This window comes from Vibrio hyugaensis, assembly GCF_002906655.1.
GTDB classification, from domain to species: Bacteria; Pseudomonadota; Gammaproteobacteria; order Enterobacterales; family Vibrionaceae; genus Vibrio; species Vibrio hyugaensis.
In genome coordinates, this window is record NZ_CP025794.1 from 169,832 (window position 1) to 227,502 (window position 57,671).

A 57,671-nucleotide genomic window follows, 5' to 3' on the forward strand; every position below is an offset into this window, starting at 1 on the left:
TAGGTATCGACCTCCAAGTCCTTGTTCATGAAGACATGAGAGACAACTTTGCTGCATATCCATCCAAACGAATCTGGGGCTTAGCTCGTACCGATAGAAATATTGATCATCGCAGAGTCCCAAATTTACAAGTGTTCTTTCAACGTCATGGGGTAGAAATACCTATCTCGAATGATGGTCATAATTTCAAACCTGGTGACATTGTCACGTGGATGCTTCCAAGGAACCTTCCTCATATTGGTATCGTTACGGATGAATTTCCGGCAGATAAACAACGACCTTTAATCGTCCACAATATTGGGGTGGGCGTTGTGCTGGAAGATGTGTTGTTTGATTATCCAATCACTGGTCATTATCGGTTTGAGCCAAAATAGAAGGAGCTCAATTTTTGGAAAAACAATGTGTCGTATTGGGCGGAGGCGGCTGGATGATGGGAGAGATCCCAAGCCAACTCGACCAATACATTTTGTCACTAGTGGGGAAGAAGAACCCCAAAATCTGTTATCTCTCGACCGCCACTGGAGATTCGGAAGAAGTCATCACTCGTTTCCACAATGCTAAGTTGAGCGAGTACCTCACACACTTTCCTCTGTTCAAGTTAGAGAAAGGTTGGCGAACCAAATTGTTAGAGCAAGATGTGATTTACGTTGGCGGTGGCAATACCCGTTCTATGCTGGCTTTATGGAAAGAGTGGGCCATCGACGATATTCTGAAAGAGTGTTACAACCGCGGCATCATACTTTGCGGGATGAGTGCAGGCGCCATTTGTTGGTTTGATTATGGGATTACCGACAGCGATCCAGAGGCTTACTCCATCATCAAAGGTATCGGTCTTTTACAAGGTTTAGCATCCGCTCATTTCGTTGAGAACGATGAGAAATACGAACTGTTCGAGCGCTTTGCTCATAGCAATCTTGACGCGATCTGCTACGGCCTCAGTGATTATGCAGCGCTGCATTTTGTGGATGGTAAGCCAAGCAAAGCCATTTATAGCTGTGAGAACGCTCAAATCACAATCCGAAATGGCAATGATGAAATTTCAGAGAGATAGGCCCAGCTTAGGTGCGGTTACTCGATTGTGTAAACGCGGGAGTAAATGTCTTCTCTTTTGGTTTCGAAGGCACTCAGAGGCGTTACAGTGGCAACAAATTTTGTTGTCTGACAGCTTACGAGTGCTAGGCAACTACCGAGCATCAATAACTATTGGAGAGCGGGTTGCGAAAAGTGCTTTGGACAATAAGCATCAATTTTGGGCTTTGCATGTTGTTGCAACATCAAAACAGTACATGGGCGACTATGATGAAGCGATAAGCTTGTTCATACAAAGTCAGGCCTTTGCCAATGAGTTGTATTTGAGCTTCAGTTATCAGCATTTGGGTAAGTTGTATGTAGAACAGGGGCGATTGAGCGAGGCAGAAGCGCTGTTTAATGACGCACTTAACATTAGACAAAAATACGACAAGCCGCTTCTGAAGGCCTCAACGTTAAAGGCGCTGCGAGGACTAGAGGCGCTAAGAAAACACAATACAAGGAATGCAAATGAATCGTAATACTTGGTTTTTGCTCGCCATTTTATTGCTAAGCGGCCCCACCGTTTTGCCGATTAGTTTGGAAGTCTTTTTTCTTGTTGAACTTATTGGCTTTTTAGGTATATGGTCAATTTGCTCCAGCTATATGTTTGCTTTCTATTCTCACCCTTATATTCGGCGCTTTTGGGTGTGTCTAACGAGTCCAGAACAGCACTTGCTGACCTATCTTCATGTCACGGAGATAAAGCGTTGTCCATCACTCTTTGTCCATCTGTTGCCATATCGAAGTGCCGTAACGTGGTCCGTCCCTTTATTCGCCGTTGCTCAGCTTCTGACTGGACTTCGTTTTTAATGTAGAAACTTATTCAAAGGCCCAACTGAAACTACAGAGTATTCAATAAGCGGTGATTACGTTGAGTTAAGCAAACAAAAAGCGCCATATCGTCATGGCGCTTTCTCTTTTCTATCTCTTGATCATTTTTCTAAAACTAGGCGATAGCGGGCGTTAAGCTTGGTTTATTTCGCTCAACCACGCTGATCGAGATCGCTAGGAACAGAATATCTTTTACAAGGAAAAAGTTCGCAATCAAAACACCGTCGGAAACTTTCCAAGTATTTGGTGTCGTAACTAGAAAGCTCAGTGTCGCGAGGAAGATAACGCTTGCAGCAATACCAGACCAGTAGGCAACCGTTGGTTTTTTCAATCCAATCAATAGGCCGAGTGCGACGATGATTTCGGTTAAGCCAATGATATTAGACACGGCTTGAACTGAAATGATTCCATATAGCCAAGACATGGCAGGGTGATTGACCACTAGAGGCTCAATTAATTTGGCTTCAGTTGGGGTAAATTTATAAATACCTAGCCAGATAAGAACGAGGGCAACGCCAAATACGCCAAGGTAATAACCAAATTGTGTCGGTTTTTGGGAAACAGATGATGCATGCATAATAACTTCTCCTATAAAAGCATGTTTTTAAATGACCGATGGTTGAAATATAAAATTCTTGAATTTATGGTTATATAAAATAACGAATATCTATATAGCGAATAATTAAGCAATAAAAAGGGTTAGCTTAAATGGAATTTGTCCCTGTCGATTTATCTCTTCACTTGGATTTGTGCATCGCGTTTCGCAGAGATGCGTATGAGGTGAGTTTTGGACATCAAAATGGGTTTGATACCCAAGAAATTACCTTCTGGTTTGCGTCTATTGCAGAAGATCCTGAAGCGGGTTTCTTTCATGTGATCAAAGATGGTGAAATTATTGGTCAACTGGAATGCCGGCATCCAATTCTTGATGAAGAAGGGTTACGGTTTGGCTACATTAATCTGTTTTATTTACTACCCAAGTTTCGAAATCAAGGGTTAGGCAAGCATTTACAAGACTTCTTGCTAAAACGTTTTGCCGATGGCGGTTGTACGTACGCGAGATTACGCTACATGCCCGGTAATGATGCAGGTGAACGTTTCTATTACAAAAATGGCTGGCGTCCGGTGGGGGAACCAGGTGAACGTGGGCAATTAATGCAGATCGATTTATTGGAGGACGTATGATCACAATTCGTGACTTTCAAGAAGAAGATGCTCCGAAACTTTGGGCACTTTTCTTTAACACGGTCCGAAACGTCAATCGCAGAGATTACACCGAGCAACAAGTGAAGGCTTGGGCGCAAGAGGGATTTGACTCTCAACTGTGGTTAAAGAAGATGATATCTATCCAGCCGTTTGTCGCTGAGCTAGATGGCGTCATCGTTGGTTATAGCGATGTGCAGCCTAGTGGATTAGTCGATCACTTTTTCTGCCATCATGAATACCAAGGGCAAGGTGTAGGGCGTGCATTGATGACTCATGTTCTCAAGCAAGCAGCAGCGAAAGGGCTGGATAGGATCTATTCAGAGGTGAGTATTACCGCTCGTCCTTTCTATGAGCACATGGGTTTTACTGTCGTGAACGAGCAGCAAATCGAAGTCCGTGGTGCTACGTTAACCAACTATGTAATGGAAAGGCATTTAGACAAAAAGGATGTGTGATCAATAAATAATCCTCGCTCAATTAGTGAGCTTGAACACAGATACCGCATATTTTCTGCGGTGAATAAGAGTTCATTGATCTAACACCAGAATTCCTCCTCAAAAGCGCGCGCATAATTTCCCTTCGGAGTGGCGAAAGGAAGCCAGTTAAAACAGCTCCTTACGTCAGTTATCTCACGGCAAACCATCTCAGGAAGAGAAGTAGTACTATGCGCCCTTATCTCAAATACATCATCCCAACGGTGATCCCTTTGCTCATTCTGCTGATGCCACTGTCAGCGTTTCCATTCGAAGGTATGACCATCATTCAGCAGCGCGTTATCGCGATATTTTTTCTTGCTGCACTCTGTTGGGTATTTGAACCGATCCCAATTTACGCCACCTCTGTGGTGATCATCGTGCTTGAGTTGTTGCTCGTTTCCAACAAGGGCATCATTTTCTTTCGGCTTGATGAAGGGGAACCTCATTTTGGTGAGTTGCTGCAATACAGTGACATCATGGCGACGTTTGCCAGCCCAATCATCATGCTGTTCTTAGGCGGATTTTTCCTCGCGATGGCGGCAACCAAGTATCGATTGGACGTCAACTTAGCGCGCGTACTGCTTAAGCCGTTCGGACAAAACCCGAAATACGTCATGCTGGGTTTAATGCTGATCACCGCAATCTTCTCGATGTTCATGTCGAACACGGCAACGACGGCAATGATGTTGTCCATCTTAACACCCGTCATCGCAGTGTTTGGCCCGAAAGATCCAGGGCGCATTGCGTTTGCGTTGTGTATCCCTGTCGCGGCAAACATCGGCGGTATTGGTACCCCAATTGGCACCCCACCAAACGCGATTGCGTTGAAATACCTCGTTGGTGAAAACCTCATTACTTTCGGTGAATGGATGGTATTTGGCGTACCGTTTGTCATTGTTATGATGGCGCTCGCGTGGTTCCTGATTGATTTTCTCTACAAAGCTGAGACGACCAAAATTGACCTCAACATCAAGAGCAAGTTTTTGAAAACGCCGAAGGCAATGATCGTATATATCACCTTTGCTGGTACGATTTTATTATGGTTAATGGGTTCTGCGCACGGCATGAACTCGTACACGGTAGCGTTGATTCCGGTTGCGGTGTTTTCACTAACGGGTATCATCAATAAAGAAGATCTCAAGAAGATTTCTTGGGACGTGCTTTGGTTGGTATCTGGCGGTATTGCGCTTGGCCTTGCACTAGACAAGACAGGTTTGGCGAGGCTGGTGGTTCACAGCATTCCATTTGATGAATTTTCGCCTTACGTGGTGCTTTTTGGTGCTGCGTTCTTGTGTTTGGTGATGGCGAACTTTATGTCTCATACCGCGACGGCTAACTTGCTGATGCCAATCATGGCGGCGCTTGGCACGTCGATGGCATCGTTAACACCACTCGGTGGTGAAGTGACGTTGATTCTTGTGGTGACCTTTGCAGCATCGCTTGGTATGTCTCTGCCAATCAGTACGCCACCAAACGCATTGGCTCATGCGACAGGGCATGTGCAAAGTAATCAAATGGCGCGTGTTGGTGTCGTGTTAGGTGTAGTAGGTGTATTGCTCAGTTTCTTGATGGTGTGGATCCTTCATACCGTTGGACACATTGGTTAAGTCATGTACGAGAGCAAATTAGATACGCTGGTGGAGCGTTATTTCAATCATATCGAGCGTCGCATTTCGGTGTCGGCAGGTTCGGTATTGATTGAGCAAGATGGCTACAACGAGAGACTCTACTACGTGCTGTCTGGCGAGCTTGCCGGTTATTTCTCTGAGGATGGTAAAAAGCAGACTCAGGTGTTTGCGGCGTCTAAGGCCGCGTTTATTGGCGTACACAGCTTCTTCTCTGGAACGTGGACTGCCTCTTCGACGGTGATTGCACAAACGGACGTTGAATTAGCGTGGATTGAGCGCAATACGCCAGCAGTAGAAGCAGGTAAGTACGGTCCTTTAACCGCGCAGTTTATGCCTGTAATGGTCAACGAGCTTTCTCGCCGTCAACGCCGAGCGATGCAAGAAGCTCTGGGTAAAGAGAAGGCATTGCAAAAGCTGCATACCGCAGAGCAAATGACGACACTTGGCCAACTTGCAGCAGGCATTGCCCATGAGCTCAACAATGCCATTGGTGTGGTGAGCAGTAAATCAGAGCGTTTGGAATCAGTGATCATGGGATTGCTCGAAGAGGTGCATCCTGAGGCAAGCCAGTTCTTCGATTTTGGGTTGATGCAAGGGCAGAAAATCTCATCGAGTGAAGCAAGAACGCGAGGGCGTCATTTTGAGAAGTACTATGGTTTGCCAAAAGATCTGGCCCGAGAATTAGCTCGCGCTGTGCCGACCGATTATCTCAATGAACATTGGTTAAAGCGTCCAGAAGAGGCGATTCGTTACTGGCAGATGGGGCGAGACTTGCACGACTTACGCATTGCATCAAAACATACTGTAGGGATTGTTAAATCGGTCAAACAACTCGGTCGAACGGATATCGATAAAGAGGAAGGATTACGGGTTAACGATTCCATCAATCAAGCCTTAGCGCTATTGCAAAGTGACTTGAGGCGAGTAAGTGTGAGGTTTAGTCCGGCAGAGTTACCGTTATTTGTTGGCTCACAAACCGAGTTAGTGCAAATCTGGGTCAACATTTTGAAGAACGCTTGTGACGCGCTAAGAGAGACCGAGTCACCAGCGATTGAGATACAAACGCGTGTAAGCAAGAACAAGATTCTAGTGACTATCACCAACAATGGTCCTGAGATTGACGAAGTTACACGTAGAAAGATTTTCCGACCAAACTTCACCACGAAGAAAGGTGGCCTGTCGTTTGGATTGGGGTTAGGGCTGTCGATAGTGAAACGCATCGTGGCGGGTTATAACGGCTCAATCGCGGTGAAAAGTGACAGTGAAAAAACCATATTTAGAATTAAATTACCGGTAGAGGATGAACATGGACAAGCTTAATTTAATTTGCGTTGATGACCAGCGAGAGGTGTTAAGCGCGGTTCTGCAAGACTTACAGTCGTTAGGCCAATGGCTCAACATTGAAGATTGCGAGTCTGCCGATGAAGTACTTGAATTGATGGATGAGTTAGATGCAGACGGAGAGATGATTGCACTTATTATTTCTGACCATGTGATGCCGGGTAAAACCGGTGTGGAATTGCTAACAGAAATTTCTAAAGACAGTCGTTTTCTACGCACTCGAAAGGTATTGCTAACCGGGCAAGCGACACATACAGATACCATTAATGCCATTAATTCTGCGGGTATCGACCGTTACTTCGAAAAACCGTGGCAGGCAGAGCAACTGGTCGACTGTGTGAGAAACCTCGTGACGAAATACATTTTTGATATGGGTTTGGATTACACCGAATACCACGAGCACTTAGATCAGAATGTCGTGTTTGACCGCTTGAGATAATCGAATGCTCCTGAGCTGAGTAGGATGTTTAGCTCAGGATGCATTCTCGCGATTTTTAACTGGAGTGATTATTGGCTCAAGGTGTATCGACTCGCACTTGCGACGGATAAAGGTTTAGAAAACCAGAAGCCTTGCAGGTAATCGACACCCATCTCCGCAAAAAAGTCGCGCATTTTGGCATCTTCAATTCCTTCGATGACCACCTCAATGTTCTGTTCAAAACACATACTGATCAAGAATTTCAAGTATTCTCGAGACGAACGATTTGTTAGAGTTTTCCATGCCATTAACTTGTCTATCTTGATTTGTGTCATCGGTAAATCGAAGAAGCAATTCAAAGAACTATAACCTGCACCAAAATCATCGAGTGAGAGGGCAAATCCGAGTTCACTTAATGTGTTGAGGGGGGCGATAGCCGCTTGGTTATTATCCAGAATAAAGGTTTCTGTCAGTTCGAGAACGATCGCTTTGGGTTCGACGCCTGCTTTATCCGCCATTGCTTTTATCTTGCTCGGAAACTCGCTATTGAGAAGCTGTAATACCGACACGTTCACGTTCACACGCACTTGGTTCTGATAACGTTCACGATAGCTTTTAATGAACTTGCAAGCTTTTTCAAAGACTTGGTACCCCAGCTCGACTATCAAGCCTTTATTTTCTGCGACAGGAATAAACTCATCAGGATAGATTTCACCAAACTCTTTACTGCGCCAGCGTACCAGAGACTCGAAGCTGACCACTTGTAAATCGGATGCTCGGACAATCGGCTGAAATTTCACGCTCAGCGTTTTCTCTTCAAGTGCGTTTTTCAAACCCTGCTCGATAAAAAAGTAACGGTCCACCGCGTGTTGCGTTTTTTGGCTGTAAACCGCGATACGGTCTTTGTTTTTCTCGCTGGCATATTGGCAGGTGCGTGCGGCCTTGCGGACAATTTCTTCAGCTGAGTGCTCAGGATCGATAGAAGGGTAGAGTCCGATACTGATATTGCTGCCCAAATATTGGCCTTCTTCGACTACCGCATCGTGATAGTTCTGTTTGATGGTTTGTGCGAAAGTGTGCAAATCTTCGAGTGGTATTTCATCGAGCACCAAAATAGCGAAATCATCATCATGAACACGGTAAACGGTGCAGTTGGGCGAAGGCAAATGGCTGAGTGTCTGCAATAGTTTCTCGACTAAGCCATCGACCAGCTCACTACCATACTGGTTGAGGTAAGATTTGATTTCTTCTATCTGGATATAAAAAATCGATGCTTGGCTACGGTTTGATTTCACGAGTTCATCGATATTGAGAAGCAGATGTGCACGGTTTGCCATGCCGGAAGCGTTGTCATGAAAGGCCACTTGATGAATGTAGCTTTCCATTAGTTTTCGCTCAGAGATATCGCGATGGCTGCCGACCATGTAGTGGCCGTGCTCGGTTTCTTTGGTCATCGCAACACCTTCAATCCATACGTATTGCCCGTTGGGTTTACGCAATCGATAGGTAGTGGTGACACGAGTGTTGTCGGTGTTGATATGGGCATCGACACGTTTAGACAGACGCTCTCTGTCTAAAGGGTGCACTAAATCCAACCACCTATCTAGATTGATACGGCCCGCATTGATGCCAAATTGCTCATAGAATCGCTGGTTATAGAAAGCCATAGTGCCGAACTCATCCATGTAAAAGAGTCCTTCACTAAATACATCGAAGATGTGGATGAAGCGTTGCTCTACGATCTGAAGAAACTCACGATCGTGTTCGGAAATGGTTTGATCAACCTTGTTGGTGGTCAAGATGCTTCCTCCGCAATCCTGGCAGCGTTGAAGATAAATAGATAAGTCGAGCGACACGCTGATGACATTTTGGGCGGTTATCCTTTCACACTGTATACGAAACAAGTCGATTCAGGTTGGTTAGCGGTGATGTTAATGAGCTTACTTCGCTTATGTGGAATAGAAATTATATTAGAGTAATGCGACTAATAATCGATATTTATAAAACTTAGTCAACAGTAAATACTATTTGTATGAAAGAGTTATTGATTCAACACCCAAATTATCGAAATTCTTACTAAATGTGATGATTAATTGAACTAATTCCATAAAATAAAAATGGTTTATGGCGACGAGATTGCCTCATATATTGACTTAATGCTCATTAATTTTAATTGATAATGAATTCTTATAACAGTGAATGGGCAGATCACTTATAATGCGTTTGCTAAATAATAGGTGTTAACAAAGTTTCACGATATGCAGTACAAACCAGAAGACTCAATAAAAATAGCGATTGCAGATATCGGTATCGGTATGTTCGTTACTGCAATCGAACAAAACAAACGCGTGAACTTGGCCAATGCCGGACGCGTTTCTACTTCGCAAGGTATTAAAAAGCTGCAAGCCAGTGGGGTGAAGTTTGTTTGGGTCGATCAGAAACTTTCTGCTCAGGAGTGCGTGTTCAAACCCGTTGAAGAGGAACATGATGTCACGTTGGCGGCATCTGACGTCATCATAACACCGAAAATTCAGCGTGCGTTTCGTTCCCGCGAAGCGCAGCACAAGCGAGCTAAAAAGCTGATTGCAGAAGCGAAAGGTTTAGCGCAAAAACTGCTGAACCAAACCTTTGAAGGCAAGATCATTGAAGTCGACGAAATTGAATCGTGGGCGGACGACATGATCGAAAGCGTATTTATTGATTCTGATGCGCTTCAATGTGTGTCAGCACTGCGCCAAAAAGATTCATATTTGCTCGAGCATTCCGTTAACGTCGCATGTTTGTTGGTATCTTTTGGTAAGCATTTAGGTTTGGATAAAGAAACGCTCAAACAGCTTGCTATCGGCGGTATTATTCATGACGTGGGTAAAATCAAAGTTGATGATGAGGTTTTACATAAGCCAGCACGACTCACTCCTGAAGAATTCGAGCATATGAAGTTGCATCAGGTGTTTGCGGGTGAAATTATCGTGGGTGTGAAAGGGCTTGCCGATGTGAGCCGCGATGTATGCTTAATGCATCATGAAAAACTTGATGGTACCGGTTATCCGCTAGGTTTATCTGGCGATCAGATCCCAATGCATGGCCGCATGAGCTGTATCGTCGATATTTATGATGCATTGACCGCAGACCGTGTCTACAAAAAGGGCATGAGTTCGGCAGAAGCGTTCAAAATCCTATTGAGTTTGACGCCATTCCACCTTGATCCTGAGCTGGTGTACAAATTTATTAACTGCATCGGCGTTTACCCAGTCGGTTCTATTGTTCAGTTAAGTGACGGGCGTGTAGGTATTGTCTGGACATCGAATGACTCTCAAGCTCTGAAACCGATAGTAAAGTGTTTCTATTCTCGTAAATACAAACGCTATATTGATGTGGCAATGGTCGATTTGAAAAACAGCGCTCACACTATCGAAAAAGCAGTGGCGCCTTCGACGTTAGAAGTCGATCCAAAGCCATTCTACGATTAATGTGCAGTCAGTTTGCTTGTTTGTGACGTTTGTCCAATAAGTAATTACTTTACACGATTGCATATTATCAGTATGTTGATTGCATAACTAAACGACTCAACGTGAACGAGGAGAGAGATAAACGGAGGCATGTTTGTTACTCTGGCTTCTTGCTCTTGTTTCTTACTGAGAACTCTTATTGAGGAGTACGATTGGTTTGGAGTTAGTTCAGTTATGAGCAGAATGATGTGGCGTCTTTCTACGTGATGTTTCATGGATAGAAACGTTGAGTAAGGCTGTTATCCCGCGTGATTCACTCATTCATCCGCACATTGGAAAGGAGCGCCAATGCAACTCGATATTTGGATCTACTACACCCTCGCAATACTTGTCCTGACTGCCTCTCCTGGGCCCAGCTCGCTACTTTGTTTAAGCAAAGGTGTTAGCAGCGGATTTCGCCACGCCTTTATGACTGCACTTGGCAGCTTAGCCGCGATCACCATCATTCTTACTTTGTCTTTTACTGGCCTTGGCGTCGTGATTGCTTCTTCGGAGTTGGTCTTTAACATCATCAAATGGTGTGGCGCGGCGTATCTGGTTTGGCTAGGTATTCAAGCTCTGCGATCCAAACAAGCGGATTTTTCTCAAGCAAAGCCAGAACAGTCTTCTTCTAGTTATCTCAGCGCGTTTACAAGTGGCTTTATCGTTGGTGCAAGCAACCCGAAAGCCATTGTATTCTTTACCGCGCTATTCCCTCAGTTCATTGACCTTTCTGCATCGTTATTCACTCAATACGTCATCTTTGCTAGCACGTTTGTGGTGTTCGAGCTGAGTTGGTTAACCTTCTATGGATTACTCGGTGTGAGAACATCAAACTGGTTATTCGCAAAGGGAAGAGCTAAGTTGTTCAACCGTCTTACAGGTGGTGTATTCATCAGTGCTGGTGTGGCTTTGTCGACCGCGCATCGGAGCTAAATAACAGCGGATTAATCTAAGTTATTAAATTCTCAGCTAAATTAGAAAAAGCTTATTTCCAAAATGGAAATTGGCGGTTTGGTTTTTTTCATTAGTGGCAAAGACTATTGGAGCGTAAAATTCAACGCGTCCCCTCGAACGATGATTTGAAACCAACAAATGATTCGAAAGGGCGTATTCGTTGTATTTTCTCCAGGAACATCTTAGATGACTCAAAGCCTTTCTGATCTTCAGCAGCGTTTCCTTGCTATCGCGACCGATAGCAACTTGTCTCCAAAACAGAAATCAAACTTTCTTGCTTTGGAAGCCGAAGCCACAATTCCATATATGACCGTCTCTGACGAGGTAAGCCAAGCGATGCAGCAAGGCGTCATATGTGATATGTTTGAAGGTCACGCGCCGTTTAAGCCGCGCTATGTTTTGCCAGACTACGCAAAATTTCTTTCTCAAGGTTCTGAATACTTGGAGTTAGCTCCAGCAGAAGATTTTGATGATGCGATCAACATGTTGACCATCCTTTACCATCACGTGCCTTCGGTAACCAGCATTCCGGTTTACCTAGGTCAACTTGATGATGTGTTGATGCCTTACGTCGGTGATCTTACTGACGAGCAAATTTACAAAAAACTGAAACACTTCTGGATTATGCTGGATCGCACATTGCCAGATGCGTTTATGCACGTGAACATTGGTCCTACGGACAACATCATTTGCCGCACGATTTTGAAAGTTGATGCCGAGCTAAAACAGATCGCGCCAAACCTAACGTTCATGTACGACGAAGCGGTCACACCAGACGCTTTGTTAAAACAAGCGACACAAAACATTTGTGAGTGCAGCAAGCCACACATCGCGAATTACCCAATGCACGCGAATGCCTACGAAGGTGCTCGCTTTGGTATTGTGAGCTGCTACAACTCTTTGCCATTGGCTGGCGGTTCAAACACGTTAGTGCGCATGAACCTAAAAGAAGCGGCGAATCGTGCAGACAACCGTGAAGACTTCTTTAATAACGTGCTGCCAGAATATCACGGCTTGATGGTTGAGCTGATGGACGCACGCGCTTCACATTTGCATGAAAAATCTGAGTTCTTCAAAGGCTTCCTAACGCAAGAAGGCTTGATCGAAGAATCTCGCTTTGCGCCAATGTATGGCATCTACGGTATGGCAGAAGCAGTGAATGTGTTGCTAGAGAAAGAGGGCAGTGCAAGCCGTTACGGCCAAGATGCAACGGCAAACGAGCTCGGTCACGCGATCTCGGCAAAATTGTCTGAATTGGTAGAAAGCACACCTGTGAAGTTTGGTTTAGAGGGCAAAGCACTGCTGCACGCACAAGGCGGTATCAGCCTAGATTTGGATGTAACACCGGGCGTTCGTATTCCTTACGGCAACGAACCTGATCCAGTGTCTTACGTGCAAGCAACGGCAGGCCATCACCAATACTACCGTTCTGGCATCAGTGACATTCTGACTATCGACGAAACAGTGAAATCAAACCCAGAAGCGATGTTCAACGTATGTAAGGGCGCGCTGAATGCAGGCTACCGTGAGTTCACGGCAAACGTTGCGTCAAACGACTTGGTTCGCGTAACGGGTTACATGGTCAAACTGTCAGATATCGCAAAGTTCGATGCAGAAGGATCACGTACTAATACGACGTTCCTAGGCGCAGAAGCGGCGAAGAACACCGGTATTTTAGAGCGTTCACCACGTGTGGTGAGCCACGAAATGTCACCGACTTACGCTAAGTAATGGGTGACGGATAAGAATAAGATGACTAGACGTTCGGAAAACCTCTTGGCTAAGGTAACTCGTATCCTTCCGTTCTCTTGTGTTGATGGACCGGGAAGCCGTCTAGTCATCTTTCTACAGGGTTGTAACTATCAGTGCATCAATTGCCACAATCCACACACTATCAATCACTGCAATCATTGTGGTGATTGTGTGAGTGAGTGTCCCGCTGGCGCACTGAAGTTCGACGAAAGCAACAACGTTGTTTGGCTTAAAGAGGAGTGCACCCACTGCGACCGTTGTATAGAGATATGTCAGCACCAATCTAATCCTAAAATTTCTGACTACTCTGTGGAGGCAATGCTCGATTTGATACGCAAACAGCGCTTTTTCATTAGCGGTGTTACTGTATCCGGTGGGGAATCTACCTTACAACTCCCTTTCATTATGGCGCTGTTTAAAGAGATCAAACACGATCCTGAATTGCAGCATCTCACTTGTTTCATCGATAGCAATGGTTCTTTATCCACCGTAGGTTGGGAAAGAGTCTTGCCGTACATGGATGGTGCGATGATTGACCTTAAATCGTGGCAAAGTGAAACGCACCACTGGTTAGTCGGGCGAGATAACCACCGAGTATTCCAAACCATTCAGTATTTAGCGCAAGTAGGCAAGTTGTACGAAGTGCGTTTGCTTCATATTCCGGGTAAAAGCGATTTAGATACGGAAGTTGCAACGGTGGGGCATTATCTGCAATCGTTGCCAGAATCGGTCAACATTCGTTTGAATGCCTTTCAGCATCATGGTGTCACGGGTGAAGCTCTGGAATGGGAAAAATGCTCCCAAGATGAAATGGAACGCTTCCACGCTCAATTAAGTCAATTTGTCAGCAGACCAATGACCATGCCATCGGTCTACGTGTAGCGCAGTAAAGGTGAACCAGTTTAGAGTTTATTCACTCTGGGCTTTCGGCATCCACCGAGGGTTTCACAAGCCTTAAGCACTTGTTGTTGTAGCCATCTTAAAGCGGGATCGTTCAGGCTCGCTTTATTCCACACCAAACTATACGCCACTTGTCCGTACTCAAACGGCAAAGGTCTCTCTATCAATCCCTTCGCTTGCAGCGCCATTCGTGCCCAAAGTTTCGAGCAAGTAAACAGATAATCTGAGTGGTGGCACATTACCGCTGCCGATCCAAAATCGGCCACGTGCATGGCGACGCTGCGTTTGGCGTAACGTTGAGTTAAGTTCTGCTCAAAGTAAGGTTGGGACAAATCTTTATCGTGAATACCAATGTGTCTCGCACACAAGTAGTTCTCTACCGACAATTCTTCTTTCGCTAATGGGTTATTGCTGCCCATCAAACAGATCATTTCGTCTTCTAGAATCGTCTGCCAAACCAAGTCTTTGTTGTGCGTTGGTGGTTGGCTGATGTCGTGCGGCAGAATCATAAAGTCCACTTGCCCACGGATCAGAGAATCAAAACTCATTTGTTCTTTTGCATACACATTGAGTTGTGCGCGACTTCCCATCTGTTGTGACAAGTTTTGCAGCATAGGTGCGAAGATCTCGAAGGTACTTTCACGCATTGCCAAAGAAAAGCGACCTTCGTAATACGCCGGATTAAACGAGCCTTGGTAAAGCAAACCGTTCATGCTGGAAAGAATGCCATGAACAGAAGGGCCGATGTTCAACGCAAATGGGGTTGGGACTAAACGAGTGCCATCGCGGTAGAAAAGGTCGTCTTTAAGAATGTCGCGCAATTGGCTGAGCGTTTTACTCACGCTGGAAGGGGTCACGCAGAGCTGTTCCGCCGCTTGAGTCACGCTATGCGTCGTGAGCAGCATGTGCAATACAGTAAGGTGTTTAAGGCTAATGCGTGAGAGTGTTATGTAATCCATTCGCAAGGCTAATTTGTGTGATTTTTCTCAGTATATCAAAATATTATTATGAAACATTTTTTTACGATTGTTGAAGCACGCAAAAAGAGGCGTTTCTTTTCGTGTTCTATATATACCCAAGTGACTTCAAGGATGCAGGATTCAGAGCGTTGTCACTGATTCAAGTTCAAGGAAAGCAACGAAGCGGAATAGCCAGCTCTTTCCAAGTTGCTTGACGAAGAAATTGCTTCAGTGACACGCTCCCGAAGGGCGAGTTGCCTTGGTTCGCATGCTTTGTTAACAATTTTCGATTTAGAGCCACTAGATCTTCAAATTGTTGCCTCGCCTTCAAACCAAGTCATCCTCGCTGAACCAAGCATCTTGAGGTTACTTGGGTATAAAGATTTGGCTCAACTCGGCACTTGATGGGGTGAGTATGGCTTATATCCCTTAGAGGACGAAAGATGCTTTACACAAGCCTGACAAAATAAGGGGTTGCGTACAACTGGAGGAGGTGATTTACTCGCACTTCCTAAGTAACAGAGGTTTTAAAAACTTAATGGACGACCCCTTTAGTCGACTGAACAATTCACTGTATGACTTCCAATCACCGGAGGCGTACTCATGTTAGAACTTTTTATGCAACCAGAAGCGTGGGCTATCTTCGCTACCTTGTTTGCTCTTGAAGTAGTCTTAGGCGTTGATAACGTCGTATTCATCTCCGTTCTGTGTGAACGATTACCACAACACCAGCGTAAACTTGCCCGAAACCTAGGTATTGGCCTAGCGGTGATGGCGCGTATTGTTTTGGTGTTCTCGATCTCTTGGATCATGCAGCTTACTCAGCCGTTAATCAGCTTCAGCGACTATGCGTTTACTGGTCGTGATTTGATTATGATTGCGGGCGGTGCATTCCTACTGGCGAAAAGCTTGAAAGAGTTGTGGAGTTGGTTAACGCACACTGAGCACGGTCACTCGACTCATGTTCGTACTGGTCTGGCTGTGGTTCTGCTTCAGATTGTCGCGGTTGATGCTGTGTTCTCGATGGACTCGGTGATTACTGCGGTTGGTCTAACGAGCGAAGTACCAATCATGGTGGCAGCGATCATTTCGTCAGCGATTGTGATGGTGTTAACGGCGGAGAAAATCAACAACCTAGTGACGCGTTACCCGGGCTTTAAGACCCTTGCTCTACTGTTCCTAGTATTGTTAGGTGGTCTGTTGATGGCAGAAGGTTTTGCTATTCACATCAACAAAGGTTACGTGTATTTCGCGATGACGTTTGGTTTAGTGTTGGAAATGTGTCATATCCAACTTAAGAAAAAACAACGCCCAGTGATTCAACGAATTCGTCCAATTCGACCTCGTTCAATTGCATTGCAAGTGCGATAATCGAACTCAAAACTGGCCGCTCTCCTGAGCGGCTTTTTTACGTCTGGACATAAGGAAAAGCAAGGGTTTGTCGTGTCGATTAAAAATGGAATTTGTTGTTGTAGCACGAATTTCTTATATAGACCGCCCTAACTCTTACAAGTGAACGAAATAGAATGAACAAACTGATCGATGCGTTATCGACGGACGGATACTACATCTGGGATGATTTCCTTTCTCAAGAAGAAGTGGCTGAGCTGCGTGACTGTATTCCAGACAATTGGAAGAAAGCACGTATTGGTCGTAACGACGATGTGACACGTGTTGAATCGATTCGTAGTGATAAGATTCAATGGTTGAAGCGTGACATGGGCTCGGCAGTAACCTCATTTTTAGACAAGATGGAAGCGATTCGTTTAGAAGCAAACCGTTACTTCTATCTCGGGTTGTTTGAGTACGAAGCGCATTTTGCAAAATATGAGAAAGGCGACTTCTATCAAAAGCACTTGGATTGCTTCAAAGGCAATGAAAATCGCCGTCTAACGACCGTGTTCTACATGAATGAATCGTGGAGCGAAGAAGATGCTGGCGAGTTGGTGGTTTATGATTTGAATGACAACGTGATTGCGACGATCCCACCACGTTCTGGTCGCTTGTTTGTATTCTTATCAGAACAATTTCCTCACGAAGTGTTACCGACAAATGCAGAGCGTTTTAGCATTGCAGGTTGGTTCCGCATTAATGGCGTGAAAGACAACCAGCTTGATATCGCTCACTAAGCGTTTTCATTGATTTCAACAAGACAAAGGGACACCAACTTGGTGTCCCTTTGTTGTTTGCTTTGTCTAGAACGCTCGGCGTTACATGCCTACTGAGAGCTCATAACACGCTTGCCTGTTTGACCATAACACCTGATAAACCTCGGCACAGAGTTTTCCCGAACCTACTTGCTCACCCATGATGATTGCGATTTCTTGTAATGTCATACGGCCTCGATATGGGCGGTCTTGAGAAAGCGCTTGAAATACATCGACAACGGCAATGATACGAGAAGGCACATCCAAAGCTTCAGCCGTTTTATGATAAGGGTAACCTGAACCATCTAACCGTTCATGATGGTTGGAAGCCCACTCGGCAATCTTGGCATTCGGAAATACTTTGTGCAGGGCAAGTTCAGTATCAATCGTGTGGCGCTTGATACGAGTGTATTCTTGCTTGTCTAGTGGCCCTTCTTTATGAAGGATTTCATCGGGTGTTTTTAGCTTGCCAATGTCATGTACCAACCCTGCAATGTAGATCATTTCTTGGTCGTGCTCATCCAACCCGATTTTTTTCGCCAAGTAACGAGACAGTTCAGCCACTTTTTGTGAATGTTGATAGGTGAAAGAACTTTTTGCGTCGACAATTCTTGCAAGAAAAAGTCCTAAACTGGTGAGATCTTCGATACTTAATTGCTTTTGCAGCCAATCGATATTTTCGAACTGCATACCAATGGTTTCGATGTGTTCGGATTCCATAGCGAACCAAAACGCGTCTGTCATGATAAGTTTGACCATGGCACGGCACATTTCGGGATGAAATAAGGTGCCTGCATTAGTCAAGACACATTCCGCGATCAGTTCTTCATGTAAAGTGACAAGATCACTATGGCAGTTAGTGACGTAGTGGGCGCGCATAAAATCTAAACGGTCCGAGAGATAGAGTAATGCGGCGACGTTTTTTTCGAAAGAGGGAATATCAATCTGTTCCAACTCATCCCAATGCGTGTGATGGTAAAGAATCGGAGTAGCGAATTGTGCCAGCAAGCGACACTGCTTAAGTGTGTGGTAACCACGAATGCAGTGGGCTTTGGCGTCTTGAGGGACGAGCTGTTCGAGCAACATCATGTGCTCGCGGGTTTCTGAGACGCCACAGTCGTGAACCATTCCTGCGAAGTAACAGAACTCGGCTTGGTGATTATCCCAACCTAAAGCGAGAGCGCATTGGTATGCGATGTAAGCCACCCGATGGCTGTGGTGAGAATCGTCGACGCCTACGTAATCTAACGCACGCGCCACCCAGATAAGGGCTTGTTTTAGATCGACTTCAAATTCGTGATTACTCGACGAATCATAAGCCTGATTCTTTGTTAAAACCGACATGGTAAATACCGACGTTTTTGTTTTTCCTATGCCCATTTTTCTAGTTTTAAGGGAATGCAGCAGCGAACTGATAGCAAATATGACGAGCATAGGATGTGTTTATAGTTATGGCGGGAATAATACTGGTTGTCGCACGTAAATTTCATCACTAGGGGAAAAGTATCGTTCAGTTCTTTGAACTACGTATTGATTTAGAAAGAATTTTAGGTGTTCGATTGACTTCCTTTGAAAAGCCCCCAATTAGTGATGTAAAGTATTCTCATTATCATTGTTGTGTGGAAGGTAAGTTATGAAAAGAGTGGTGGTTTGGGGTGCAAGTAGTGGTCTTGGTTTGGCAATTGCACAGTATTTTGCAGAGAAAGGTGCTGAAGTTGTCGGTGTGGCGAGAAATCCAGACAAAAGTCCGGATTTGAAAGCGATTTGCCAGTCGATGTTTACCTGTGATGCCACTGTTGCGGAAGAGGTTAACGCGGTGGTTGCACAACTCAATCAAGAAGACATCATCATCAGCACGATGGGCAGTTTCCGTGCAGACATTCCGGTAGATTACCTTGGCCATCGTCACCTTATCGATGCTGCCTGTAAAGCATCGCTTAAGCGTTTTGTTCTAGTGACGTCACTTGGTTGCGGTGATAGCTGGAAATACCTTTCTGACCGTTCTAAAGCGGGTTTTGGCGGTGTTGTGCGTGAGAAGTCATTAGCGGAAGCATGGCTACAAACCAGCGACTTAGATTACACCATCATTCGTCCAGGTGGCTTGAAAGATGGTGAAGTTACGGGCAATGGTGTGTTGGTTGAACCTAAAGAAGTGCATGGTTTGGTATACCGCCAAGAAGTGGCTCGTTTACTTTTTGAGATGCTGGAAAAAGGTCAGGGCAGTGGTGAGATCTTCCACTGTGTCGATCCAGAGCTGACTTACTAGGTTAGCCTTTAAAACGAATGATTTTGAGGGGCTTGGTTTAGGCGCTGTCCCTGCTTTCGTTTGAATAGAGCACGACTTGGTCGCGGCCTAGATCTTTTGCTGCATACAAGGCTTCGTCTGATTCATCTAACAGGCGGTTTGGGTCTATGATGTCGGCTTGCGTGCGCTCTGAAAGGCTAATACCAATGGAGATGGTTAGATACTTGATGATCGGCTCATCATGATGAATGATTTCCAGTTGTTTAACCCGTCCGCGCAGTTGGTTGCCTCGCGCTAACGCCTCTCTAGTATCGTGAACAGGGGCAAGCACAACAAATTCTTCGCCTCCTAGGCGCAAAGCATAGCCGTGGGTTTGCACGGCGAAAGATTCCAAGGTCTTCGCAACTTTTTGCAAGGCTTTATCACCCTGCAAGTGACCCCTATGATCATTAAACTCCTTAAAGTGATCGATATCGATAAAGAAACACGCGATGAACATTTTGTTCGATTGATAACACAATGAGCGAAATGATGCCTCAAGAGAACGGCGATTATACAGACCGGTTAAGGGGTCGTGCTTCACCATGTCATCGAGTTCTCTGTTCTTGCGGACAACTTTGTCGACAAGATGGCTAAAGGCGCGCGCTAAATCTCCGATTTCATCTTTCCTTTTGGTATTAGGGACTTGAAACAAACTGATGGTTTCAAAATTTTGACGCATAAAAGTAGATAAATTGTTGATTGGCGAAGAGATGTGATAAGAAAGCAGCAACAAAAGAGGATAAGAAATCGCCATTCCTAACACGATTTCTCGGATAGAATCGACAACAAATTCATCTCGAATATCCCTTACGAGCTGTATGTCGTAGAGCAATTCAATGTCGCCTTGAATGTCCCCGTTTAATGGTAATGTGATATAGAGGATGTCTTTCTCAAAGCTTATGTGACTTTTTCCGATTACCCGGCAAGGGTAGAGATCCAACGTGTGGTCTTCTTCCAACTCTTTACTTAAATAGTACTGCTCACGGGCGTCGTTGAGTCGGGCGAGCAGGTATTGCACTTTTACACTCGATTGTGAGCCTGTTTTTTTCACGGATGTCAGTCTGGCAATGCGTTGATCTAAGTCCTGCTCAAAAGTTGGGGGATAATCGGATCGCCAAATCTCTTGGGCATTTCGATTGTAAGTGACGGACACTGGGGTTTTCGACACTGAGGAATAGCCGTTGACGTAGAGATAACGCAAATCCGTATGCATTTCCAATTCATCTTTAAAGCTTGGCAACATTAAGTTTGCATAGTTGCCGCCATGCACCGCATCGCTGATGTGATGAATTAGCGCGCTCGCACTCTGCTCACGAGAGACGATCGTCGTTTTAATGATGGTGTCCATTGAGTTATGAAAGTTGTAGTAACCCAAAGCACCAATCATGAGAATGACGAGAACAAAATGCGAGAGGAAGATCTTTATTCTTATTGATGTTCCCACAATATGAATTACTCATTAAACACATCAATGATGGGCACCGCACAAGTACCATTGACGCAGATGTCTTTGTATCCGTTATGACAGCGATAGCAAGCTTCAATTCTCAGAGAGGGGTGACTATCGGATATGTCGTTTCCCTGCCGATCATAACTCCCGTAAAGCGCTTCACCAGCAAGATGCTCGGTGACAAAAATAATGTTTTCTTCTTCGTATATCGCAACTGCCGTTAAGCCATCAGTATATGGGCCGTGCTTGTTATAAGCTTCTACTTTGTGTTTTGGGACATATATGCTCAGGTTTGTGCCTCTTCCTTGATTCGTCCAGTTGTACATCTTCACTGTTTCTTGCACAAAAGTGGGTGTGTCTGGTGGCAACACTACATCTCTGGCCGGAATAACGCTCTGTTTTACAAGCACAAGTCTGTCGAGGTTTTCTGGAAAGCTCGCTAATGAACTCGCGAAAACTGAGCCAGAAAAGGCCATCAGAGCAAACAGCTTGTATCCCATGGCATGTCCTCAAGCGTTGGTACATAAGTAATAGAATAGTCGATAATCATTGGTTTGGTCGGGTTGGGCTGTGAGAGAAACAAATACAAGATTCTGTGAGCTCTCGATCTCGAAGTGATTGAAAAAACATCTAGAATGACTAAGTCATACGCTTAGCCAAAACACAAAAGGAATTTGTATGCTGAAACATTTTCTCTATCGCGGTTATACCAATGGACTCAAAGTGGCCGCTCACGTTCTTCCTCTGCCAAAGCCAACGCTATTTTCGGGTTCTGGCTCCGTTAATGAATTGTGTGAGGCGGTCAGCGATCTGGGCTTTCAGCGATTGTTGTTGGTGACAGATGAGGGACTTGTCCGGATCGGAATGGCAGAGCAAGTTGCAGAGCGCGCAAGCTCTAATGGATTAGAGGTTGTTGTATTCTCAGAGGTGAAGCCAGACCCAACTTATGACCATGTTGAACGTGGCTTAGATGTTTATCTGGAATCCGGATGCGATGCGATTTTAGCGCTGGGTGGTGGCTCGGCAATGGATTGTGCCAAGGTGATTGCCGCTAAAGTGACGAATAAGCGTCCCATCAAAAAACTCGCGGGGTTGTTTCGTGTCTGGAGAACACCAGCGCCTTTATTTGTTATCCCAACCACATCGGGTACAGGATCTGAGGTGACCATTGCCGCTGTCGTTTCCGACCCCGTTACCCACCTTAAAACGCCGTTAATGGACCCTAAACTCGTGCCATTGATGGCGGCATTGGATGCAGATCTGTTGTTGGGCTTACCAGCAAAGATTACGGCGGATACGGGGATTGATGCATTGACGCACGCTGTTGAAGCGTATGTATCCCGCAATGCATCACAAGAAACAAAAGCCTACTCCGTTGCAGCCATTAAACTCATCTTTAAGTATTTGCCTAAAGTGGTAGAACAGGGGGAAGACGTAGAAGCAAGGCATAAAATGGCGATGGCATCTTATTATGCTGGGTTAGCGTTCACCAAAGCGAGCTTAGGTTACGTTCATGCCTTTGCCCATAACTTAGGAGCAAAATATGGATTGCCTCATGGAATGGCGAATGGTCTTGCTTTGTTACCGGTTCTTAAGTTTTCGCTGCCAGAGATAGAGCCACAACTGATTGCTTTGAGTGACGCCTTGTTAGGAAGTAGCGCCGATTCTGCCAGTGCCCAAAACTTTCTCGATCGTATCGAAGAGTTGTATGAAGTGATTGGCATCGAAAAACACACACCAGTGCTTAACAGTTCGGACACAGAAGAGTTAGTGGCGTTGATCTTGAAAGAAGCGCATTGGAACTACCCAGTACCCAAATTCATGAATGAGCAAGAATGTGCTCAGTTACTTTCTGAAATTCGCACTTAAGATATGGTTGTAAATTAAAATGTACAGTAGTGGTTTTTTATCCTTACACTTTGCTTGATATTATTCTAAAGATCCTACAGAATCAGCTTCATTACGAACATGGTGTTAGGTTTATGGTGCCGTTGCCTGATCTGATGCTAATAAATCTTATTAAGCTGTAAAGATAAATATACAATGAGTCGATCTAAAGTGTTTGGTAGTACCCTGATTATTGCAGGGACTACAATTGGTGCCGGTATGCTGGCACTTCCTCTTGCCTCTGCGGGTATTGGTTTCACGACTTCCTTGCTGATCATGCTAGGTCTGTGGGCATTAATGGCGTTTACCGCGCTATTGATGTTGGAGCTTCATCAGTATGCCGATAGCAGTGCAACTCTTCATACTCTAGCGAAACAAATTCTTGGTCAGAAGGGCAAGTGGGTTGCAAGCTTTGCCATGCTTTTCTTGTTTTACTCATTGTGTGCTGCTTATATCGCTGGTGGTGGTGCTCAGTTTGGTGACAGACTCACCGAATGGTTTGGTCTAGATATTTCAGGTTCGACTTCAACCATCATCTTTACTCTTATTGTGACCATGGTTGTGACAGTGGGTACTGGCACTGTAGACAAAGTAAACCGCGTATTGTTTGGTCTTAAAATGGTGACCATGATCGCAGTGTTGTCATTTCTTGCGCCAAATGTGACCGAATCTTACCTATTAAGCATGCCTGTAGAGCAAGGACTGATTGTTGCCGCCATCCCAGTTATTTTTACTTCGTTTGGCTTCCACGGCAGTATTCCGGCGATTGTGAACTACCTAGACGGCGACACATCATCGCTACGTAAAGCGATCATTGTGGGTTCGACCATTCCATTAGTGATTTACATCTTCTGGCAGATCGTCACTTTAGGCGTCGTAAGCCAAGAAGCACTGGTTGAAAATGGTGGTTTGAGTGCACTGATTGGACAGCTTTCTCAAACGGTTCATCAGTCCAATCTTGGCAGTGTTGTTGGTGTATTTGCCGACTTAGCTCTTCTGACCTCTTTCTTGGGAGTGAGTTTAGGCCTGTTTGAATTCTTGGGTGACACCATCAAAGGCGATAGTGAAAAACCAAACCGTTTGGTGGCGGCTGTCATAACTTTTACGCCACCGCTTGGCTTTGCACTGTTTTACCCACAAGGCTTTATTATGGCATTAGGTTACGCTGCAATTGCGCTGGCGATCCTTGCGATTTTCTTACCTCTGGTGATGGTGGTGAAAGTACGTCGCTCTGAAGAGTTTACTGGTGAATACCGCGTTGCAGGAGGCCAAGGTGCGTTGGCGGTAACGGGGATTGTAGGAACAGGCATTGTTTTGGCACAAGTATTGATTACTCTGGGAGTGTTACCTGCGCTTGGTTAATAAAAACGGTGAATAAAACGAAAGCCAGTGTGTTACAGCGCACTGGTTTTTTTGATCTGGATTAAATTACCGTAGAATATTCGGTGAAAATATTGGCGGAAAACTGTTTTTATTTCGTACACTTAGACTGTGGTATGTCGATAATTTAGGTGGAGAAAAGCCGCTCTAATCACATCAAATACGCTGACTTTAATGAGCCTTTTCTTCGGTATTTCTCTACTTGGGTGTGGAGGTGAAGTATGGCGCACCGGAGTTTTTACCCGTTTGCAAAGCCGCTTAATGAGCAAATGCAAACATTGAAAAATAGGATGCAGGTCCATTTGCCATGCATTGATAGGGTGTCGTTTGCCAAATATCACCCTAAGCAAGGTGTGCTAAAATCTTTTGCTGAAAGTGAGTTTGATACTTGGTGTCTAGCGCATCATGAAGCGCCTTTGCGCAAGCTTCACAATCTTAGTCTCGCGGCTGATAACGCCGTCCCTCGTGTGGTTAACGATCTCTACGACATCAACCATTGCTCACGTGTTCAGACATTACTTAAACACGGTTATCACTCCTCTGTTGCTGTCCCTTGCTATGATCAGCAAACCTTTACTGGTTTTGTGTTCCTCAACTCCATCCAACCAAATGCCTTTAGTTTAGAAGCGCTGAATGGCCTCAAACCGTATTTCGAAATGGTACAGTTTGCTGTGGAATCGGAGGACCATGTGGTTAATGCAATCGAAATACTTGCAGAACGGATGCACTGCTTGATGCCAGGCTATTCGCCCGAAGTGTTTTCTCATAGCAAGAGGATGGGACTTTACAGTCAAGTGATCGCCACTCACATTGCCGACCGTTACCAACTCTGTGATGAAGTGGTGGAGCAGATTGGGATGTTTGCGAGATACCACTCTTTGAGTGAGACCGCTTTACCAGCCGACATTGTTTGCCGTCGCCATCATTTATCTCGCGAGCAAGAATCGCGACTACAAGAGCACATCGAACAATGCATAGAAGCCGCAGATAACATTGTTGCGAGAATTGGTAACCCAGTGCATCCAAGCATTACCTTGTTCCACCAAATCATGACATATCAACACGAGAACTTAAATGGGTCGGGCTATCCGTATGGATTGGAGGACATCGATATTCCTATTGCGGCCAAAATTGTCGCTGTCGCTAATGTGTTCGATGTGATGACTACCCACCATCCATATCGTCAGGCGTGGTCGATCCCATATGCGTTATTAGAGTTAGAAAAGCTTGTGTATCAGGGATTGTTATCAAGAGAATGCGTCAACGCTTTACGTGATCATCAAGATTACTTAAAGCAAATCATCCATAAATACCCAGAGCATTATGCAGGCATGGGATTAATGTGAAAGTAGAGGAGTAAACCGTGAAGGGAATCAAATGTTGACTAGGAGGTCATTATAAATAATGCTGTATATGTATACAGTAACTCGTTTGGAGGTGAAGTATGTTGTGGGAAACCCTTGAAAGAGTAAACCGCTTACGCCAACAAGCACTTGCGAATGATGAATTCGTAGAGTCTGCAAAAGAACACGAAGAAGCTTTGCATGACCAAGAGCATTATTACCAACCTAAGAAGCGTTCAGCCAAAGACAGACAAGGTAAGAAGTCGCTGGCCGATATCTATAAAGAAGTAGAATTTGGCGCTGACGCTCGTCACTAATGTCATCAAACGGCTGCGGACCTCATCCACTTTTTCTCACCGCCGCAGCGTAATTCATCTTATGGGCAAGTGCCTATCACTTAGCCGCTTGCCCAATCGTCTCGAAACGTAAATTCCCCCTTCGTTTTGAATCCTGCTTCTTGAAGTCACTTGGTTATCTTCCTTATCGATAAGCAAGGAGCGCACTCGATCTGAATCACCGAGCCTTACCATCTTTTAAATTTATAAAATAATCAACTAATGATAATAATAATGGTTTGCATTTGTATCTGCCCTGTTATATAAAGCCAAGCTTATTAATCGTTTTGTTGAATAAAATAATGAAACGTAACGGATAGGTGAATGGGTTAATCACGCATTACCGATGCCGATAGTTAAATGGATTAGGTGAAGTAGGGATGTTAGAAGCCAAAGCTCTTCAGTTCAACATTAACGGAAAGTCTCTGTTGAAAGCATTTGATTTGACGTTTGAAACTGGAAAAACGTACGCGCTCGTTGGCCACAATGGTTCAGGAAAATCCACGCTTCTCAAGTTGTTAGCCCAGCAGCAGGCATACAGTGACGGTGATGTTTTGTTGCACGGCGACAATATTAATCATTTTTCCGCAAAAAAATTCGCACAACATATCGCATATCTACCCCAACACTTACCGATGACGGACAGTATTCTTAGCCGTGATTTGGTCAGTTTTGGTCGTTATCCATGGCATGGCTTGTTAGGGCGTTTAAGTGCAAAAGACAAAACCATAGTCGAAGAAGCGATGGAGATGACTGGAACGTTGAAATATGCTGATCGTTTAGTCGACACGCTTTCTGGTGGTGAGCGACAACGTGTGTGGCTGGCCATGCTACTTGCTCAAAAGACGGAATACTTGCTACTTGATGAGCCACTGTCGGCGCTCGATATTAGCCATCAGGTCGATATGCTTTCTTTGATCGCTAAGTTAAGTAGAGAGCTTGGATTAGGGGTCATCATTGTTCTGCATGGCATCAATTTAGCCGCTCGCTTCTGTGACCACATCGTAGCCCTACATCAAGGTGATTTGATTGCACAAGGTGATGTTCAACAAGTGTTCACTGAGCCCAAGCTGAAAGAAATATATGGCATTGAAATGCGTATTTCAGATCACCCCGCTGGATATCCAGTAGCAATGCCAAGCTAAGCGGAGTCGACAATGAACTGCATACTTCGTTTTTCTTGGTTAAAGCACGTAGCCTCCCTTACGGCTCTCTTTTTAACCTTCCCAGTTGATGCAACCTCGCAACGAGTTATGTCTGTCGATTGGACCCAAACTGAAACTATGTTGGCGCTTGGTGTTGTGCCTGTGGGAGTTGCGCAAGGGCAAGATTACGATGCTTGGGTAAAAGCGCCATTGTTGCCAGTGCAAACCAAAGATGTGGGTTTGAGAACGCAACCTAATATCGAACGTATTTATGAACTCAAGCCGGATCGTATTTTTATTGCGCCTTATTTCTCTGCTATGAAGGAGCGCCTTGCCGATATCGCGCCTGTGACTACCATCGATCTCTATGGTAAAGGCATTACGGATTGGTCGGTACTCACTCAATTTACCCGTACTTTTGGAAAGGAGTTGGGAAAAGAAGCGCAGGCGGAAACTCTAATAGCACAGTCTGAGGTGCAACTTTCCAAACTCAAGCAAACAATAGATGCAGATTCTGCTCCTTTATTGATGATTCAATTTATGGATACCAAGCACGTACGCGTTTTTGGTGAAAACAGTCTTTATTCTCAGGCGATTGCCAAGCTCGGTCTCTCTAATGCATGGAAAGAAGAAACCAACAGTTGGGGATTTAACATGGTTGGGATTGATAAATTGGCAGGAATCTCAGCACAGATCGTCATTGTAGAGCCACTTCCTCATGGAGGGGAGCAGCAACTCGCGAGTGATAAATTCTGGCAATACATTGTCGAGCAATCAGGCCACCCCGTTATGCGAGTCGCTCCCGTTTGGAGCTTTGGTTCGATGCCTTCTGCTGTTCGATTTGCGCACTTAGTGGCTGCAGAAAAAGAAAAGGAGCAACGTGAATGAAAACCGTTCCTTTGACGCTGGTGGTGTTACTTTCGGCACTTACTCTGTTTGTTGGTGTGGTTCATCTGCACAACACAGCGGCATTTCCGGTTGCGCTGAAAAGCCTTTGGCAACCAAATTTTCAATCGATAGATTCGGTTTTACTGCATTTTAGCTGGTGGCCGCGAGTTTTCACGACCATTATTTCGGGCGCAGGATTGGCGGTCGCTGGCGTATTGATGCAACAAGTCTTGCGTAATCCACTGGCTTCACCAACTACACTTGGTGTCGCAAGTGGTGCGAATTTTACCTTAATGTTGGCGACGTTATTCGCCCCTTGGTTGCTGGATTTTTCAGCCAACCTTGTTGCGTTGATTGGCGGTGTTACGTCTATGGCGCTGGTGATGTTGTTATCTTGGCGACGTGCTTTGTCTCCAACCGTTGTTGTGGTTTCCGGTCTGGTAATTAACTTGTATTTTGCTTCGCTAAGTACGGTCACTTTGATGATGAATACCGAGAAGCTTAATGGATTGATGATTTGGGGAGCAGGTTCTTTAGTTCAAAGTGGGTGGGATGACTTTCGCTATTTGGCCCCACGTGTCGCGATTGCCGGCCTGGTCGCATTTCTGTTTGCTAAGCCATTAACTTTATTGGAGTTATCGGAACAGGGAGCAAAAAGCTTAGGTGTATCTCTAGCAAAGCTAAGATTTGTATGCCTGGGTTTAGCGGTTTTGATTACCTCTTGGGTGGTGGCGACGGTTGGTATCATCGGTTTTATCGGTCTAGCTGCTCCGGCAATCACGCGTTTAATTGGTGTTCATCAGATCAAGCACAAGCTTTGGATATCGATGTTGATCGGCGCAATGTTATTGACATTGACCGATTTGGTTATTCAGCAATTACCCGGTCTAATGGCTAGCTTTATTCCTACGGGAGCTGCAACGGCTGCGCTTGGTGCTCCGCTCCTACTTTGGTTACTGCCGCGGTTGTCGCAAAAGACACAAGGGCATACCCAAACGGTGCTTACTCGACACTCCGAACGAGTCAATAAGCTGAATAAACACGCTATCGCATTTACCTTTCTGATTATTCTGGCGGGCGTGGTTCTTTTCAGTACGGTTTCTGTACAGAACCAAGGTTGGAGGTCTCTTTTCTCGACTAAAGAATGGCTATTTTTAGAATGGCGAACGCCAAGGCTCCTAGCGGCGGCGATTGCAGGTGCTATGTTGGCGATCGCAGGAACCATTATTCAACGCTTAAGTGGCAATCCAATGGCCAGCCCTGAAGTTATCGGTATCAGTTCTGGTACGGCAATGGGCCTAATTATTGCCATGTTTACTGGCGTTGGCGCGTCGGTGGTTACTTTATCGATAGGTGGTTTGATCGGCGCTTTACTTACGGTATTCGTAATCGTCTTACTGAATAGAAAATCCGGCTTCCAACCAGAGCGCATTTTGCTGACAGGCATTGCGATTACTGCGCTGATGAATGCGATACAAAGTTTTATTTTGGCTACCGGCGATCCACGTAGTTATCAGGCGTTAGCTTGGCTCTCTGGCTCTACTTATTACGTTTCTTTGGATACCTTGCTGCCTTTGGCCGTGTCGGCGTTGACCTTCATCTGCTTGAGCTTTGTGTGTGTTCGATGGTTGGATATTTTGCCAATTGGCGCTTCTTCTTCAAAGGCATTAGGACTAAATGTAGATCGCTCGCGTGCCATTCTGTTACTCCTTGTCGCTTGTCTCACTGTGAGTGCAACGTTGGTCGTTGGTCCCATCAGCTTCGTCGGTTTACTTGCGCCACATTTGGCACGTCTATTTGGATTTAATAAAGCATATCAACATATGTTGTGCGCGGCTTTAGTTGGCGCTGGCGTAATGCTGTTGGCAGATTGGCTAGGGAGACAAGTACTTTATCCTCAAGAGATACCCGCAGGTCTTATGGCCTCAATCATAGGGGGCATGTACCTAATGTGGGGGTTACGTCGTTTGTAAGAGTTTGAATCCATCGGGCAAGACGACGAACCCAAACAAAGACAACTGACAAGAATTCTATGACTGGGTGATCGCTCTCATCATCCACTAAGTAGTGCTCGCAAAACACATTCTGTGCTTTTGCATTTATGGAAAACAGTGGTTATGCCGGAACCAACCTCATCGTATTCGTGCGTTGATATTGTATATAAAAGGTTGGAAAGGTTGCCGACAAAAGGAGAAAATAATGAATCGGCAGTTTATGCTGACACCAGCGTCAATGGCTATTGCAATGGTGTTAGCTACCCCTCAAGTGCTTGCTCAAGAAGATGAAAACCTTGTTGTTATTGGCCTGCAAGAAGACAGTGCTGTTGGTCCCGACTTTAGCTATCTTGGCGCTAAGAGTCGCACTGCAACCAAAATGGATTTAGCGATCAATGAAACGCCTCGCGCGGTTTCTGTAGTGACTCGCGAACAAATGGATGATCGCGCATCCATCAGTGTTTCAGATGCGCTGCAATATACGCCAAGCATTCAAACCAACTACTTTGGTGAAGATAACAAGCAAGATTGGTTTATCATCCGAGGTTTCAAACAGGCAAACAGCGGCTTGTACCAAGATGGCACTCGTCTTTACTCATCAGGTTTTTACAGTTGGCAGATAGACCCATTTGCACTAGAGCGAGTAGAAGTGTTGCGCGGTGCAGCTTCTGTTCTTTATGGCCAAAACCCACCGGGTGGGGTGATCAACCTAGTAAGCAAACGCCCACAATTTGATGGTGGCTCTGGCCAGGTGTCTCTGGAATATGGCTCTGAAGATCGTAAGCAAATTTCGTTAGACGTGAACTCCGAAGTGAATGAAAAGCTCGCGGTCCGTGTTCAAGGTCTGGCGAGAAAAAATGGCACGCGTGTTGATGGCGTCGAGGCTGAGCGGTTCTTAATTGCTCCGTCACTGACTTACAAATTTACAGATATGTCGGAAATTACCTTGCTGACTAGCTACCAGAAAGATGACTCCGCCCCTTATCTGCAATTCTTACCTGTTGAGGGGACATTAAAGCCAAACAAAAATGGAAAGATCAGTGATAGCCTTGCAATAGGAAACACGGACTGGGAAACATTCGAGCGTGAACAGCTTTCTTTAGGCTACGAGTTCTCACACAGGTTTAACGACACTACGTCTTTTGTGCAGTCGACGCGTTACAGCCAAATGGACGTGAACCTGAGGCAGATGTACTCCTATGTGTATGCAGCAGACGTTCCGGGGCTAGGTCCATTGCTTGACCCGCTTAACGAGCGTAAGAGTATTTTACGTGCAGCGACCACAGAAGAGGGGTCATCAGACGCGTTTAATATTGATAACCGTCTGATACACAATATGGAATTGGGAAGTGTGGAACACAACCTCATGGTGGGAATTGATTACCAAATGGTGAGCATTGATGGCAAAGACTTTGCCAGTGATCCATTGGTCGCGGACGGTGACACTATCTTAACAACGCCAATTGGTATACTGCCTGACCCACGTTTTGATGTGTTTAACCCAAGTTATTCAGACAACGTTTGGTTACTTGACCCAACCACACTTCAACCGCTAACGGACGCAGATAAACAACGTACTAAGGTGGATAATGAACAGCTTGGTATCTATCTTCAAGATCACATGTTGATCAACGATAAATGGGCTGTGTTACTGGGGGCGCGTTATGACGATACGAGTAATGAAGTACATAACGTAACCACAGGCTCACGCACCAAAGTGGATAATGAAGAGTGGACGTTCAGCTTAGGTACTGCCTACATCACGGATTCTGGCTTTACGCCATACTTTAGTTACTCACAATACTTCGACCCAATCATTCAACAGGACAGTGCTGGCAAACCCGCTAAACCGGAAAGCGGTGATCAATTTGAAGTTGGTGTGAAATACCAGGCTCGTTCGTTTGATGGTTACTTTAACGTTGCCGCATATCAAGCGACTAAAGAGAACCTCGCTCGTATTTACCTCAACGAGCTGACTCAGATTGGTAAGGTAGAGAACAAAGGACTCGAATTAGAAGCGGTTGCTAACGTGACGCCGTCACTATCTCTACTTGGTAACATCGCTTATGTGGATTCGGAAATCAAAGAGGATGTAAATACATCTTGGGTTGGCAATACGCCGTCTCAAGTAGCAAACACGGTATCTTCTGCATGGGTACATTACCGTTTCCTTGAAGGAACTTTTGATGGTTTAGCTTTCGGGCTGGGTGCTCGATATACGGGTGAATCCTACGGTGACAACACTGAAACGTTGAAGGTCCCAGGCTATTTCTTGATGGACGCGACGGTAAGCTATCGTATTGGTGATTACAAACTTCAGGTGGCGGCGAAAAACCTAGCTGACAAAGAGTATGTCGCGACGTGTGACGGCTTCTGTTGGTATGGTGATCGCAGAAACGTGATTGCGAATCTTACCTACGATTGGTAAATCATCGAGAGCGAAACGAAAAGTCCCCCGAGCATACGGGGGATTTTTTTAGAAATCAGCTTTACGGACGTAGTGGGGGTTTTTGTATTTCTTCTCTGGTCCAAAACTAGAAACCACCAACTTGTTCCAAAGTGTTTTATCGAACTCTCCTTTAGGAATGGAAGGGTATAGTGTTTCTTCTTCTTCCCTTGCAAAGTTCATGTACTGCTTTTTCTTTATTTGGTTGTATTTCTTTGCGATTTGGTTGTGTTTTCTCACCCATTCGAGCTTATATTCACGCAACACGTTTTCGCCTTTTTCGGCGTCCATACGTGATAAGAAAAGGCGTTTATACGACACTTTTCTGTCGAGCATAGTACGCATTACCGTCTGGATATACTTACCATGATGAGTGATGGTGATATCTTTCTCGTCAATAGGCGTGATAAACCAGCTCTTCGGTAAAAAGCTCGGCTTCTTAAATTGCTTATTACGTTCCACTAGCACCTGATGAAGAACTAAATCAGATGTGCCGCGAAAGGTCTTTTGCCACTTAGCGATTCGTATCTGTAACGAACCTGGCAAGCGATAGATGTTAGTAAACTTATCTTGGTCCATGGACTTCTGTCATGAAATTAATATGCAATGTGAAAAATCCGCAAACACAAACCCACAAACGTCATAAACAGGTATTGTTTGAATAGGTTGAGTCGGTAGTTAGCGCGATTTTACAACGACCTTGCTGATAATAGCGAGGGGTTATGTCAATAATAGGTAAGAAATAAAGAAATTGTTTAGATTATGAATGAAAGTTTGCATCTAAGAAAAAGCCCGTTTCGATAAAACGGGCTTAACGTAAGTGCTCATGTGCGCTCTGAGCTGTTTAAACAGCTTCCTCGAACTGCTTATCGTCCTCTTCTTCAATTTGCTGAATATGGCGATTTGCTTGTTGAAGTTGGTACATTTGCGCGTAACGACCATTTTGCTTCAATAGTGCTTTATGGGTTCCGCTTTCTACCAAATCACCATGGTGTAGGACGATGATCTTATCGGCATCCAAAATGGTCGATAAACGGTGGGCAATCACCACAAGTGTCATGTCTTGGCGAAGTACTTCTAGACTCTTCTGAATCAACGCTTCGGTCCCCGAGTCGATGTTCGCAGTCGCTTCATCCAAAATAAGAATCTTTGGCTTCGCCACTAATACACGCGCGAGTGCAAGCAATTGTTTTTGGCCTGCCGAAAGATTGGTTTCACCTTGGCCAAGTTGCGTATCCAAGCCATTCGGATAACGACGAATCTGTTCAGCTAATCCGACTTTTTCAAGAGCATCCCAAATCTGAGCGTCTTCCATTGGTCTACCCAGAGATATATTTTCTCGCACGCTTGCAGGAAGGATGTGCGGATCTTGTTGAACCATGGCCACATCTTTACGAAGGACATCTTTACCTAACGACTTTAATGGACGCCCATCAATGAGCAGTTCACCGATCTCTGCTGGGTAGAAGCCCATTAGCAGGGACGCTAGGGTACTTTTGCCGCTTCCGGTATGACCAACAAGCGCAATAAAGTCTTGGTGGTTGGCCTTTAAAGAAATGTCCTTCAATACGTCTTGTTTTCCGTCGTAACTGAAAGTCAGGTGGTTAAGCTCAATTGATCCAGTTCTTAATGGCTGATGGTCATCACCGTAAGTTTGCTCTTTCGCATCGATCAATTCGAACACACGTTCACTTGATACGAGCGCTTGCTGAAGCAATGCCAATTGTTGAGTCATCTCAATTAAAGGTTCGGTAACGCGAGCAAGATAGCTGATGAACGCATAAAGCACACCCACACCAATCAGTTCGATACCGTTGAAACCAAAGATAGCCACCAAAGAGAGTAGGGCGAGGCCCGCTAACAAGTCCATTAATGGGCGTAATAAGTAGCCATTCAAACGAATCACCTTTTTAGAAGCAACCAAGTGCTGCTCGGTTAGGTCATTAAACTGTTTGTTAAAACGCGCTTCTTGTTGCATGAGCTGAACAACACTCATCCCTTGGATTGATTCGCTTAAATTCGCATTGATATCGGTGAGCAAATCGCGCATGTTGCGGTAGTTCTCGGTACTCAGCTGTTTAAATAGGTACATAAAGCCAACGACGATAGGCAGTAGTACCAACACAACCAGTGTTAACTTCCAACTCATGTAAGTCATTACGCCAAGCATGACTAAGATCATGACAACATTTTTCACCACCGTCGCGATAAGCAGTTCATAAAACTGCTGAAGCGATTCCGTATCGTTAGTGATGCGAGAAACCAGCTTCCCTGCAGGTGTGTAATCGAATGCTGATAGCGGTTGTTTGATGACACCAGAGAAAACTTGTTTACGAATGGTTTTTATCGTATTGGTTGCAACAATACTGAATTGTAGCGACTGAAAGTATTGGAAGGTCGCGGAGATGATTTGCAAAGCGATGTAACTAGCCGCGAGCGAAATTAAAATATCGCGCGAGTAGTCGCCTTTGGCAATATGTTCATCGATAAAGTATTGGATCAACCAAGGCCCACCGGCACTGGCTAACGCCGCAATAAACAGCAGAGAAAGCCCTTTAATCATTGGCTTTGGCTGAGACAATGGGTAAGACATTAACCGCTTAAATGTTGTTGATTGCTTCATGATTAGTCCTCCATTGCCTGTTCAAGTTTTTGGTACTGATACATTTCAGCGTACCAGCCTTGACGTTCAAGCAACGCTTTGTGCTGTCCGCGCTCTCCAATGTGACCGTGGTTTAGTACGATGATTTCTTCAGCCGCCTCTAGAGCCGTTAGACGGTGGGCAATGACAATCAGCGACTGGTCACGATAATAAGTTTCTAAGTTCTTAAGTATTTGATGTTCTGTGCGGCCATCTACTGCAGACAGTGCGTCATCCAACACGAGAACCTGAGCATTTAATAACATCGCACGAGCGATCGCGATACGTTGCTTTTGACCGCCAGAAAGGGTAATGCCTTTTTCGCCCACTTCGGTTTGGTAACCTTCGGGAAACTTTTCGATATCGTCATGGATGCACGCCAATTTTGCCGCGCGGTAGACTTCGTCTTTCGACGCATCTGGGTTACCCAAAGCGATGTTGTCGAAGATCGATTTAGAGAATAGGAAAGGACTTTGGTTAACGACGGCAAAACGATTTCGCCACTCAGGTAATACGCCATCTTTAATGTTGATGTCACCGAACTGAATCGTGCCATTATCCATATCATGTTGACGGAGCAAGAGAGTCAGCAGCGTTGATTTGCCACTACCAACCGGTCCCGCAATACCCAACATCTTTCCAGGTTCTAATGTGACGTATAAATCGGTTAGTGCGGCGGGTAAATTCTTAGACCAATGGAATTCATCAATTTTGATGTTCAATGGTAATGGCTGTTTACCTAACGATTTCTCACCACTGATGATCTCCGGTTGTTCATCGAAGATTTCTTGTAGGCGATTCCAGGCGGCAGAGCCACGCTCAAGGATATTAAACAAAAATGCAAAGGCCAGCATTGGCCAAATCATTAAGCCGAGATACATGGTAAATGCGGTTAAGTCCCCCAAAGTGATGTCGCCTTTATCTACCAAGTAAGCGCCAGAAGCCACACTTAGGAAGAATGACATACCAATGGTAATCTGAATGGCAGGATCAAAACGAGCATCCACTCTTGCAACTGCAATGTTCTTCGCGCCAGTATCATCAACTACGTCCTCGAAGCGTTGTTGCTCTTGGTTTTCTAATCCAAAAGCACGCAACATGCGAACGCCATTGAGAGATTCTTGCGTCATGTCTGACATGGAAGAGAAGGCTTCTTGGGCAATTTTAAAGCGTTTATGAAGAATACGAACAATGAAGAAGATAATTACCGCCAAGAATGGCATTGGTAACAACGCCATGACAGTGAGCTTCCAACTGACTTGAGTCACCATCACAATCAGTACTGCAATGCCAGTAATCAGTGAGTCAGCCGCCGTTAGTACGCCTTCACCAGCGGTCATCACGATATTACGCACGTCATTAGTGCCTCGGGCCATGAGGTCACCAGTTTTGAAACGCTCAAAGAAACGAGGAGGTTGAGTTGACAGGTGACGATACAGGCGATTACGCAAAATGGTCCCTAATTCCCAACTTGCGCCGAATAGCCATATACGCCAGAGTATTCGGCAGCCATATATCGCAAAAAACAACACGATAAGGCCTAATAACCACATGACTAAGGTACGGGTTTCTAGCGTGTTATCGACGACACCGTCAACGATAATACCAACCGCTTTGGGAGGAATTAATTGCAGGGCGGAAATGACAGCAAATAATAGGATTGAACCTACATAATGTTTCCACTTTTGTCGAAAATACCAACGCAACTGCCAGAATATTCGCATTTCGCCTCCTGCTTAAATGATTGAATTTATTATGGAACCATTATTGAGCGAAATGATGAGTTTACAAGCATAATTTTTGAGCGAAATAAAAAACAATACAATGTGTCGATTTTGTCATGGTGCATTGATTTAGAGCTTTATCTATCTCTGTAACGACCGGATGTAACAAAATATTGTGAAATTTATGTTAATGTTTGGTTTTGCGGGTTTCTGTCGTATAAAAGAGGGAATGCCTCAAAAGTAGGTCTCTTGAAGCCCATTTTAAGGCGTTTTAGCAGTCGTCAGTTTTAATCTCGTACTTTATTTGACCACCGGCTGTATGTGGGTAGTACACCTCAACATAGCAAAGGTGAAAGATGTCTACAGGCTTGTTAGCAAAACCGATGAGGAAATAGGGTTCATTTTCGTCTTCAACCCCATACCATCGATTGATCGTTAATTGCGGATCAAATCCGGCTAAATCATGAGCGGGAATCACATTCTTGATATAACCGTAATAACCAATCAAATCGTTCACACCATCATTGTCCAAGTCGATGTTTTTAAGATCACCTGAATCGACTTGCTCTTGAGATTGAATGACGGCTTTAGCGTACACCTGATTATTTGCTGTCATTAAAGCTTCACGTGCCCCATAAAGCACTGCGATTCTCGCATCCTTTTGAATGTCCAGAAACTTGGGGAATGCGACGACACTCAATACGCCAAGAATGACGATGCAAATCACTAATTCTATCAGTGTAAAACCTTTTGTATTACGCACAGCCAACCTCCAAATTTGCATTTTTATCGTCTGCTATTCTGGAGCAAAATTATGGCTGGGAGAGGATTGAAAAAGAATGAAGTTTTTGGATGAATAACATGGTTCTTGTTTATTAAACAAGTTGCTTAAAATTACAGAAGGAATTCATTCATTCTCACACAAAAAGTAAGTCTTCTCTCAATAAGAAGAGGTGAAACACACGTTGGAATAAGGTGTTGAAGATGATGTCCTCAATCGTGCACACCCTCTGATGAATTTGACATTTTTATCACTGATGTACCAGCGAAGTTTGTCATGGTAAATGAAATCGGCTTTTGGCGACGAGAGGTGGATTAGTTAGTGTCAGAAAGAACAAAATCGACAAACGTGCGATTTTTAAGGGAAAGCTGTTTTGAACGGTAAAGCAGGTGGATCGGCTTTGGCTTGGGAGTATGTTGATGGAGAATTTCCACCAATGCGCCAGATTGGATTTCTTGTTCAACTAAGATCTTTGGTTGCAGCAGAACGCCAGAGCCTTTTAACGCGGCAAACTTCAGTACATCACCGTTATTAGACGTTAATCGGGTGTTGCTGTTTCCAAAGGTATTAGAAGGCATGTTGACCACTTGTTGGCTTTCCCCTTGATGATAGTGAAAGCCTAAACAATGATGATGCTCTAAATCTTCAAGTAACTGGATAGGCTTATGCTGCTCAAGATAAGAGGGGGAAGCGCAATAAGTCATGTGGTATTCACCCAGCTTTCTTGCGACTAACGACGAATCGACCAATTCACCGATTCGAATAATCACGTCTGCTTCACTTCGATATGGGTCAATCAAATTGTTATCCAACATCAGCTCAACGTTCAAATCGGGAAATTCTGCTAAGAAGTCAGTCACGATGGGTGCAATGACCTTTTTGCCATAAGTGACAGGGCAGTTAACTTTTACCGTTCCGGTTGGACGGTTGATCAGCGTCTGGATCAGGTTCTCTGCGTTGGTGATGTCTTCAATAATGCGGTGGCACTCTTGATAGTAAAGCCTGCCAGCTTCGGTCAGGGATTGTTTGCGCGTGGTGCGATGAATCAGTTGTGTACCTAAGCGTTGCTCAAGAAAGCTCACGTGCTTGCCAACCATGGTCGGTGAAATATCAAAGTGGTGTGCGGCGTTACGAAAGCTGCCATGTTCGACCACGTAAGCAAAAACTTTCATGCTTGTTAATTTATCCATTGCACACCCATAGTTGATAAAGAAATAACTAAAGCAGAGTTTATCAATCAAACGGGGTTAATTACAGTGGGCGTATGATTAAGAATGGAGAAAGAGAGCCATCATGAGCGAGACGATTTTTGTTACCGCCGAACTGAAAATGAATGTCGATAAGCCAAGACAACAAGTGGTTGAAGCCATTGAACAATTTTGCCTTGATATGCAAAGTGAAGCGGGATGTTTGCAAGCAAATGCGACCTACGATTCTAAAGAGCCACTACATGTGATTCTTTGGGAGCGATATGAAAACCGCGCCGCGATTGAAGCGCATTTTGCTATGCCGCATACACAAGCGTTTATTGCGGCTGAAATGGTGGAGTTAGTCCAAGCATTCGAAACCCAAGCTCAATAGGAGAAGCGAACATGAAATGGGGCATTTTAGGCACAAGCTTTATCTCAGGTGTCATGGCTGAGGCAATCCAAGGCGATGACAAGAGTGAACTGTACGCGGTTGCTGGGCGTTCGGAACAGAACTTAAAGGCATTCGCTGAGCAATATGGCATCGAGAATACGTTCAACGATTACGATGCGTTGATTGCCGATGAGCAAGTCGACATTATTTATATCGCATTGCCAAATCACCTTCATCATGACTTTATCGTCAAAGCGGCAGAGCAGGGTAAAGCGATTCTTTGTGAGAAGTCACTTTCGGTAGATATGGAAAAAACCGAGTTGGCACTAAAAGCAGTTGAAACACACAAGGTATTCTTTGCTGAAGGTTTGATGTACTTGCATCACCCGTTGATCAGCGAGTTGGTTTCGGTGCTTACATCGGGAGAGATTGGTGAACTTCGCTCCATCCATACGTCTTATATTGCATCGATTGCACAGTTTGTGAATCCAGACAGTAAAGGTGCTTTGTATAACTTAGGTTGTTACCCAATGTCATTGGTGCATTTGGTGGTCAAAACCATGTTGGATGAACAAGCCTTTGGAAACCGTTCAATGACGACGATCGGTCGACGAGGTAACGATGGGAACATCTGTGAATCGAGTTTGATGATGCAATTCGGTGAGCAACAAACGGCGAGCGTACACACCGCAGAAGACCATGGATTGAAACACCAATTCACTATTCTGGGTAGTAAAGGCTGTATTACGTTAGACTCGAATCCATGGCTACCAACGCAAGAAAACCAGTTTAGTGTGGAAATTTACGAGACATCGAAGCGTGAAGTGTCTGTTTCGGCAGCTGGGGACGCTTTCTTCTATCAAGTGCGCAATATTCGCCAAGCGGTTGAAGAAGGGCGTACCTCGTTAGAAAACCCTTGTTCAACATGGGAAGACTCTCACCGTATTATGCAGCTACTGACCGAGTGGGAATCACTGGCTTCAAAGTAAGTCTGTACTTGAACCAATGAACATAAAAACGGCGCACTAAATCTAATGATCAGTGCGCTGTTTTTATTTTGGGTTTAGTCTGGATTAAATGCGATTATCGCCGGTGCTGAACGCAATGATTTGGCTGATCTCAGACAGGCTTCTGCCACTTTCTTGCTGCCATTGAACAAATGCTTTGTTGGTTGCATCGAGCGATTTTTTCGTATCTTTGCCACCTTCAATGATCTTGCAATTACGCAAGTAAGCCTCGACGTCGCTAGACAAGATAAAGGTATCAACGCCCATTTGGCGAAGTGTGTAAGGACCGGTATTTCCACCTAGGCGATTACCGCGTTTCTTCAAATACGCCCATAGCTCAGTGATTTTCTCTTGCGGCCAATCGGCAACCATTTTGCCAAACGAGCCGTATTCGATTTTTGCTTCGTGGATCATTCGAGCGTTGGCAGGGATCGACATGACTTTAGTGAGGTGGCGAATAATGCGTTTATCGGTTGCTTTGGTTTCCCATTGCTCGTCTGACAGCATCAACAGCGGCTCAATCTTAAATCCGAAGAACACTTCTTCAAAGTTCGGCCACTTGTTTCGAACCACGCTCCACGAAATACCACTTTGGAATACCTTCATCGAAAAAGCGGCCAGCCAACGGTCATCGGGAATCGCTGCCAGCTCTTCTTTGCTTAGTGGATGAGATAAAAGCGCTTCAAGTTGATCTTCACCACCTTTACGCTCGACAGCGCGCTGATAAATCGCGTCAAATTTTTCGATACTCATAAAAGAAGTTAGTCCTAGTTTATGTCGATAATTGCGAAACATACTACGCTTAAGTGGCTGAATCGTAAATTGATGGAGTGTCACAAATGAAGAAGGTCACATTAACGTTTGTCGGGGAAGGTTCGGATCGTATTGCGGAAAAATTCTATGCGTGGATGACGGACGGTGGGTTAGAAGACAGCATGATTGAGAATTTATCTGACCGTGAAATCTCAGTGGTCGGCATCAGTGATATGGATAATGAAACGCGTGATGTGGTGATCAATACGGAAATGAACTAACGAGTCGTCTTTCGTCAGCAAGTAGAATCAGATAAAACAAAGCCCTTCACTCGAAGGGCTTTGTTGCGCTTATAAGCATGGGATCTTAGTTGTTTACCAGCGTCAGCCCGCTTGGGAGTGCATCACCAAAGATACGCTTCGATTCGCTCTCAGATAGCTCTTTGACTTCTTCAACCAGCGATACCCAAGATTCAGGTACCTTACTTTGCTTCAACTTAGCCAGTACCTGATCACGGTAGTCGTCAGAGATATCAAATAGGCGGTCGCCCGTCTTACGACAAATCATTACGGCTGCGAAAGCGATCATTGGTTCTTTCTGCCAGTTCTGTTCAAGCAATTTAGGTAACCACTGTTCCGCTTGTTCACGAGGAATGACGTTATGCTGGCTGCCATACAAAGGCGTACGCGATGCCAAGCGACCCATTGCCCACCAGTGCGCTTGTTCGAACTGGTTATGGTTGATGGCTTTGCTCAAGAACCAAGTTGCCAATAGAACTTTGTCTTCGACTTCTAGGTGCTCAAGCGATGCCGCCAATCGAACCATGGATTCATAACCCATGTCTTGTGCCGCTTTGGCGGATTGTGGGTTTTTCATCGCACCAGGATGTAGGTATTTCGCGATATCCGCCAAGATGGTCTCTTGCTGCTCTTGGCTTAAACCACCTGCGATACGACGCCAGAATACCCACCAGTCAGTCCAACCTTGATGGTTCTTGAACTGAATGTTTTGTTGGTAGAGACCCCAAACTTGCTCAATGCGCCATGAGTCGGTTGGAGCGCCAAAGCCCGGACGCAATGCAAAGCCCGCCAAACGAAGCCAGTTTTTCTCGTGTTGTTCAGAACGACGGCGACGCTTACGACCTTGTGCAAAGGTATCGAACAGTTGACGTAGGGTAGTGAAATCCCACTCGTCACGTTTGCCAAGTTTCTTCTCAAGATCTTTGGCTAAGGTTTTGATCTCTTTGCTTTCTGCGCTTTTCTTGTTACCGCTGTAAAGGCGAGCGATCAGCTCCTTACATTCGTTCAGTTTAGGGTGAAGCTTAACTTGCTCGCTGTCATCGGTTTGCTTGTTACGAACTTCGAATTCTAGCTCCCAACGTTTGTTGTCGTCTTCTGCGCTGACACATTCCATCTTCAGCGTGCCGACTTCAGTCAACTGACACGCCAGTTGTACTTCTACTCGCTCTTTCTGGTTGGCTTGCAGTTCGGCACCTTCACCCTCGAGAGTAGTGATATAAGGTGGAAGAGGAGCAAACAAGTCAGGATCAACATCAACCATCACACCGTTTTGAATGGCGGTGTTATTGGTTAACGTGTCGTAGGTAGAAGTCAGCAGGTTAAAGCGAACAGGTTCACCTAGGGTAAGCGAGAAACGACGACCACTTAAGCGGATCTCGTGTCCTTCTTCTGTACCTTTTGCAAGCAAACAGAGCGCTTTGCCCATCTTGTTCTTTTCTTGAAGATGCAAGAAGTAAGAACGCGCTGCGCCACCACCAATTTTAAGTTGTGCGCCACGACGTGCTTTACCAAATGCAACGGCACCTAGTGCAACAGACCAATCTGGATGTGGGTTATCTAATACCGTAACCGGAGCGCCGCGCCAATCGGACAGTAGGGTAGTGACTCGCTCAGTCACAAGTTCACTGTTGAACACACCACCGTTAAGTAGCAAACCTACCGGAATGGCATTTTGTTTGTCGTCTTCGATGCCAAGAGCGGCACGAGCAACTTGTTGGTGCTGAGTTAAGAACTCGGCAACGTGCTTGCTTACCGCTGGGTCAGCAACGTATGGAAGACCAAACTCGACAACCGCGCTGCGGCGTTTGTCTGGTACTTCGCTGAAATCAGAAAGCGGGAAGAAGCCATCCAAAGCGATTTGGTGCACTTCTTGTTTGCTCAGCCCAATACTCTTTGTTCCGCCAAGAAGTTTCGATCCGCTGCCTAGCATGGTGATTTTTACTTCTTCAGGTGCACTCGCTGAAAGCAGGTTTTCTTTCGCCTTACGAGTTTGCTGAATCAGCTTAGTCAGGCTTGCAGCAGTGAGCTTCTTACTTTGGTTGAAGCGGCTCTCTGCAAGATGCGCTAATGCTAAGTCGAGGTTGTCACCGCCCAACATCAAGTGTTCGCCAACACCAATACGATCAAGGGCTAGTTCATCTTGAGAAGAGAAACTGGCTTCAATCAAGCTTAAGTCGGTGGTACCACCGCCCACATCGCACACTAGGATCAGTGGCAACTCTTTGAGCTCATCAGCTGCGGTTTGTTGGTGACGTGCGTACCAGTCGTAACATACGGCTTGTGGCTCTTCTAGCAGGACGATTTTCTTTAAACCTGCCAGCTCAGCCGCTTCGAGCGTTAGCTTACGAGCGGTTTCATCGAACGATGCTGGAACGGTCACAACCACATCTTGGTCTTCTAGCTTATTGCTAGGATGACGGTAGTTCCATGCTTGACGAATGTGGTTGAGGTAGCTTGCGCTGGCAATGACGGGGGAGACTTTATCCACGTCTTGCGCACCAGCCCAAGGAAGAATGTCAGAACTACGATCAACTGCTTGGTGCGATAGCCAGCTTTTAGCACTGGATACCTGACGTCCTTCCACCTTTGCGCCTAATTCACGAGCCCATTCACCCACGATCACATTACTAATGTCGCCAGAGACAGGTTCGTTTTCCCAAGGAAGTGTTAGGTCAGAAGGGGAGATTTGACCAACCGCAGGGTGATAGCGGAAAGAGGGCAGCAATGGTTTACGAACCACTTCACCCGGACCAATCAATTGGTCGATGTCGAATAGGGATACTTCGGATTGTTCAAGGTTGTCGGTGATTTCACAGTACGCCACCACAGTGTTTGTAGTGCCAAGGTCAATACCAACAAGAAAACGAGGAGATGCCATACAAACCTTCGTGTATTTAAAAACGGCACCCGATTGGATGCCGTTTGATTTCTATTTATTCTTCTTCGTTTGAGTTGCTTTTCGCGTCTTCGCGCACATCGAACTCAACATGCCATTTTTGACCGTTATCAGCTGCAATGGCTTCTAAGTAAAGCGTACCAAGCTCAGTGACGCGAGAGGCTAGGGTTACCGGAACCACTTCACCTTCACGACGACCTTCAGATACAGGCAGCGTTACTTGAATTTCTGGAAGCTCTTCAAGCTCTTCTGGTGCCCAGTAGTCTAGGTGAGTACCTGCTAGGTCATCACGACGAACCGTTGAGCCGAAGAATTGGAAGTTAACTGGCTGACCGATGATCAAACCAAACTCTTGGCTTGGTACGTCAACGCTTGAACCTTCTTCCATACCAAATGGTGCAACACAAAGTGCTTCCATTGGAGGTGCCATGCCCGGAATCGCTGGCATTGCACTTTCGATACCCACGTAGTACGCCGAAGCAATACCACCACGGATACGAACGCCTTGTCCACGACGCACAGAGCCGTAGTAAGCCGCACCGCTAGCAACTGCAAGGTCTAGATCCACACCTGTTAGACGCTTCGCCATTTCTGCATCTGCTTCAATTAACCATTCGTTGATAGTGTCTTCTAGACGAGTTGCTAGAAGTTTCGATTTCAGAACACCACCGTTGAATAGGATTGCCGTTGGCTTGATGAAGTCAACTGACTGTGCTGCATCCGCACCTGGCATACCAGGCATGTTAGCGAATGGGTTGAAATCTTGAGCTGCTGCTTCTGCGCCATTTCCTGAAGCAGAAAGAGCATTGGCTTGCTTAGACAAGAACGCTGCAATGTGACGAGTAATGCCTGCATCTTGTGCGTAAGGCAGACCCATTTGCGTTAGTGCACCACGGTTACGTTGAACAGGGTGGTCAGTAATCGCAACTTGAGGGAAGAAGCCGTCAACCAGTGTTTGTTGTACTTCTTCTTGAGTCAGTTCTGTTTTCAGCGTTGCGCCAAGCAGTTTGGAACCACGGCTTGGTACCACGATTGGCACTGACTGAAGTTCACTGTCGTTCAATAGTGCTTCTTTAGCATCGCGACATGCGTGCGTCATTGCCTGAACTTGCCATGGCTGTAGCTCTTTGCCTTCTTGCGCTAGCTTCATCTTCAAGCGGTACGCAAGCGCAAGGTCCATGTTGTCACCGCCAAGTAGGATGTGTTCACCTACCGCGATACGGTTCAGAGTTAGGTTACCGTCTTCTTCGGTTACTTCCACCAAAGAAAGGTCGGTTGTACCACCACCGATATCGACCACAAGCACGATGTCACCAACTTCAACTTCGTCGCGCCATTTGTCGTTGCTGTTATCGATCCAGTTGTAAAGCGCAGCTTGTGGCTCTTCTAACAGTGTTAGGTGCACAAAACCAACATTGCGTGCTGCTTCTGCAGTTAGATCGCGGGCAGCAGGATCAAAAGAAGCTGGTACCGTGATAGTCACGTCTTGATCGGCAAGGTTGTGATTTGGATTCGTGTGATTCCAAGCGTCTTTTAGGTGCTCTAGGTAAAGCTCTGTCGCGCGCAGAGGGGATACTTTTTCCACTTCTTCTGGGCTACCTGCTGGAAGGAAAGCATCACGACGGTTCACACCTGCGTGGCAAAGCCAAGATTTCGCACTTGCAACAAGGCGAATTGGCGTTTTCGAACCTAGGTTACGTGCAACTGCACCAACCAGAGCTTTTGGCTCACTCGACCACGGAAGAACGCGTGATTGCGGGTTCATTTCGTGCTCGTGTGGTTGGTAAAGGAAAGAGCCTAATTGGCTACGAGTTTCTACCGTACCCGGCGCAGTAAGCTGCGGGATAGGCATCACTTCAACGCGAGCGTCTTCGTTGTGTGTATCAACAAAAGACATCACACAGTGTGTTGTACCTAAGTCGATACCAACACTGAATTTAGGCGTCTGTTGAGTTTCAACAGACGCTTCTTGAGAATGGTTTTCTTGGTTCATGTGTTCCATTACAGCTCAACCTCAGCTGGAGCGATCACAGATGCATCGTAGTTCTCAGCCAGTTTAGGCAACGTCATTGATGTTGCTTTCCAACCTTTGTGAACTAGCGTGCCGTTGAATGGCGCGCTGCCTGTTACGTTGCCAGTTAGGCGGATTTCTTGTGGGTTGAAGCCTTCTTCAACCGTAATGCGAGTTTCTTCGTCTTCGTTACGAACGTGCGCTAGCGTCACGTAGTCGCTTAATACTTTTTGACCACCAGTGTGGATTACGCGAGCGGCTGCGCCAACTTCCTCATCAGAGAATGACGTTAGGTCTTCTTTTAGGAAGTCAATTAGACGAGCTTCTTGCTGCATGATAGAAAGCAGCTGCATTGCAGAGTCTGTAGATGCAGTAACAAGCTTAGATTCAACTTCTACAACACGCTCGACGACTTTCTCTACTTCCACGACTTTTTCTACTTCTACGATCTTCTCGACTGGCTTCTCAACCTCGACGATTTTCTCGACTGGTTTTTCTACCACTTTCTCGATCACTTTAGATTTGCGAGATACCGCGATTAGAAGAAGTAGAACACTCGAAGCCGCAAGGCCTGCGTGCAACATATCGAACGTTTGAGGAATTAGGTTCAAATCAATGTTCATGACATTTTTCTCTTTCTATTGATTTACTGGTGCTCAGTATTGGCTCATGTGTGTTTACTAAAAGGATCAGCTTTGCGACCTGCACCAAGTTTAGACATTAAAATGATGGTGGATGGTAGCATATTCAAGGCTTAAGACTGTAATAATTCGTGAATATACCGCATGATTAGCATGAAAAATCAACGATTAGATAGGGATGCAAACGTTGTTGCTTGATGTTTATCCACATGTGGCGCAGTATTTCCATCATTATCGAAGCTTTGCACGTAATTAACGTGGAACACTAAATGACATACAGCACGGCTCAACAGAGCATTCTCAAACGGTATTCCGCTTCTATTGTCGCTTTCATTGCGGTGCTTATCGTGACAGCGGCTATGGTTGGTGTTGCTTATAAAATCCAGCAGCGCTATACGATGACCATCTTCGATACCTTGGCGGATCGCCAAGCTGAATCTTTAAAATCTGCGGTAGAAAATGACCTTGAGTTTATCGGGGCAGGAGCGAATTTTTTTCACTCTGTCGATGACTCATACTGGTCACAATTTCCCTTGTATGCCAAACAAGTCGTTAATGGTTCCAAAAGCCTAGTTGGTCTGCAATGGATGGAGCGTGTTGACCCACAAGATCTCGATCGCTTCTTGGAAAAAACGCGTAAAACGTTCCCTGATTTTCATATCTTTACCGTGCCAAAAGATGGGCCTAAAACCAATGGCTACATCTTAAAAGATGGCGCTCCAGCGTTTATTGCAACCGACATTTACCCAAGAACGCCGCAGAACCTTTCTCTGCTTGGCTTCTATTCTTCGCGTTTGCGTTTTGAACTGATTCTAGATGACATTCTTACTCAGGGTAGAGCCAACATTTCCGATAAAGTGCGCTTGCTTCAAGATGGATACGATCAATCCCTCGATAAAACTGGATTGTTGGTCTATCACCCAGTGTTTAGCTACGACAACCACGAGCTTCTGGGCGTTGTCGTCGGTGTTGTTCGCAGCACTGTCTACTTCGACGAGTTGATCACCAAGACAGCGACAGAGCTTGATATGTCGATTAAGGTGGAAGATTTAGGCTTTGATGCATACGACGACCCATTGCTGTTTCAGAGCGATAATTGGAGTGACCTGAAAGGGAAAACTATTAGCCGCAAGATTCAACTACCCAATAGAGAATGGAAGGTAGAATTCAAGCTAACGGAATCCGTTTCTGCTTGGGAGCGCTCCGTGCTTTACGGGACAGGGATTGCGGGCTTGGTTATTGCACTTTTGATCAGTTATATCGTGAATCTACAGTCACGGGAAAAAGAGCGTTTAGCGGTCATGCTGGATAATAAAACGGTAGAACTAAAACGCATGGCAGAGTTAGACCCGTTGACTCAGTTACTCAATCGCCGCGTATTTAACGACAACTTACTGCATTATATTAATACTGGTGTTGCCTTTAGTTTGGTTGGCTTTGATATCGACCACTTTAAACGCATCAATGATAAGCACGGTCACTTAGCTGGTGATGAAGCTTTGCTCCATGTTACTCGATTGGTCAATGCGAATTTACTTGAAGGCGATCGCTTCTACCGAGCTGGCGGTGATGAATTCTGCATACTCTCTCGTTTAACCAATAAAGAAGAGTTGGCTGCTTATTTAGAGAAACTGCGTGGTATTGTCGCCAGCTCTCCTTTTGAATACGGGGCAACCCCTATTATCTGTTCTTTGAGCATTGGTGCAGCAGTGCATAAAGATGAAGATCCTGAGAGTTTGTTCCACAAAATGGACGTGCAGCTCTACCAAAGTAAGGAAAATGGCCGAAACTCAGTATCGATCGGTGATTAATTCAGCGAGCAAATTCGAGTTTTGAGATTGGTTACGGTAGAATCTCACGCTTTCAAATTTACGTTAGGAATCAAGACAAACTATGAACCATAACCGTATCGTCTGCTTCGATTTAGAAATGTGCTGCTGGAGTGAAAACGGCGTAGGTCGCACGGGTGAAATCATTGAAGTTGGTTTGGCTGAAATAGATTTGTCGAAAGGTGAAATCGTTAAGCGCGCTCAATACTACGTAAAGCCTGAACATGATGAAGTCTCATTGTTTTGCGCAGAATTAACTGGTATCACACCACGTAAAATTGAAAAGCAGGGCAGACCATTAGAGGAAGTGCTGAAGTCGATGCTGAAGAACTTTGGCGGTCGTAATAAGATCTATGCGTCTTGGGGACGTGATGACCTCATTTTGCTTGAAGAGTGCCAACAAAAAGGCATTGATGCGCCATTTACCGAGTTCATTAACCTAGCAACGTTGTACCGCATTCAAAATCGTCTTAAAGAAAAACGCATTGGTCATAAAGCCGCACAAGAGGCCAAAGGCATTGAGTGGGAAGGTCGCCAGCATTCTGGTTATGTGGATGCTTATAACTTGGCAAAACTAGCACTGACCATGCTTTAAAAGGCTGCTTTCATTAATCTTTCATAGGATTACAGTCTTCTCGTCATAAGCCAGTACTAAATTAGTTATTAATAGATAACAACAATGTTGGCTTGGCTCTGGAAGGAAAGGCGATTTGTTTAGGCTGAATCCAAGATAGAGACACAAAAAAACGCGCTCATGTAGCGCGTTTTTTATTGGTTCTTACTTATCCTGAGGCTGCTTTACTGAGATTGCAGCTTGGCTCGAATGAAGTCACTGTGGTCGACGTAGAGTAGCTCCGCTGTTTTGCGAATTACGGCATCTTCCAGTGGGTCAATTTCACCGTCAGCGTACGCCACTTCCCACATACTCTTAATCAATTCGTAGCGGGTTTCTTGTGACAGCTCACGCAGTTGAGACGTAAAGTCATAAAGGGAAGTCGACTCACTCGATCTGTTTTGAGCCTGATTCAGTAGGGTATCGGTCTCTTCATCCGTCAGGGAAAGTAATTTCATGATCAAAGAGCGTTTGGTCGCTTGCTCTCTTTCATCGATTTGATGGTCCGCACCAGCCACTTCGCAAAGCAAACAAGCTATCGCCATATTGGGTGACAGCGTGTTGGATTGGCTAAGGTCCGAGCCTTCTATAAGTTGTTTAAATAATGAAGTAAGCGAATTAAACATGTTGAGCACCAAGCTGTTATCTATTTATTTAAGATGGTAATGGTTTGAGCAAATCTCAAGGTCTTGATGAAATTTGATCAAGATCTCATACGATTGAGATGATATTTTCGCTCAATACAGTATTTGACCGTCAAAAAGCGGATTTATTCCTCAACCTTTGTCGGCGGGAAATATATCGAATCACCTTCGCCCGTTAAGATGCTGATATTATTTGGCTTTCCGTCTTCATCCAACCTCAGCTCGCCAATCGCACTTTGGTTCACGAGTCGATAAAAATTGTGGTTGCTTGGTGCGCGTTTAAAAATCTTTAAACGCTTACGTTTGGTAAACAAGTTCAATGGCGAGCGAGGGCTATACAGCAGGCGATCCATTGCATCACATGCGCTCAGTAGTTGCGCTGGAAACTGGTTCTTAATCCCACTACAAGTGATCTGATAGATGTTTGGACTATTACGGCGAAAACGCAATTTGATGTCATAGGCGAAAGAGTAGTGTACATCGCCAGAGAGAATCACGAAGTTAGTTGGGGTTTTGGTGTGAGTGAAAATACTGATCAAAGTATTCGCACTACCCGGATGCGCCATCCAGTTTTCCGCGTCTATCAGCAGCGGCTGACCAAAACTGGTCATGATGCGTTGCAGCGTCTCAATAAACTTCACACCAAACATAGGTGCAGCAGAAACGATGATCACTTTGTCTTGATGCATCAATTCTTGTTGGAATTCAATCAAGGCTTCCCAATCCATCAAGCCCGACGGTTTATTCATGCGTGATTCTGAACGCCAGCGGCGAGTACGCGTATCCAGTACCACCACTTTTGGAGAGGTATGAATCGTATAGTGCCAATCTTCAAACCGATAGAGGTACTTAATGAACTCGTCTTGAGATTCTGAAGTCAGCTCTTCAAAGTAACGGCGCGCATGCTCCATAAACGGGGCGTTAAATTTTTCTGGCGCGTTTCCCCAACCTTGGCACAGCCAATAGGCAATCAGGCTGTTGCCGATGATGCGATGCGAAAAGAGGTTCTCATTGGCTGCTTTTTCCCAGCCAACCGTTAGGTTCCAATCGTCGGTCACGTCATGGTCATCAAAAATCATGTAAGTAGGTACGTGAGCGAGCAAACGCTGAACTTTATCCAAGCCTTCGACAAACGCATCGATATGGACTTTCTCATCACGCCAATGTTGCTGCCATTTCGGCTCTAACGCTTTTCCGCCCGTTGTAAATTCTCTCTCCAATAAACGTTCACGATTGACTAACGTCCAAGGTACTGGAGACCAAACGAGCAAGTACATCGCAAACAGTTCGGCAAAGCTGATGAGATGGTTTTCGCATTCACGTGAACTGAAAATAGGGGTACCACGATGGGGAAAGAACTTGCTCAGTAAGCTTCCGTCGTCAACGTAGTGGGGCAGAATGTTATCTCGGCCATAAAAGCAATCTGGACTTTGATACAGTGCTTGCGTGTTTTTGATTGGTGCTTGATCGAACTCTTCATCAGGCAAGCCTAACAATTCGATCAATTGCTCAATCGCATCCAGCATTGGACCCGCTACATGATCGGCATAGATTTGGTCGCCGCTCATGATGAGCATATCAGGGCGGTCTTCTATCGGTTGGCTAGCGACTTTTACGTCCGCTTGGACAAGGCTATCTTTACTAAAGTGATGGGGATTACGGCAAGAACCGTGCAAGACATAATCGGCTTTCTCGCTGATTAGGAACTCGATACCTTGCGCTGCGTTTTTGTCTTCGCCATAGATAAGGTGGGGCATCAACTCGGTCAACAAACCGGATTGAGTATGGATTTGATAGCGCAATGCTTGATGGGTAGGAAACTCTCCTTGCAGCGTGAGCATACAAACCCAAGCGCGTTTACCAACTTGTAAGAGATGCTCTGCTAATACTGGTTGAGAGTAGTATTGTTCGCTCGTGTTTGCATCGCTGATTTCAACCAAGCCTTCGAGAGGTTGCGTTGTCACCAACCAAATATTCACTTCCTTCGCGGTGACCTTTCTTAAAATCGGACCGGCAATAATCAGGGGAAGAGAGGAAAGTTCGTTGGTATTGAGCGATGTTGGCAAAGTGGTTCCTTAATATTTTGAATCAGTATTCTGAATCTTCTTCGAGTATTTCGATAACTTGTGAGCTGCTAAGTTCATGTCCCATCAAAAACAAACCTAACATCGCATCGGCTTTAGAAGCATTGTCGCTGTCTTCATCGAGAATTTGTTGAAGGCGAGTGCGAATCAAGTCAATTTCATGATCAACAAAACCACGGCCTTCTTCGCCTTGATTATCTTCTGGCGCATTATCGAAATGCAAAAACAACATGTCACCGTCGAGCGTGGTGCTCTCTAAACGCTCTGGTAGCCATTCTTCACCCATCACGATATCGGGATCGCTACCATCAGGCAAATTGTTGATAAGGGAGATGAGTTCAGATGCTTTCACGATAAATTGCGGCTTTGGTCATTGGTTTTCTATTGTATCGGCGAATCTGGCAAAAATCTAAATCTCATTGCTGAGAGAAGAGATAATTTTGACCGTTTCGTGCTTGATTGCGTGCAGAGTAATCAACCAATGAAAAAGAGCTCGTTTCCGAGCTCTCAGATTGATGACGAACCCCACCTTTTTCGGTGGGGTTCTTTTTTATAAGCGACCGTAGGTCGCGATCGCGATATTTTTCGCTATACCAGATTTAATCTGTTCCAACTCTTAAACAAGTATTTAGAAGCTAATATTTGTCTTATTTGAGCCATATTGAACCCCATTTTTTGTAAATAACTCATTACTAGAGCTATCTTCTTGATGTTTTGAGCTGCGGCAGCTAACCAACACTGCATTTGCACTTTGCTTAGCCCACGGAAGCGGGCATAACGGTGCCCATGGTGCTGCTTAGCATCAGCGAAGCTTCTTTCTACCGTCTCACTTCTTCGTCTATACGTCTTCTTCCCATAGGGAGAGAGCCGCATTTGGTTCGCTCTCTCCACTGCATCTGTATAGATGTGTCTGGTGATGACTTTCTTCATGTTTTTACTTTGAGTACAGTCATTTCGCATTGGGCAGAGCACGCATTCTTTCGGGTCTGAGTGATACTCTCTATAAGCATCTCGTGACGTCGTTTTGTAGATAAGCGTTTGCCCATTTGGACATCGATAACTGTCACTCTCTTTGTGGTAGATAAAGTGCTTCTTCTTGAACGTGTTCTTTGTTCTTGATGGCCTACGGTAGCCGAACACACCTAAGATATTTCGGCGCTCTAATGACTCTGCCACGGGAGCGGTAAAATAGCCGGCATCGAGACCAACAGCTATAGGGTTAAGGTTGAACTGCTCTAGCGTGTAGTCCAGTCGTTCAATATAGGGTTGAGAGTCATTGATATTACCTGCCGTCGCATGAGTGTCGACGATGATCCCATGCAGACCATCGACGGTACGATGGTCAAGGTAGAAGAAGCCTTGTGGTTTATTGTCTCTCGTCATAAAACCACTTTCTGGGTCTGTAGTACTGACTTTCGTATTCTTTGTTTTAGGCTCGGATACTCGTGCCTTAAGCGACTTCTTTCCTTCTCGTTCTCGGTCTAATGCAACGTCTTCATCAAGCATGTCGAGGTAAGCACTGGCTCGAACGTCTCTGACCTCATTGGTGTGTTTATTTTTGTTAGCGTTTGCTTTGAGGTGAGTGCTGTCGGTAAAGAGTTGCTGCCCAGCGACCAAGCCTTTGGCCATAGCCTGCTCAACGATGTTGATAAAGATACGTTCGAATACGTCGGTATTATTGAAGCGGCGAATACGGTTTTGGCTCAGTGTTGAAGCATGGATAACCTTCTCCGTTAACGACATGCGCAAGAACCAACGATAGGCTACATTGACTTCAATCTCTTTAACGAGCTGTCGCTCGCTTTTGATTCCGAAGAGGTAGCCAATAAAAATGATTTTGAAAAGTCGAACAGGGTCAACAGGTGGTCGACCGTTATCTTGACAATAGAGGTGAGCGACTTGGTCCCGGATAAATTCGAAGTCTATGGCTTTATCAATTTTGCGGACTAAATGGCCTTTAGGAACTAACTGCTCCATCGTCACCATTTCAAATTCGTATTGTTGAGGAGAAGGATCTTGTAGCATATTGGAGTATCCACTTTTCGATACCCCTATTAGATCAAAGGTCTAGCCTGATGGCTAGACCTTTGTCAGCAGTCTGAGAGCTCGTTTCCGAGCTCTTTGTTAAAGGGGAGGCTGGGTTATTGGCAACTGCCTTCAAAAGTCCATAGCCAATAGTTGTCGAATGGATTCGCGCCCCAGTTGTCTTGTGAGGCGACAAAGTGATTGCCCCAGTATTTCACCGCCGTGCCCGCAGGGTAGTAATAGTACGGAGACCACTCTTCTAGGTCTGCACATTGATCTTGTGGAACCGGCTCTGGTTGTGGTGCTTCTAACTCTGCGCTCACTGCCACGTAAACGTCGGATGAGCCTTGAGTGTTCGCCGCTAGCACGTAGATATCAGCCCCTTTAATACCACTGAAACCGCAATACTCGTGGTTACCTTCATTAGTCGAAACGCAGTCGTAGTCAGAAAGTGTTGCTGGACGGTCGATTGCAACATACATGTCGACATTGCCGTAACCATTGTAAGTTTGCACCCAAACCTCATCAGCCGGAGACTGTCGCAAGACAAACTGTTGTTCGCCATTCGACGTGATTTCAACAGGTGTTGGCATATTGATCTTCAACTCTGTCGCCCCGTGCTCTGGCTCAGGATTCGGTGTTGGCGTTGGTTGAGCATCGCCACAGTTCATTACTTGCACACCAACTTCTGCGAATGCTGATGTTACCGCAGTGCCATCGTATCCAAGTTTTTGTGCCGCTTTACAAACGCCTTCCGCACCTTGTTGGAAGTTCGAGTTTGGTTGCCAGTAAAGCTGGTTGGCCGTTGCATAAGCAACAAACGCTTTCTTGATGTCCCAATTTGGGCTCATTGCCAAATGGTAGAAGGCTTTGTTGAAAATGCCTGAGCTGTGGTGAACATCGATGCCATTGTAGTATTCGTTTATATGGTCGATTGAGGAACCGTCATGGCTTGGGTTGATGAAGTAACGCATAGCGGGCGAGTATTTCATCACGTGTTCGCCCATCTTCCAATTAAAGCTGCCATGCACATATTGGCTAAGTGCTGCAGCGGCGACATCGGAAAAGGACTCATTCATTCCGCCCGACATACCACGATATTCCAACCCAGAGTTTTGCTCGGTAAAGCCATGGCTAACCTCATGAGCAATAACGTCCCACGTTGCCAGTGGGTACATTGAGTTATTGCCGTCACCAAAGGTCATTTGGCGACCATCCCAAAAAGCATTCCCATAGTTCGAACCGTAGTGAACACGCATTGTTAGCTTTTGACGAATAGGGCGAGCACCAATCCAATCTTGGTACATATCAAACACACGTTGACCAAAGTAGTGCGCGTCATTCATTGGAGCGTAGGCGCCATTTACTTCTCGATAGTTGTTCACGTTACAGTCAAAACGATGAACTTGACCACCCCATTGTTGGTTGTTCATGTTGAGTGTAATGACGTTTTCGCTGTCCATTTGGCAGTATTGATTAACTTGGAATCCACCAAACTTGGTGTTGGGACCAAAGTAGTAACGGCCGCTTTTGCGGTTGCCTCCCGGTCCTTCGGCTTCCAAAAACGCGATCCCATCCCATTGGTCGACGATCTCACCTGATTTTGCATCTACCAAAGTGATAGGGCGAGAAGGGCGGAAATTCTTAATCTGGATTGCATCGACTTTGTAAATCAATCGCGCGGTTTGTTGTTCATCTAACCAGACCATTAGCTCTGCCTGAGCGTCATCACTTGGCGATTTGCTTGCTGCGAGACCTTGACGGTTGCCCGTTGCGATCTCAATGGCTTGCTTGCCACTGATCATAGGTAGGGTTGAATCAATATCGCTCTCAATGCCGACAACAACATCACCATCGACAGGTTGAGCAAATCCTCGAGTAGAGAGATCGGCGACAACGGAGTGTCCGTAAACCGGTATGCCGTAATGGAGTTGCTGTTTGCGAACCAAAATTTGGTTACCGATTTCGACTCGATTGATGTCTCGATAACTCAGCTCAGTGTTCGCCGCGGAATAGGACGCTCGTTGTGTGTTATTGAGTGCCGTAGATAGATCCGTTTGTGAATGGTCCAGAATTTGTGCTGCATGTGAAGCAAAAGCGAAGGGCGCAAGCGTTAATAAAGTGACGTTTCGCATAGTTTACCTTTTTATTATGTGTATTTATTTGCATAAGAAATGCGAGTGCAGGGTAAAGATAATTAAGTAATATGTTTAAGTGCAATTAATTGAATATTTGACGTTAATTCAAAATAAATTTATAAATCGCTCAAGGTTTGTACTGTGATATGAGGGGAGATGTAGTCTTGTAGGAATTTTTAACCGATCTTAGACCAAAGTCAGATATACTCTTTGTGATTGAATACTGTCTCTAATTACAGCGACATAGGAGAGCTATGAAACACCTACTAGGAACATCGCTAGTCTGTTCAGGCTTATTGCTAAGCGGAGCCGCATTTGCTGAGTCGAAGCATGCTGAACAAGAGTGGGGCATTGCTGCGATGTACCGGACTGCTGCGATTCCTTTTTATACCGCTGACGATGACTCGACGGTAAGCACGTTTGTGCCAATGATGTTCTTTGAGAATGAGCACCTTTACATTGATGGCCTTGAAGGTGGCGTGTTCTTGTATGATGAGGGCGACTCAGATTGGCGTGCGAGTGCGATCATGCGCTTGCGCTTTGTTGACATACCTAAATCGGTTCAAAACGCTTTTGAGGGTGATCGCGTCGACTTCGGTGGCCAAATTCGTTACAACTTTGACGAGAACTGGCGCGCCGAATTCGAAGTGATGACGGATGACGAATTCCAATTTCATTCCAACTACCGTATCGCGGCTAACTATGAGTTAGGCGACTGGGAGTTGGAACCTTCTTTTACCATTCGTTATAAAGATGCCGATTTCAACAGTACTTATTATTCGTTTGATGAAGTAACGGGCGAGAAAATTGGTGCAGGTATTGATGCGAACTTAGGCATTAAAGCCCGATACCACGTCATTTCTAATTTGTACCTACTCGGTGAAACGAGCGTTACTCGTCTCGACAGCGAAGCGTACAATAGCCAAATCGTGGAAGACCGCTATCAGGGTGAAGTATTCGTTGGCTTTGGTTTCTTCAATGACAAAGGGAAGGCTCGTAAATCAGAGTTGAGCAACCGTCCGTATCTGCGTGTTGCACATGGTTGGGCAACGCCGTCCAATATTGGCGATATTTTCAAATTTAATGCCGAGAAGGACGAGTACAACAACCAGCTCACCTCATTATTCTACGGACACCCATTGACGGATGAAATCTTCGGTTTCCCAATTGATATCTACCTAACACCAGGTTTGGTTCACCATTGGTCATCTGAAGTTCAATCGTCCAGCACTGAATATGTGATGGCGATTAAGGCTTACTACACCTTTAATTGGCCAACCAAATGGCGTTTCGGCGTAGCAGAGGGTATGTCTTACATCGATAACATTACCTATATCGAAGGTACTGAGATGGAAGAGAAAGGTTACACAGCAAGTAATTTGCTGAACTATCTCGACTTCTCATTTGATGTGAATGTAGGCGATCTGTTTAACCAGAAAGATTGGGAAAACATGTGGGTCGGTTACTCATTACATCACCGAAGTGCTATCTTCGAGAGTGCTTCCCAGTTTGGCCGCATCAAAGGCGGCAGTAACTACAATACCATCTACTTCCAGTATGATTTTTAATCTCTGTTGAGAATTAATAAAAATAAGCCTCATCTTGACATGAGGCTTGTTTATTTTTTTAATTGGTAATTGTTCTTATTTCCATTCCTCTGTATTCGTATTTATTA

General features: G+C 45.2%; 50 protein-coding genes (1 of these 50 cut by a window edge). 30 read left to right on the forward strand and 20 right to left on the reverse strand.

From position 1 onward, the window contains the following. The 4 genes from C1S74_RS01645 to C1S74_RS01660 all read left to right on the forward strand — a co-directional run. Positions 1 to 374, forward strand: partial view of a DUF1287 domain-containing protein gene (locus C1S74_RS01645; protein ID WP_052437322.1) — the 3' portion only. Its footprint begins 208 nt before the window's first position; 374 of the gene's 582 nt are visible here — the last part of the coding sequence; its start codon lies off the left edge, out of view; its stop codon occupies positions 372 to 374. A 14-nt stretch (positions 375 to 388) separates the two neighbouring features. Further along, positions 389 to 1,051, forward strand: a complete 663-nt coding sequence (locus C1S74_RS01650; RefSeq protein ID WP_045403430.1) for a Type 1 glutamine amidotransferase-like domain-containing protein — start codon at positions 389 to 391, stop codon at positions 1,049 to 1,051. Between the two features lie 178 nt (positions 1,052 to 1,229). Then, the gene (locus C1S74_RS26800; RefSeq protein WP_231572672.1) at positions 1,230 to 1,550 is read left to right on the forward strand and encodes a tetratricopeptide repeat protein; all 321 of its coding nucleotides are present in this window, start codon (positions 1,230 to 1,232) and stop codon (positions 1,548 to 1,550) included. Next, positions 1,540 to 1,881 carry a hypothetical protein gene (locus tag C1S74_RS01660; RefSeq protein ID WP_082039109.1) on the forward strand — a complete coding sequence of 114 codons (342 nt, stop codon included), beginning with the start codon at positions 1,540 to 1,542 and terminating at the stop codon, positions 1,879 to 1,881. The genes C1S74_RS26800 and C1S74_RS01660 overlap by 11 nt, the downstream gene beginning before the upstream one ends. A 136-nt stretch (positions 1,882 to 2,017) precedes the next feature. On the opposite strand, the gene C1S74_RS01665 is transcribed toward C1S74_RS01660, so the two are convergent. Continuing rightward, entirely contained in the window at positions 2,018 to 2,479 is a 462-nt protein-coding gene (locus tag C1S74_RS01665; RefSeq protein WP_045403427.1) for a DUF417 family protein, read from the reverse strand. A gap of 131 nt (positions 2,480 to 2,610) precedes the next feature. On the opposite strand from C1S74_RS01665, the gene C1S74_RS01670 reads away from it, so the two are divergent. From C1S74_RS01670 to C1S74_RS01690, 5 genes are all read left to right on the forward strand, one after another. Continuing rightward, positions 2,611 to 3,087, forward strand: a complete 477-nt coding sequence (locus tag C1S74_RS01670; RefSeq protein ID WP_045403425.1) for a GNAT family N-acetyltransferase — start codon at positions 2,611 to 2,613, stop codon at positions 3,085 to 3,087. Further along, on the forward strand, positions 3,084 to 3,563 hold the full coding sequence (locus tag C1S74_RS01675) for a GNAT family N-acetyltransferase (protein ID WP_045403423.1): 480 nt from the start codon (positions 3,084 to 3,086) through the stop codon (positions 3,561 to 3,563). The genes C1S74_RS01670 and C1S74_RS01675 overlap by 4 nt, the downstream gene beginning before the upstream one ends. 209 nt (positions 3,564 to 3,772) lie before the next feature. After that, positions 3,773 to 5,191 (forward strand): SLC13 family permease, encoded by a 1,419-nt coding sequence (locus C1S74_RS01680; RefSeq protein WP_045403422.1) that lies wholly within the window; start codon positions 3,773 to 3,775, stop codon positions 5,189 to 5,191. Between the two features lie 3 nt (positions 5,192 to 5,194). Then, positions 5,195 to 6,532 (forward strand): sensor histidine kinase, encoded by a 1,338-nt coding sequence (locus C1S74_RS01685; RefSeq protein WP_045403420.1) that lies wholly within the window; start codon positions 5,195 to 5,197, stop codon positions 6,530 to 6,532. Further along, positions 6,519 to 6,992, forward strand: coding sequence for a response regulator (locus C1S74_RS01690; protein WP_045403417.1), 474 nt, complete (start codon positions 6,519 to 6,521; stop codon positions 6,990 to 6,992). Before C1S74_RS01685 ends, C1S74_RS01690 begins: the two co-directional genes overlap by 14 nt. 68 nt (positions 6,993 to 7,060) lie before the next feature. Here the strand turns inward: C1S74_RS01690 and C1S74_RS01695 are convergent, their stop codons facing one another. After that, on the reverse strand, positions 7,061 to 8,770 hold the full coding sequence (locus tag C1S74_RS01695) for a putative bifunctional diguanylate cyclase/phosphodiesterase (protein WP_045403416.1): 1,710 nt from the start codon (positions 8,768 to 8,770) through the stop codon (positions 7,061 to 7,063). Between the two features lie 459 nt (positions 8,771 to 9,229). On the opposite strand from C1S74_RS01695, the gene C1S74_RS01700 reads away from it, so the two are divergent. The 4 genes from C1S74_RS01700 (at position 9,230) to C1S74_RS01715 (ending at position 14,050) form a co-directional block, all read left to right on the forward strand. Continuing rightward, on the forward strand, positions 9,230 to 10,441 hold the full coding sequence (locus tag C1S74_RS01700; protein WP_045403415.1) for an HD-GYP domain-containing protein: 1,212 nt from the start codon (positions 9,230 to 9,232) through the stop codon (positions 10,439 to 10,441). A 327-nt stretch (positions 10,442 to 10,768) separates the two neighbouring features. Next, positions 10,769 to 11,395 carry a LysE family translocator gene (locus C1S74_RS01705; RefSeq protein WP_045403414.1) on the forward strand — a complete coding sequence of 209 codons (627 nt, stop codon included), beginning with the start codon at positions 10,769 to 10,771 and terminating at the stop codon, positions 11,393 to 11,395. A 207-nt stretch (positions 11,396 to 11,602) separates the two neighbouring features. Next, positions 11,603 to 13,147: a YjjI family glycine radical enzyme gene (locus C1S74_RS01710; protein ID WP_045403413.1), complete on the forward strand. Its 1,545-nt coding sequence runs from the start codon at positions 11,603 to 11,605 to the stop codon at positions 13,145 to 13,147. A 21-nt stretch (positions 13,148 to 13,168) separates the two neighbouring features. Continuing rightward, entirely contained in the window at positions 13,169 to 14,050 is an 882-nt protein-coding gene (locus C1S74_RS01715) for a YjjW family glycine radical enzyme activase (protein ID WP_045403411.1), read from the forward strand. A 20-nt stretch (positions 14,051 to 14,070) separates the two neighbouring features. On the opposite strand, the gene C1S74_RS01720 is transcribed toward C1S74_RS01715, so the two are convergent. Further along, positions 14,071 to 15,027, reverse strand: a complete 957-nt coding sequence (locus C1S74_RS01720) for a LysR family transcriptional regulator (protein WP_045403409.1) — start codon at positions 15,025 to 15,027, stop codon at positions 14,071 to 14,073. A 603-nt stretch (positions 15,028 to 15,630) separates the two neighbouring features. Between C1S74_RS01720 and C1S74_RS01725 the strand changes: the two genes are divergently transcribed. Together C1S74_RS01725 and C1S74_RS01730 are read left to right on the forward strand one after the other, a co-directional pair. Further along, positions 15,631 to 16,398 (forward strand): TerC family protein, encoded by a 768-nt coding sequence (locus C1S74_RS01725; RefSeq protein ID WP_045403407.1) that lies wholly within the window; start codon positions 15,631 to 15,633, stop codon positions 16,396 to 16,398. Positions 16,399 to 16,553: 155 nt separating this feature from the next. Beyond that, the gene (locus C1S74_RS01730; protein WP_038872201.1) at positions 16,554 to 17,156 is read left to right on the forward strand and encodes a 2OG-Fe(II) oxygenase; all 603 of its coding nucleotides are present in this window, start codon (positions 16,554 to 16,556) and stop codon (positions 17,154 to 17,156) included. An 81-nt stretch (positions 17,157 to 17,237) separates the two neighbouring features. Here the strand turns inward: C1S74_RS01730 and C1S74_RS01735 are convergent, their stop codons facing one another. Further along, entirely contained in the window at positions 17,238 to 18,518 is a 1,281-nt protein-coding gene (locus C1S74_RS01735) for an HD-GYP domain-containing protein (protein ID WP_045403405.1), read from the reverse strand. Positions 18,519 to 18,807: 289 nt separating this feature from the next. Here C1S74_RS01735 and C1S74_RS01740 point away from each other — a divergent pair, with 289 nt between their 5' ends. Continuing rightward, entirely contained in the window at positions 18,808 to 19,440 is a 633-nt protein-coding gene (locus C1S74_RS01740) for an SDR family NAD(P)-dependent oxidoreductase (protein WP_045403399.1), read from the forward strand. A gap of 37 nt (positions 19,441 to 19,477) precedes the next feature. On the opposite strand, the gene C1S74_RS01745 is transcribed toward C1S74_RS01740, so the two are convergent. Continuing rightward, the gene (locus tag C1S74_RS01745; protein ID WP_231578973.1) at positions 19,478 to 20,905 is read right to left on the reverse strand and encodes a GGDEF domain-containing protein; all 1,428 of its coding nucleotides are present in this window, start codon (positions 20,903 to 20,905) and stop codon (positions 19,478 to 19,480) included. Positions 20,906 to 20,913: 8 nt separating this feature from the next. Then, complete coding sequence (locus tag C1S74_RS01750; RefSeq protein WP_045403395.1) at positions 20,914 to 21,411, reverse strand: hypothetical protein; 498 nt, start codon at positions 21,409 to 21,411, stop codon at positions 20,914 to 20,916. Between the two features lie 178 nt (positions 21,412 to 21,589). On the opposite strand from C1S74_RS01750, the gene C1S74_RS01755 reads away from it, so the two are divergent. The 8 genes from C1S74_RS01755 (at position 21,590) to C1S74_RS01790 (ending at position 32,311) form a co-directional block, all read left to right on the forward strand. Further along, positions 21,590 to 22,780, forward strand: coding sequence for an iron-containing alcohol dehydrogenase (locus tag C1S74_RS01755; protein WP_045403394.1), 1,191 nt, complete (start codon positions 21,590 to 21,592; stop codon positions 22,778 to 22,780). Between the two features lie 174 nt (positions 22,781 to 22,954). Then, on the forward strand, positions 22,955 to 24,160 hold the full coding sequence (locus tag C1S74_RS01760) for an aromatic amino acid transport family protein (protein WP_045403392.1): 1,206 nt from the start codon (positions 22,955 to 22,957) through the stop codon (positions 24,158 to 24,160). A 239-nt stretch (positions 24,161 to 24,399) separates the two neighbouring features. Then, on the forward strand, positions 24,400 to 25,524 hold the full coding sequence (locus C1S74_RS01765; RefSeq protein WP_045403390.1) for an HD-GYP domain-containing protein: 1,125 nt from the start codon (positions 24,400 to 24,402) through the stop codon (positions 25,522 to 25,524). Positions 25,525 to 25,622: 98 nt separating this feature from the next. Continuing rightward, the gene (locus tag C1S74_RS01770) at positions 25,623 to 25,838 is read left to right on the forward strand and encodes a hypothetical protein (protein ID WP_038872220.1); all 216 of its coding nucleotides are present in this window, start codon (positions 25,623 to 25,625) and stop codon (positions 25,836 to 25,838) included. A 398-nt stretch (positions 25,839 to 26,236) separates the two neighbouring features. Continuing rightward, positions 26,237 to 27,001, forward strand: coding sequence for an ABC transporter ATP-binding protein (locus C1S74_RS01775; RefSeq protein WP_045403388.1), 765 nt, complete (start codon positions 26,237 to 26,239; stop codon positions 26,999 to 27,001). Positions 27,002 to 27,013: 12 nt separating this feature from the next. Further along, positions 27,014 to 27,889 carry an ABC transporter substrate-binding protein gene (locus C1S74_RS01780; RefSeq protein ID WP_039976682.1) on the forward strand — a complete coding sequence of 292 codons (876 nt, stop codon included), beginning with the start codon at positions 27,014 to 27,016 and terminating at the stop codon, positions 27,887 to 27,889. Further along, positions 27,886 to 29,862 carry a Fe(3+)-hydroxamate ABC transporter permease FhuB gene (gene fhuB, locus C1S74_RS01785; protein WP_045403385.1) on the forward strand — a complete coding sequence of 659 codons (1,977 nt, stop codon included), beginning with the start codon at positions 27,886 to 27,888 and terminating at the stop codon, positions 29,860 to 29,862. Before C1S74_RS01780 ends, fhuB begins: the two co-directional genes overlap by 4 nt. A 226-nt stretch (positions 29,863 to 30,088) precedes the next feature. Further along, positions 30,089 to 32,311 carry a TonB-dependent siderophore receptor gene (locus tag C1S74_RS01790; protein WP_045403384.1) on the forward strand — a complete coding sequence of 741 codons (2,223 nt, stop codon included), beginning with the start codon at positions 30,089 to 30,091 and terminating at the stop codon, positions 32,309 to 32,311. A 48-nt stretch (positions 32,312 to 32,359) separates the two neighbouring features. On the opposite strand, the gene C1S74_RS01795 is transcribed toward C1S74_RS01790, so the two are convergent. The 5 genes from C1S74_RS01795 to C1S74_RS01815 all read right to left on the reverse strand — a co-directional run bounded on the left by C1S74_RS01795 (position 32,360) and on the right by C1S74_RS01815 (position 38,665). After that, positions 32,360 to 32,908 (reverse strand): MSHA operon transcriptional regulator, encoded by a 549-nt coding sequence (locus tag C1S74_RS01795; protein ID WP_038872233.1) that lies wholly within the window; start codon positions 32,906 to 32,908, stop codon positions 32,360 to 32,362. 265 nt (positions 32,909 to 33,173) lie between these two features. Continuing rightward, entirely contained in the window at positions 33,174 to 34,952 is a 1,779-nt protein-coding gene (locus tag C1S74_RS01800; RefSeq protein WP_045403382.1) for an ABC transporter transmembrane domain-containing protein, read from the reverse strand. Positions 34,953 to 34,954: 2 nt separating this feature from the next. Beyond that, positions 34,955 to 36,694, reverse strand: a complete 1,740-nt coding sequence (locus C1S74_RS01805; RefSeq protein ID WP_045403380.1) for an ABC transporter transmembrane domain-containing protein — start codon at positions 36,692 to 36,694, stop codon at positions 34,955 to 34,957. Between the two features lie 271 nt (positions 36,695 to 36,965). Continuing rightward, complete coding sequence (locus C1S74_RS01810) at positions 36,966 to 37,457, reverse strand: type II secretion system protein (protein WP_045403379.1); 492 nt, start codon at positions 37,455 to 37,457, stop codon at positions 36,966 to 36,968. 332 nt (positions 37,458 to 37,789) lie between these two features. Then, positions 37,790 to 38,665, reverse strand: coding sequence for a LysR family transcriptional regulator (locus C1S74_RS01815; RefSeq protein WP_045403377.1), 876 nt, complete (start codon positions 38,663 to 38,665; stop codon positions 37,790 to 37,792). 103 nt (positions 38,666 to 38,768) lie between these two features. Here C1S74_RS01815 and C1S74_RS01820 point away from each other — a divergent pair, with 103 nt between their 5' ends. Both C1S74_RS01820 and C1S74_RS01825 read left to right on the forward strand, forming a co-directional pair. Continuing rightward, entirely contained in the window at positions 38,769 to 39,056 is a 288-nt protein-coding gene (locus C1S74_RS01820) for a putative quinol monooxygenase (protein WP_045403376.1), read from the forward strand. Positions 39,057 to 39,067: 11 nt separating this feature from the next. Further along, a complete protein-coding gene (locus C1S74_RS01825; RefSeq protein WP_045403374.1) occupies positions 39,068 to 40,045 on the forward strand; it encodes a Gfo/Idh/MocA family protein in 978 nt (325 codons plus the stop codon). A gap of 84 nt (positions 40,046 to 40,129) precedes the next feature. On the opposite strand, the gene C1S74_RS01830 is transcribed toward C1S74_RS01825, so the two are convergent. Beyond that, positions 40,130 to 40,816, reverse strand: coding sequence for a DNA-3-methyladenine glycosylase I (locus C1S74_RS01830; protein ID WP_045403372.1), 687 nt, complete (start codon positions 40,814 to 40,816; stop codon positions 40,130 to 40,132). Between the two features lie 86 nt (positions 40,817 to 40,902). Between C1S74_RS01830 and C1S74_RS01835 the strand changes: the two genes are divergently transcribed. Beyond that, a complete protein-coding gene (locus C1S74_RS01835; RefSeq protein ID WP_005377692.1) occupies positions 40,903 to 41,097 on the forward strand; it encodes a hypothetical protein in 195 nt (64 codons plus the stop codon). Positions 41,098 to 41,182: 85 nt separating this feature from the next. Here the strand turns inward: C1S74_RS01835 and C1S74_RS01840 are convergent, their stop codons facing one another. Genes C1S74_RS01840 through C1S74_RS01850 form a run of 3 tightly spaced genes read right to left on the reverse strand, consistent with a single transcriptional unit; the run spans position 41,183 to position 46,645 of the window. Then, positions 41,183 to 43,993: an Hsp70 family protein gene (locus tag C1S74_RS01840; protein WP_045403370.1), complete on the reverse strand. Its 2,811-nt coding sequence runs from the start codon at positions 43,991 to 43,993 to the stop codon at positions 41,183 to 41,185. Between the two features lie 55 nt (positions 43,994 to 44,048). Next, positions 44,049 to 46,013 (reverse strand): Hsp70 family protein, encoded by a 1,965-nt coding sequence (locus tag C1S74_RS01845; protein ID WP_045403369.1) that lies wholly within the window; start codon positions 46,011 to 46,013, stop codon positions 44,049 to 44,051. Then, entirely contained in the window at positions 46,013 to 46,645 is a 633-nt protein-coding gene (locus C1S74_RS01850; RefSeq protein ID WP_045403367.1) for a DUF2760 domain-containing protein, read from the reverse strand. The genes C1S74_RS01845 and C1S74_RS01850 overlap by 1 nt, the downstream gene beginning before the upstream one ends. Before the next feature lie 287 nt (positions 46,646 to 46,932). On the opposite strand from C1S74_RS01850, the gene C1S74_RS01855 reads away from it, so the two are divergent. After that, positions 46,933 to 48,474 (forward strand): sensor domain-containing diguanylate cyclase, encoded by a 1,542-nt coding sequence (locus tag C1S74_RS01855; RefSeq protein ID WP_038878709.1) that lies wholly within the window; start codon positions 46,933 to 46,935, stop codon positions 48,472 to 48,474. Positions 48,475 to 48,556: 82 nt separating this feature from the next. Beyond that, the gene (locus C1S74_RS01860; protein ID WP_045403365.1) at positions 48,557 to 49,087 is read left to right on the forward strand and encodes a 3'-5' exonuclease; all 531 of its coding nucleotides are present in this window, start codon (positions 48,557 to 48,559) and stop codon (positions 49,085 to 49,087) included. A gap of 203 nt (positions 49,088 to 49,290) precedes the next feature. On the opposite strand, the gene C1S74_RS01865 is transcribed toward C1S74_RS01860, so the two are convergent. From C1S74_RS01865 to C1S74_RS01885, 5 genes are all read right to left on the reverse strand, one after another. Further along, positions 49,291 to 49,731 (reverse strand): tellurite resistance TerB family protein, encoded by a 441-nt coding sequence (locus C1S74_RS01865; RefSeq protein ID WP_045403363.1) that lies wholly within the window; start codon positions 49,729 to 49,731, stop codon positions 49,291 to 49,293. Positions 49,732 to 49,874: 143 nt separating this feature from the next. Further along, positions 49,875 to 51,815, reverse strand: a complete 1,941-nt coding sequence (locus C1S74_RS01870; RefSeq protein ID WP_045403362.1) for an alkaline phosphatase D family protein — start codon at positions 51,813 to 51,815, stop codon at positions 49,875 to 49,877. A gap of 22 nt (positions 51,816 to 51,837) precedes the next feature. Further along, the gene (locus C1S74_RS01875; protein WP_045403360.1) at positions 51,838 to 52,185 is read right to left on the reverse strand and encodes a VC1380 family protein; all 348 of its coding nucleotides are present in this window, start codon (positions 52,183 to 52,185) and stop codon (positions 51,838 to 51,840) included. A gap of 236 nt (positions 52,186 to 52,421) precedes the next feature. Beyond that, positions 52,422 to 53,858 carry an IS1182 family transposase gene (locus C1S74_RS01880; protein ID WP_103415210.1) on the reverse strand — a complete coding sequence of 479 codons (1,437 nt, stop codon included), beginning with the start codon at positions 53,856 to 53,858 and terminating at the stop codon, positions 52,422 to 52,424. 116 nt (positions 53,859 to 53,974) lie between these two features. After that, positions 53,975 to 55,993: a M4 family metallopeptidase gene (locus tag C1S74_RS01885; RefSeq protein ID WP_045402958.1), complete on the reverse strand. Its 2,019-nt coding sequence runs from the start codon at positions 55,991 to 55,993 to the stop codon at positions 53,975 to 53,977. Positions 55,994 to 56,250: 257 nt separating this feature from the next. Between C1S74_RS01885 and C1S74_RS01890 the strand changes: the two genes are divergently transcribed. Next, a complete protein-coding gene (locus C1S74_RS01890) occupies positions 56,251 to 57,564 on the forward strand; it encodes a MipA/OmpV family protein (RefSeq protein ID WP_045402956.1) in 1,314 nt (437 codons plus the stop codon). The last annotated feature ends 107 nt before the right edge of the window (positions 57,565 to 57,671 follow it).

What these genes read in the sequence shown, in the direction of transcription:
- C1S74_RS01750 (WP_045403395.1), bottom strand. Translation starts at nt 21,411, where the DNA reads ATGGGATACAAGCTGTTTGCTCTGATGGCCTTTTCTGGCTCAGTTTTC.
- C1S74_RS01840 (WP_045403370.1), bottom strand. Translation starts at nt 43,993, where the DNA reads ATGGCATCTCCTCGTTTTCTTGTTGGTATTGACCTTGGCACTACAAAC.
- C1S74_RS01725 (WP_045403407.1), top strand. Translation starts at nt 15,631, where the DNA reads ATGTTAGAACTTTTTATGCAACCAGAAGCGTGGGCTATCTTCGCTACC.
- C1S74_RS01795 (WP_038872233.1), bottom strand. Translation starts at nt 32,908, where the DNA reads ATGGACCAAGATAAGTTTACTAACATCTATCGCTTGCCAGGTTCGTTA.
- C1S74_RS01675 (WP_045403423.1), top strand. Translation starts at nt 3,084, where the DNA reads ATGATCACAATTCGTGACTTTCAAGAAGAAGATGCTCCGAAACTTTGG.
- C1S74_RS01680 (WP_045403422.1), top strand. Translation starts at nt 3,773, where the DNA reads ATGCGCCCTTATCTCAAATACATCATCCCAACGGTGATCCCTTTGCTC.
- C1S74_RS01825 (WP_045403374.1), top strand. Translation starts at nt 39,068, where the DNA reads ATGAAATGGGGCATTTTAGGCACAAGCTTTATCTCAGGTGTCATGGCT.
- C1S74_RS01670 (WP_045403425.1), top strand. Translation starts at nt 2,611, where the DNA reads ATGGAATTTGTCCCTGTCGATTTATCTCTTCACTTGGATTTGTGCATC.
- C1S74_RS01755 (WP_045403394.1), top strand. Translation starts at nt 21,590, where the DNA reads ATGCTGAAACATTTTCTCTATCGCGGTTATACCAATGGACTCAAAGTG.
- C1S74_RS01660 (WP_082039109.1), top strand. Translation starts at nt 1,540, where the DNA reads ATGAATCGTAATACTTGGTTTTTGCTCGCCATTTTATTGCTAAGCGGC.
- C1S74_RS01700 (WP_045403415.1), top strand. Translation starts at nt 9,230, where the DNA reads ATGCAGTACAAACCAGAAGACTCAATAAAAATAGCGATTGCAGATATC.
- C1S74_RS01790 (WP_045403384.1), top strand. Translation starts at nt 30,089, where the DNA reads ATGAATCGGCAGTTTATGCTGACACCAGCGTCAATGGCTATTGCAATG.
- C1S74_RS01830 (WP_045403372.1), bottom strand. Translation starts at nt 40,816, where the DNA reads ATGAGTATCGAAAAATTTGACGCGATTTATCAGCGCGCTGTCGAGCGT.
- C1S74_RS01815 (WP_045403377.1), bottom strand. Translation starts at nt 38,665, where the DNA reads ATGGATAAATTAACAAGCATGAAAGTTTTTGCTTACGTGGTCGAACAT.
- C1S74_RS01880 (WP_103415210.1), bottom strand. Translation starts at nt 53,858, where the DNA reads ATGCTACAAGATCCTTCTCCTCAACAATACGAATTTGAAATGGTGACG.
- C1S74_RS01735 (WP_045403405.1), bottom strand. Translation starts at nt 18,518, where the DNA reads ATGTCGGTTTTAACAAAGAATCAGGCTTATGATTCGTCGAGTAATCAC.
- C1S74_RS01770 (WP_038872220.1), top strand. Translation starts at nt 25,623, where the DNA reads ATGTTGTGGGAAACCCTTGAAAGAGTAAACCGCTTACGCCAACAAGCA.
- C1S74_RS01765 (WP_045403390.1), top strand. Translation starts at nt 24,400, where the DNA reads ATGGCGCACCGGAGTTTTTACCCGTTTGCAAAGCCGCTTAATGAGCAA.
- C1S74_RS01850 (WP_045403367.1), bottom strand. Translation starts at nt 46,645, where the DNA reads ATGAACATTGATTTGAACCTAATTCCTCAAACGTTCGATATGTTGCAC.
- C1S74_RS01720 (WP_045403409.1), bottom strand. Translation starts at nt 15,027, where the DNA reads ATGGATTACATAACACTCTCACGCATTAGCCTTAAACACCTTACTGTA.
- C1S74_RS01775 (WP_045403388.1), top strand. Translation starts at nt 26,237, where the DNA reads ATGTTAGAAGCCAAAGCTCTTCAGTTCAACATTAACGGAAAGTCTCTG.
- C1S74_RS01885 (WP_045402958.1), bottom strand. Translation starts at nt 55,993, where the DNA reads ATGCGAAACGTCACTTTATTAACGCTTGCGCCCTTCGCTTTTGCTTCA.
- C1S74_RS01860 (WP_045403365.1), top strand. Translation starts at nt 48,557, where the DNA reads ATGAACCATAACCGTATCGTCTGCTTCGATTTAGAAATGTGCTGCTGG.
- C1S74_RS01845 (WP_045403369.1), bottom strand. Translation starts at nt 46,013, where the DNA reads ATGGAACACATGAACCAAGAAAACCATTCTCAAGAAGCGTCTGTTGAA.
- C1S74_RS01665 (WP_045403427.1), bottom strand. Translation starts at nt 2,479, where the DNA reads ATGCATGCATCATCTGTTTCCCAAAAACCGACACAATTTGGTTATTAC.
- C1S74_RS01780 (WP_039976682.1), top strand. Translation starts at nt 27,014, where the DNA reads ATGAACTGCATACTTCGTTTTTCTTGGTTAAAGCACGTAGCCTCCCTT.
- C1S74_RS01690 (WP_045403417.1), top strand. Translation starts at nt 6,519, where the DNA reads ATGGACAAGCTTAATTTAATTTGCGTTGATGACCAGCGAGAGGTGTTA.
- C1S74_RS01865 (WP_045403363.1), bottom strand. Translation starts at nt 49,731, where the DNA reads ATGTTTAATTCGCTTACTTCATTATTTAAACAACTTATAGAAGGCTCG.
- C1S74_RS01740 (WP_045403399.1), top strand. Translation starts at nt 18,808, where the DNA reads ATGAAAAGAGTGGTGGTTTGGGGTGCAAGTAGTGGTCTTGGTTTGGCA.
- C1S74_RS01760 (WP_045403392.1), top strand. Translation starts at nt 22,955, where the DNA reads ATGAGTCGATCTAAAGTGTTTGGTAGTACCCTGATTATTGCAGGGACT.
- C1S74_RS01685 (WP_045403420.1), top strand. Translation starts at nt 5,195, where the DNA reads ATGTACGAGAGCAAATTAGATACGCTGGTGGAGCGTTATTTCAATCAT.
- C1S74_RS01855 (WP_038878709.1), top strand. Translation starts at nt 46,933, where the DNA reads ATGACATACAGCACGGCTCAACAGAGCATTCTCAAACGGTATTCCGCT.
- C1S74_RS01705 (WP_045403414.1), top strand. Translation starts at nt 10,769, where the DNA reads ATGCAACTCGATATTTGGATCTACTACACCCTCGCAATACTTGTCCTG.
- C1S74_RS01730 (WP_038872201.1), top strand. Translation starts at nt 16,554, where the DNA reads ATGAACAAACTGATCGATGCGTTATCGACGGACGGATACTACATCTGG.
- C1S74_RS01820 (WP_045403376.1), top strand. Translation starts at nt 38,769, where the DNA reads ATGAGCGAGACGATTTTTGTTACCGCCGAACTGAAAATGAATGTCGAT.
- C1S74_RS01710 (WP_045403413.1), top strand. Translation starts at nt 11,603, where the DNA reads ATGACTCAAAGCCTTTCTGATCTTCAGCAGCGTTTCCTTGCTATCGCG.
- C1S74_RS01715 (WP_045403411.1), top strand. Translation starts at nt 13,169, where the DNA reads ATGACTAGACGTTCGGAAAACCTCTTGGCTAAGGTAACTCGTATCCTT.
- C1S74_RS01800 (WP_045403382.1), bottom strand. Translation starts at nt 34,952, where the DNA reads ATGAAGCAATCAACAACATTTAAGCGGTTAATGTCTTACCCATTGTCT.
- C1S74_RS01805 (WP_045403380.1), bottom strand. Translation starts at nt 36,694, where the DNA reads ATGCGAATATTCTGGCAGTTGCGTTGGTATTTTCGACAAAAGTGGAAA.
- C1S74_RS01835 (WP_005377692.1), top strand. Translation starts at nt 40,903, where the DNA reads ATGAAGAAGGTCACATTAACGTTTGTCGGGGAAGGTTCGGATCGTATT.
- C1S74_RS01890 (WP_045402956.1), top strand. Translation starts at nt 56,251, where the DNA reads ATGAAACACCTACTAGGAACATCGCTAGTCTGTTCAGGCTTATTGCTA.
- fhuB (WP_045403385.1), top strand. Translation starts at nt 27,886, where the DNA reads ATGAAAACCGTTCCTTTGACGCTGGTGGTGTTACTTTCGGCACTTACT.